We start from the raw sequence: 56020 nt of genomic DNA on the forward strand, positions 1-56020 counted from the left end.
CATGGACGACCAGATCGATCGCTTAGAGGAACAGTGGTCGACGGGAGCCACGCGGCCCACGACCGCGCCCGAGAGCCCCGCGGAACCGGCGTCGTACCGAAGCGGCAAGCCTTTCGCGATCATGTACATCCCGCGTCTTGGTTTCACGTGGAACAAGCCCGTCCTTGAAGGCACCGCCACCGGCACCCTGAAGAAGGGGCTCGGCCACTACGCGAACACCGCGGGGCTCGGTGAGAAGGGCAACTTCTCGGTCGCCGGCCACCGGCGGACGTACGGGGATCCCTTCAAGGACTTCCCCGAGCTGCGCCGTGGTGACGCGGTGGTGCTGACGGACGGGACGACCTGGTTCACGTATCGGATCGACAAAGGGCCATACAAAACCCTGCCCTCGGACATCGAGGTGATCGACCCTGTGCCACGTAAGTCGGGGTATACGCGCCCGGGCCGCTACCTCACACTGACCACGTGCGAACCGGAGTGGGGGCACAGCCATCGGCTGATCGTCTGGGCGCACCTGGACTCCACACAGCCTGTGGAGGCCGGGAAACCGGAGGCGCTGCGCCGTTAGTCTGTTGACGTACGGCGTGAGTCTGGTGCCGTGGCGCGACGGAAGGGACGGCATGTACGGCTGGATCTGGCGGCATCTGCCGGGGAACGCAGGGGTGAAGGCGTTGATCTCACTCGCGTTGGTCGTGGCCGTGGTCTACGTCCTCTTCCAGTACGTCTTTCCGTGGGCCGAACCGCTGCTTCCCTTCAACGATGTGACGGTGGACAACCAGTGAGTGCGCGGATTCTCGTCGTCGACAACTACGACAGCTTCGTCTTCAACCTGGTTCAGTACCTGTACCAGCTGGGCGCCGAGTGCGAGGTGCTGCGCAACGACGAGGTGTCGACGGCGCACGCCCAGGACGGCTTCGACGGTGTGCTGCTGTCGCCGGGCCCCGGTACGCCGGAGGAGGCCGGGATCTGCGTCGAGATGGTGCGTCACTGCGCCGCGACCCGGGTGCCCGTCTTCGGTGTCTGCCTGGGCATGCAGTCGATGCAGGTGGCGTACGGCGGTGTCGTGGACCGCGCCCCCGAGCTGCTGCACGGCAAGACGTCGCTGGTCGAGCATGAGGGCAAGGGTGTCTTCGGCGGGCTCCCCTCGCCCTTCACGGCGACCCGGTACCACTCGCTGGCCGCCGAGCCGGCGACGGTCCCAGCCGAGCTGGAAGTGACCGCGCGGACGCACGACGGCATCATCATGGGCCTGCGCCACCGTGAACTGCCCGTCGAGGGCGTGCAGTTCCACCCCGAGTCGGTACTGACCGAGCACGGGCACCGGATGCTGGCCAACTGGCTGGTGGAGTGCGGGGACCAGGGCGCGGTGGCGAGGTCGGCGGGGCTCGCCCCGGTGGTGGGCAGGGCCACGGCGTGACCGCGCTGCGCCCCGAGCGCGAGTCCGATGCCTCGTACGGGGAGCAGCCGTACGGGGCATCGGGGGCTCCCGGGGCTCCCGGTGGGTTCGGGGACTCGTATGCCGGTGGTGCGCCGTACGAAGCGTCGTATGAGCCGTATGAAGCGCAATACGAAGCGCCGTATGAACCGCCGTATGAACCGCTCGGCGGGGAGCCGTTCGATCCCCCCGCAGCGGCCTCCGTAACCCCCGCAGCACCTGTGACCCCCACAAACCCCACAAACCCCCCAACCCCCGCAGCGCCCGTCGCCCCGATCGACGAAGAGACAGTGGCCCTGCGGATACCCGAGCCGCCGGAGCGGATGGTCGGCGGCGAGTCCCTATCCGCTTCTGCGGCCTCATCGGCATCGTCCGCCACAGGAACCCCCACCGGTGGTCGTGCGGCCCGCAGGAAGGCCGCCAAGCGGCGTCATGGGCGTCATGGAGGCGCATCGGAGCCTGAGGCGTCGTTGGACGCGCTGGAATCGGCGGCGGAGGGCAAGCCGCTGTCCCGGGTCGAGGCGCGTCGGCAGGAGCGGGCGCGCAAGCCCGGCCCGGCGGTCGTCGCCAGCCGGGCGATCGGTGAGGTGTTCATCACCACCGGTGTGCTGATGCTGCTGTTCGTCACCTACCAGCTGTGGTGGACGAACGTCCGGGCGCACGCGCAGGCGGACAAGGAGACGAGCAGCCTCCAGGACGGCTGGGCGAGCGGCCAGCGCAATCCGGGCAGTTTCGAGCCGGGGCAGGGCTTCGCCATCCTGCACATCCCCAAGCTGGACGTGGTGGTGCCGATCGCCGAGGGCGTCAGCAACAAGAAGGTGCTCGACCGCGGCATGGTCGGGCACTACGGCGAGGGCGAGCTGAAGACGGCGATGCCCGACGCGAAGACCGGGAACTTCGGGCTGGCGGGTCACCGCAACACGCACGGTGAGCCGTTCCGGTACATCAACAAGCTCAAACCGGGCGACGCGATCGTCGTGGAGACGCAGGACGAGTACTTCGTCTACAAGATGGCGTCGGTGCTTCCGGTGACCTCGCCGAGCAACACGAGCGTGCTCAACCCCGTGCCGCCGGGGTCGGGATTCACCGAACCGGGCCGGTACATCACCCTCACCACCTGCACGCCGGAGTTCACCAGCAAGTACCGGTTGATCGTCTGGGGCAAGATGGTCGAGGAACGGCCGCGCAGCAAGGGCAAGCCGGATGCGCTCGTCGAGTAGGGGCAGATGAACGTGGCAGCGACCACCGGCGACACCGAGCACGAAGAGAACATCGGCGGGCCCGCGTCCGCGTCCCCGCCCCGCGCGAAACGGCGTCGCGGAGGCGGCCGTATCGCCATGGCGGTCAGTGTCTTCGGCGAACTCCTCATCACGGCGGGTCTGGTCCTCGGCCTGTTCGTCGTCTACTCGCTGTGGTGGACGAACGTCGTCGCCGACCGCAGGGCGGACCAGCAGGGTGACAAGGTCCGCGACACCTGGGCCAAGCAGGACCAGGACAAGGACAAGGACACGGGCCCGGGCGCGCTGGACACGAAGAGCGGCATCGGCTTCCTGCACGTGCCCGCGATGAAGAACGGCGAGGTCCTGGTCGAGAAGGGCACGTCGTCGAAGGTCCTGAACGACGGCGTGGCCGGCTACTACACCGACCCCGTCAAGTCCGCGCTCCCGACCAGCGGCAAGAACGGCAACTTCACGCTCGCCGCCCACCGCGACGGCCACGGAGCGAAGTTCCACAACATCGACAAGCTCAGGAAGGGCGACCCGATCGTCTTCGAGACGAAGGACAAGTGGTACGTCTACAAGGTGTACGCCATCCTTCCCGAGACCTCGAAGTACAACGTCAAGGTCCTGTCGGCGGTCCCCAAGGAGTCCGGCAAGAAGAAGGCCGGCAAGTACATCACGCTGACTACCTGCACGCCGGTGTACACGAGCCGGTATCGGTATGTGGTGTGGGGGGAGCTGGTGCGGGTGGACGGGGTGAACAGCGCTCGGACGCCGCCCAAGGAACTCCGGTGAGGTGACGCCGCAGGACCGAGGTCCCCCGGCACGGCGAAGGCCCGAAGCCCCAGTGTTCTTTGGGGCTTCGGGCCTTCGCCGTGCGACGCGCGGAGCGTAGGGAGCTCAGTCGTCCTATCCGCCGCCTCCGAAGAAGCCGCCGTTGTCGTTGCCGCCGTTGTTCCCGCCGTTGTTCCCGACGCCGACGGTCGTCAGTGTGACCGTCGTGTCACCGGGGTCGTCGACCTGGCTGTTGCCTTGCGGGTCCTGCTGCTGCACGAACGCCGCGTCGCTCTGATCGCTGCCGTCGGCGAACTGGATGTCGGTGAAGCCCGCCGCGTTGAGGGTCTGCTTGGCCTGACCCACGGTCTGCCCGACGACGCTCGGGACCGTCGTCTTCTCCGCGACCTTGCCGATCTGGATGTCCACCGGCGAGTTCTTGTCGACCTCGGAGCCCGCCGTCGGATTGGTCTGGATGACCTTGCCCACCTGGTTCTGGTCGCCGGTCTCCACCTCCGTGCAGTTGCCGACCAACTCGTTGGCCGTCATCTGCGCCTTGGCGTCGTCACAGGTCTGGCCGATGACGTCCGGAACGGTGGACTTCGCCTCCGCCTTGGCGATGGTCAGGGTGATCGTCGTTCCCTTCTCCACCTCCTCGCCCTTGATCGGATCCTGGTCCAGGACGGTGCCCGGATCGTCGTCAGGAACCTCTCGTGTCTCCGTCTTGACCTTGAACTGGTAGTCGTCGGCCTCCAGCTTCGACTTGGCCTCGTCGATGTTCAGGCCGATCACGCTGGGAACGGCCACCTTCGGCGCCCCGGTCGACACCACCAGGTTGACGGTGGACTCCTTCTTGACCTTGGCGGGCGGCTTCGGATCCTGATCGCAGATGTTGCCCTTGGCCTGGTCCTCGCAGGGCTTCTGCGTGATGACGACCTTCAGGTCCGAGTTGGTGGCCTGGGCCTTGGCATCGGTCTGGCTCTGGCCGATGAAGTTCGGCACGGGCACCGTGTCGTTGCTCACCCCGCTGCTCGCGAAGATCCACCGGCCGATCAGGACCGCGCCGACCAGCACCAGGACGCCCGCCACGACCAGCAATATCGTCGAGGTGTTCGACTTCTTCTGGCGGCGGCGGTCGCGGCGGTCGTCGTAGCCGTAGCCGCCGTCGTCCGGGTTCATGGGCGGGAGCATCGTGGTGGCGCCGGCGCCCGGGTCGGCGCGCAGGGCCGTGGTCGGCTGGTCGTCGGGGTAGCCGCCGTAGCCCACGGAGCCCATCGCGGCGGTGGCCGCGACCGGCTGGCCGTCGAGGCAGGCCTCGATGTCGACGCGCATCTCGTCGGCCGACTGGTAGCGGTAGTCCGGGTCCTTGGTGAGGGCCTTGAGGACGATCGCGTCCATCTCGGGCGTGATCTCGGGGTCGAAGACGCTGGGTGACTGCGGCTCCTCCCGGACGTGCTGGTACGCGACCGCGACCGGGGAGTCGCCCACGAAGGGCGGGCGGACCGTCAGGAGCTCGTAGAGCAGACAGCCCGTCGAGTACAGGTCGGATCTGGCGTCGACCTGCTCTCCTTTCGCCTGCTCGGGCGACAGGTACTGCGCGGTGCCGATGACCGCCGCCGTCTGCGTCATCGTCATGCCGGAGTCGCCCATGGCGCGGGCGATGCCGAAGTCCATCACCTTGACCTGGCCGTTGCGCGTCAGCATGACGTTCGCGGGCTTGATGTCGCGGTGGACGATGCCGTTGCGGTGGGCGTACTCCAGGCCCTGGAGGATGCCGATGGTCATCTCCATGGCGCGCTCCGGCAGCAGCTTGCGGCCGGAGTGGAGCAGTTCGCGCAGGGTGGAGCCGTCGACGTACTCCATGACGATGTACGGGATCGAGACCCCGTCGATGTAGTCCTCGCCCGTGTCGTAGACCGCAACGATCGCGGGATGGTTGAGCGAGGCGGCCGACTGGGCCTCCCGGCGGAACCGGGCCTGGAAGGACGGGTCGCGCGCGAGATCCGCGCGCAGCGTCTTCACCGCCACGGTGCGGCCGAGGCGGGTGTCGTGCGCGAGGTAGACCTCTGCCATCCCACCACGGCCGAGCACATGGCCCAGCTCGTACCGGCCGCCGAGGCGACGCGGCTCTTCCATAGCTTCCTACCAGCCCTCTCCGTCGGTCCCGCCCGCACGTTCGTGTGGGTCGGAGGCTGCCGTCCGGGCCTACCGTACCCGGCTCGCTTTGTATGACCTGGCCAAGCCCGTAACCCGATACAGGACCGGTATCGCAACGTGCGCTTATGTGAAGGCGACGTGACGGGGCTCTCACTTCTTGCTGTTGATGACCGCCTCCATCACGCTCTTGGCGATGGGCGCCGCGAGGCCACCGCCGGAGATGTCGTCGCGGACGGCGTTGTCGTCCTCGACCACCACGGCCACGGCGACCGGGGTGCTGCCGTCGCTGAGCTTGGCGTACGAGAGGAACCAGGCGTAGGGGTTCTTGCTGTTGTTCTCGCCGTGCTGGGCGGTACCGGTCTTGCCGCCCACGGTGACGCCGGGGATCTGCGCGTTCTTGCCGGTGCCGTCCTTGACGACGGTCTCCATCATCGACTGGAGGGTCTGGGCGTTCTTCGCCGTCAGCGGCTGGCTCATCTTGTCCGGCTCGGTCTTCTCGATGGTGTCGAGGTTCGGTGCCTGGAGTTGGTCGACCATGTACGGCTTCATCAGGGTGCCGTCGTTGGCGACGGCCGAGGCGACCATGGCCATCTGCAGCGGGCTGGCGGCGGTGTTGTACTGGCCGATCGAGGAGAGCGCGGTCTGCGAGTCGTTCATGCCCTCGGAGAAGACCGACGCGCTGGAGCGGACCGGCGTGAACTGCTCGGCGTCGAAGCCGAACTTCTTGGCCTCCGCGAGCATCTTGTCGTTGCCGAGGTCGGCGCCGACCTTGCCGAAGACCGTGTTGCAGGAGTACTGAAGCGCGACGCGCAGGGTCGCGTTCTTGCAGGGGATGTTGCCCTCGTTCTTCAGCGGGGTCGTGGTGCCCGGCATGATCCACGGCAGCGGCGAATTGGTCTTCACGTCCGCGCCGTCGTAGAGGTTGTTCTCCAGGGCGGCGGCCGCGGTGACGACCTTGAAGGTCGAGCCGGGCGGGTAGACCTCGCGCAGCGCCCGGTTGAGCATCGGGTCGTCGGGGTTTTCCTTCTTCTGAAGCTTCTTCCAGGCGTCCTCGTCGGAGGTGCCGCTGCCGGCGATCGTCGAGGGGTCGTACGACGGGAAGGAGGCCAGCGCCAGGATCTTGCCGGTGGACGGCTCGATGGCGGCGACGGCGCCCTTGCCGCGCGTCTTGAGGCCGTCGTACGCGGCCTTCTGCGCGGCGGCGTTGAGGGTGGTGACGACGTTGCCGCCCTCCTTCGCCTTGCCCGTGATCATGTCGAGGGTGTTGCGGAAGAAGAGCCGGTCGTCGGTGCCGGTGAGGATCTCGTCCTCGATGGACTCCAGCTGGTTGGCGCCGTAGGCCTGCGAGACGAAGCCGGTGACGGGCGCCCACATCGCGCCGTCCTTGTAGGTGCGCTTGTACTTGAAGTCGCCCGAGGTCGTCGTGTGCCCGGTGATGGGACTGCCGCCGACGATGATGTCGCCGCGGGGCGTGGCGTAGCGCGCGATGGAGACACGGCGGTTGTTGTCGTCGGTCCTGAGGCTGTCGGCCTGGACGTACTGGATCCAGTTGTCGCGGATGAGGAGGGTGAGGACCAGCAGTCCGCAGAAGATCGCGATCCGGCGCAGGGGCTTGTTCACGGGCGGACCACCTGGGTCATCTCGGCGTCGGGGCTGGGGGCGGGGGCGGGCGCCGGTCGGCGTGCGGTGTCGCTGATGCGGATCAGGATGCCGATGAGGGCCCAGTTGGCGATGACGGAGGAGCCTCCGTACGCCAGGAAGGGCATGGTCATGCCGGTCAGCGGGATGAGGCCCATGACGCCGCCTGCGACTACGAAGACCTGGAGGGCGAAGGCGCCGGAGAGGCCGACGGCGAGCAGCTTGCCGAAGGGGTCGCGGGCGGCGAGGGAGGTGCGCACGCCGCGCTCCACGATCAGGCCGTACAGCAGCAGGATCGCCATGACGCCGGCCAGGCCGAGTTCCTCGCCGAAGGTGGCGAGGATGAAGTCGGAGTTGGCGGCGAAGCCGATGAGGTCGGAGTTGCCCTGGCCGAGGCCGGTGCCGAGGGTTCCGCCGGAGCCGAAGGCCCACAGGGCCTGCATGGACTGCTCGGTGTGTCCGGCGACGCCCTGCCGGCTGAGCGTGAACTCGCGCATGGGGTCGAGCCAGGCCTCGACGCGCTGCTGCACATGCGTTTCGAAGGTGGCGACGCCGACGGCGCCGGCCGCGGACATCAGCAGACCGAAGACGATCCAGCTGGTGCGCTCGGTGGCGACGTACAGCATGATGATGAACATTCCGAAGAACAGCAGCGACGTACCGAGGTCGGTCTCGAAGACCAGGATCAGGATCGAGATCACCCAGACGACGACGATCGGTCCGAGGTCGCGGCCGCGCGGCAGGTAGAGGCCCATGAAGCGGCGGCTGGCGAGGGCCAGGGCGTCTCTCTTCACCATGAGATAGCCGGCGAAGAAGATCGCGAGAGCGATCTTCGCGAACTCTCCCGGCTGGATGGTGAATCCGGCGATCGAGATCCAGATCCTGGCGCCGAACACGTCCAGGCCGAGTCCCGGGACCAGCGGCAGAAGCAGCAGGATCAGCGCGCCGACCATGGAGATGTACGTGTAGCGCTGCAGGACGCGGTGGTCCTTGAGGAAGATCAGCACGACCGCGAACAGGGCGACGCCCAGCGCGGAGTACAGCAGTTGGCGGGGGGCCGCGTCGACGTAGTTGCTGACCCGCTCCTGAAGTCGCTTCGACTGGTCCAGCCGCCAGATGACCACCAGGCCGATGCCGTTGAGGAGCGTCGCCAGCGGCAGCAGCAGCGGGTCCGCGTAGGGCGCGAACTTCCGTACGACGAGATGGCCGACGCCCGCGAGCAGGCCGAGTCCGAGGCCGTAGCTCAGCAGACCGGCGGGCACCTGGTCGTTGATGGCCAGGCCCACGTTGGCGTAGGCGAACACCGGGATGAGTACGGCGAACACCAGCAGGGCGAGCTCGGTGTTGCGCCGGCTCGGGGTGCCGATCGAGCCGATCGTGGACGTGTGGTGCGTCGACTGGTTGGTTGTACTGCTCATCGTGTGACGGGGCCTCTCACGGCTTGCCTACTGCGTACCGCACTGCGAGACGACCTTCTGCTCTTCCTCCGAGAGAGTGGGGCCGGGGCTGGGAGTGGGTGCGGTCGTGGACGGGGACGGGGAGGTCGGCTGCGAGCCCGACGGGTTGGGTGTCGGTGTCGCTTTGGACGTGAGAGAGGTACGGGTGGTTCCCGTGGTGCCTCCGGCCTCGCCCTCGCCGGTCTTGGAGTTGGTCTCGCTCTCGGCCGCCTGCTGGGCGGCCCGCTTCTTGCACGCGGAGGCTTGCAGGGCCAGCTCGTCGATCTTCTTCTGGGCGTTCTTCAGACCGCCCTCGGCGATCGTGCCCTCGACGAGCTTCTGCTGGTACGGCGGCAGGTACTTGAGCGCGATCTCGGGGTGGTCCTTCGAGACGTCCGACAACGACACCCAGGCCAGGTCCTGGCTGATGCCCCGGTACAGCGCGACGTGTTCGCCGTTGGTGCCGACGTAGTACTGCGTCTGCGTCCAGCGGTAACCGCCGTACATGCCGCCGCCGACGACGGCGAGTGCGAGCACGACGTAGAAGGATCTCTTCAGCCACTTGCGCCCCTTGCGGGGTTTGACGAAGTCGTCGTCGCCGTAGTCGCCGAAGCCGGTGGTGGAGATGAAGCCGGTGGTGTCGCCGGAGCCGGGCGGGCCGAACTCGCCGCCTGAGCCGCCTTGTCCGGGCACCTGGCGGCCGAGCCCGGAGGCGCGGCCGGCCGGGGTCTGCATGATGCCGTTGTCGTGGAGCTGGTTCTGGTTCTCGGCGACGGCGCCGACCACGACCGGGGTGTCGGACAGCTGCCCGGCGAGGGTGTCCCCGGTGTCGAGGTCGAGGACGTCGGCGATGATGACCGTGATGTTGTCGGGGCCGCCGCCGCGCAGCGCGAGCTGGATGAGCTCCTGCACGGTCTCCTGGGGGCCCTGGTAGCTGGCGAGGGTGTCTTCGAGGGTCTGGTGGGACACGACCCCGGACAGCCCGTCGGAGCAGATCAAGTAGCGGTCGCCGGCGCGGACTTCGCGGATGGAGAGGTCGGGCTCGACGTGGTCGCCGCTGCCCAGCGCGCGCATCAGCAGGGAGCGCTGCGGGTGGGTGGTGGCTTCCTCTTCGGTGATGCGGCCCTCGTCGACCAGGCGCTGTACCCAGGTGTGGTCCTGGGTGATCTGGGTGAGGACGCCGTCGCGGAGCAGGTACGCGCGGGAGTCGCCGACGTGCACGAGACCGAGCCGCTGGCCGGTCCACAGCAGGGCGGTGAGCGTGGTGCCCATGCCCTCGAGCTCCGGGTCCTCGTCCACCATCGCGCGCAGCTGGTCGTTGGCGCGCTGCACGGCGGTGCCGAGCGAGGTGAGGATGTCGGAGCCGGGTACGTCGTCGTCGAGGGCGACGATGGTGGAGATGGCCTCGGAGGAGGCGACCTCGCCGGCCGCCGCGCCGCCCATGCCGTCGGCGATGGCGAGCAGGCGCGGACCGGCGTATCCGGAGTCCTCGTTGCCCTCCCGGATCATGCCTTTGTGCGATCCGGCGGCGAAGCGCAGTGACAGACTCATGCGCACCTCGCCCGTCGGCTCCGGGTACATCCGCACGGTGCCCACCCTCCGGTCGGGAGCGCGCCGGGGCCCGGGGTGCCGGGCGCCGCTGCGTGCTCGCTCCGCTCGCTCATTTTCGTACTACTTCCGCAGCTCGATGACAGTCTTGCCGATGCGGATCGGCGCGCCCGGTGCAATCGGCGTGGGGGTCGTCAGCCGCGTTCGGTCGAGGTACGTGCCGTTGGTGGAGCCCAGGTCCTCGACGATCCACTGGCCGTCGCGGTCCGGGTAGATCCTGGCATGGCGGCTGGAGGCGTAGTCGTCGTCCAGCACGATGGTGCTGTCGTGCGCCCGGCCCAGGGTGATGGTCTGGCCCTGGAGCGCGACGGTGGTGCCGGTGAGTGTGCCCTCGGTCACCACCAGCTTGGTGGGGGCGTTACGGCGCTGCCGGCCCCCGGCGGCCTGCTGGCGCTGTTGCGGGGGCGCGGCCTGGCGGGCGGCGGCCTGCTGCTGCCGTCCGCCCTCCCGGCGCGCACCGCGCTGGGTGACGCGCGTACCGAACAGGTCGCTGCGGATGACCTGCACGGCCACGATCACGAACAGCCACAGTACGGCCAGGAAACCCAGCCGCATGACCGTGAGGGTCAGCTCTGACATTGCCCCCGCTTCACCCTTCGGCTTGCCGGTAAATGATGGTGGTGCTGCCCACGACGATCCGCGAGCCGTCGCGGAGCGTAGCGCGGGTGGTGTGCTGCCCGTCCACCACGATGCCGTTGGTGGAGCCGAGATCCTGGATCGTCGAGGGCGTTCCGGTCCGGATCTCGCAGTGCCGGCGGGAGACGCCGGGGTCGTCGATCCGCACGTCGGCCTCGGTGCTGCGGCCCAGCACGAGCGTCGCGCGGGAGATCTGATGGCGGGTGCCGTTGATCTCGATCCAGTGGCGCATGCGACCGCCGGCCGCGGGAGCGGGTGCGGCCGGGGGCCGTTGTCCGCCCGCGGGCTGAGGGTAGCCGTAACCGCCGCGGCCGCCGGGGGGCGGTGCGGCCGGCATGGGCGGGGCGCCCGCGGGTGCGGCGGGCGGCGGGTAGCCGTAGCCGCCGGGAGCGCCGGGGGCCGGGCGGCCCGCAGCCGGGCTCGCCGGGGCGGGTCCGGGGCCCTGTTGGCTGGTGGAGGAGGCGAGCGTACGGCTGCGCACCCGGTACAGACCGGTGTCGAGGTCGTCCGCCTTCTCCAGGTGGACCTTGATGGGGCCCATGAAGGTGTAGCGCTGCTGCTTGGCGTAGTCGCGCACCATGCCGGCGAGCTCGTCGCCGAGCTGGCCGGAGTAGGGGCTGAGCCGCTCGAAGTCCGGCGTACTCAGCTCCACGATGAAGTCGTTGGGGACGACTGTCCGGTCGCGGTTCCAAATGGTCGCGTTGTTGTCGCACTCCCGCTGGAGTGCTCCCGCGATCTCCACGGGCTGGACCTCTGACTTGAACACCTTGGCGAAGGTGCCATTGACCAGACCTTCGAGACGCTGCTCGAACTTCTTCAGGACTCCCATGGGGCACCTCCTCCGTCGCTGCTGCCGCTGTCCTTCGTCCCGCTGAGCGGGCACTGCCTTGCCTGGTACCGCTGGTACTGCTTACTGATCGTATCCACGCGCCGGTGAATCGGCTGGTTCCCCCTGTCGGCCCGGTCGACGGGTGTCGACGCCTGACGAAGTTCCCTGTGGAGCTCCCCTTCGAACTCTTCTCGGACGTAGTCCCGACGACGTCGTCCTGACAAGGATCGTAGAGGCGGCCGCACATCAGTGTCCCGCACTGGGCTGTGCACCTGGACCGGCTCCTGGGCAGACGGCCGGGACCGGTACGAGGTTGATACGTGAACAGGTCTGCCTTGATACGGAGTCGCGGCCCTCGGGGGTTTGGTCGGCCGAGGGGGGCACGGGACGGCCGTGCTGGTCGGGCGGTACGACTGTGCTGGTGGGCGGCTGTGGGGCCGTAAGGGATGTGAATCCACCCAGTCCTGCGTGCTAATGTTCTGCGTGTCGGAAGGCGCCAGCCCCCTGGTGGGAAGGGCCGAAAGACACACCCAATGCGCGGGTGGCGGAATAGGCAGACGCGCTGGATTCAGGTTCCAGTGCCCGAAAGGGCGTGGGGGTTCAACTCCCCCCTCGCGCACAGCGAAGAACCGACGAAAAGTGCTCTAGTTGCACCGACGGAACGGGCGGCATCGTGATCACGATGCCGCCCGTTCCTCTGTGTGTGGCCAAGAACACGTGGACCGCCGACGGCTGGGGCCGTCGGCGGTCCGGTTTTTGGGTGTGTGGATCTTCGGTTGCTATGCCGGGGGCTTGATTGTTCGACTGCGGACTACTGCTGGCTTGTGAGGAAGCTCTCAGGGTTTGGTGATGTAGCCCTTGGGGGTCCAGGTGCCCAGTGGCTTGGTCTTGCGGCGGCGGGTGGGTCGGCGGTGGGGCCGGTCGCCGTGGAGGGCGATGGAGTTCGCCCAGGCGGTGAGCTTGCGGCGGTTGGCGTGGCCCAGTTGGAAGGCCAGCAGGAGGGTCTGGGCGGCGATGCCGCGGATGCGGCGGGTGCCGGCGTCTTCGAGGCGTTCGTAGAGGGGGTCCTTGGCGTAGCCGTTGATGCCTTCGACGCTGTTGCGGAGCCGGAAGTAGACGCGCTGCCAGGCTTCGGAGCCGTACTGGAGGGGCTGCCAGAGCTTGGCGCCGGCTTCCGGCGGGACCGTGACCGTCTTCTGGACGCAGCACAGGGGTGAGCCCGCAGGGCTGGGGGCTGGGTCGATGAGGGGCAGGTGGATGCCGCGGCCGAGGGTGTGCTTTCTTGAGTGGGCACTGGGTGCGGTTGGCCTCGGCGGGGCACATGACGCGGCGGTGGCCTTCGGCGTCGGGGCGCTGCTTGGGCATGAAGAGGTAGGCGGCTCGGGCGCGGATACGGTCGATCCAGGTCTGCTTGTCGATCTTCTCGGCGACCAGGTCCTTGGTGGCGTCCTTGAGGGTCTGGGGCATGGAGGGGCAGTACCAGTTGCCCTCGACGAGTTCGGCGCCGGCGAAGCCGGCCTGGACGCCGAGCTGGTCCTTCGCGTAGTCGTAGACGGGCTCGTAGCCCATGGCGCGGATGGGGAGCTGGTAGTTCTCCTGTTTCTGGTCGTTGTAGGCGCGGTCACCGGCGAGATAACCACGCGGCAGGCTGTCGTCGATCTGCTGGAGAGCTTCGACGGCGACGTAGCCGGGACGGAGGCTGGGCTTGTCGACAGAGAAGGCGATGACCAGAGCGGGGACGACGTCGGGGTCGGCGGAGCCGTCGGGCAGCGGGACGCCGTCGTGGTCGGGGTCCCGGGCGATGACGAGCGAGGCGTCGTAGCCGAACAGCCGCTTCTTGATCCGGTCTGTTTTCTTCCGGAGTTTGGCGCCGTTCTTGTCCTGCTGGGCGGGGGCGAGGTCGTCGAGGGCGAGGGGGTCCTTGTGCTTGGCGGTGCCGAACTGATCTGCGCGGTAGCCATTGACGGGCTCACTCAGTAAGGGCTGCGCTGTCGGCTGGGGCTCTGCCCGGGTTGATTGGCAGGCAGTTCGATGGGCTGGATCGAAAAAACGAATCGGCTGGTCAGCGCACTACCCGTTGATCACTCAAGTCGGTGAACCCATCCCATCGGCCAGAAACATGATCGCGGTGTCGGAGTTCTTTTCGGTCGGAGAGATTCTCCGTCGGAAGGGGATTGTTCATGGTCGCGCTTTATCGATCCAGGCTTGTCATGGCCCTTGCTACCGCGTGCGCTCTCGTGTTGACGAGCTCCTCGGCGGCGCAGGCTGGCGCTGTCGGATCGACTCCTGTCCGAACCTTCGAGTACAGCGTTGGCGGCATGACGATGAAGGTTCCGACCGGCTGCATGTTCACACACATCATCCGAGGTGGCGGGAAGAAGATCACCTATCAGAACGCCGGCGTCGACTGTGCTTTTGTCGCCGCGCTCGGCACCGGCTTCTGCAACTGGCGGATCGACTTCACGTACGCGAACACCAACAACAAGACGTACAGGACCTCCCGGGGGCGAACGCACCCCGAGTGCAAGATCGATCCGATGCGGAACAACTCTCCCCAGACGCTGCCTCGTTATGGAAAGGCGTGTGCGCATCTCCACGTGAACGGGGTGCGCCGAGTGAGCCAGTGCCACCACATCACGAAGTGAGTTGTTCATGATTGATCAACAGCAGGGGCGGGACCAGCGATGGGAGGCGCGACGGCGGTCGGCTGGGATCGCCGCGTTCGTGGCGGGTCTCGTCGTGACACTCGCCTTCTTCGCTTTCTTCCCTGGGCTTCCGCACGTCATCGACTGGGGGGCGATCGTCGTCGCCGTCCTGGCAGGAACACTCGCCCGATGGGTCTGCCAGTCCTGGATGGGAAAGAGGAGCAGAGAGAGCAAGTGAGTTCGGGCATAGTGACGCGGTCCGCCAAAGGACCTTGGCGGTTACTGGGGGCGGACGTCTTGCGGGTGCTGGGGGCCTTGAAGCCCTGATCTGCGCCGTGGGAAATCTGCGCCAACAGCGCGGGAAACGATCTACGAGTCGGTCTCGTGTGGCCTGATCAGCGCGTTTCGTCGGTGCCCCACAGCGAAGAACCGACGAATCGGGTCTCTGCGAGTGACGGGAGTCACCGCAGGGGCCCGTTTCTCGTTTCATGGTCGCTGTGAGGCATCGCACAGCCTGGTCAGGACATACGACGGGCCCCGACGCGTGAGCTATCTCACGGGCGGGGCCTGTCTTCGTTGCCGCGGTACGACCCCCTTCCCGTGACCGGTGTCGTACGCCCTCGAAAATACCCCCCCAGGTATCCTGCTACCGTAGGAACCAGATACCCCGGGGGGTAATTTCAGTCGAGGGAGAGTGCCGTGTTCTTTGCCGAGGTGCTGGAGACCGGAGGGCTGGGCAACCGGAGTTACCTGGTCGGAGGTGCCCGCGCGGCCGTGGTCGTGGACCCGCCGCGGGACATCGACCGGGTGATCGCCGCGGCGGCTCGGCGCGGGGTGCGGATCGTCGCCGTCGCCGAGACCCATGTGCACAACGACTACCTGACCGGCGGCCCGGAACTGGCCCGGCTGACCGGCGCGCGCTATCTCGTGCCGGCCGGCGCCGACGTGACGTACGCGCGCGTGCCGATGGCCGACGGGGAGGTGGAGCCGGTCGACGGGGAGTTGGCGCTGCGGGCGGTGGCCACTCCCGGCCATACCCCGCACCACACCTCGTACGTCTTGCAGGACGCGGGGCGGGCGGTGGCCGTCTGCACCGGCGGGTCGCTGTTGATCGGCGGCGTGGGCCGGCCCGATCTGGTCGAGCCGCGGCTGACCGAGCGGCTGGCCCGCGCCCAGCACGCCTCCGCGCACCGGCTCGCGGCCGAGCTGGACGACGAGGTGGCCGTGCTGCCCACCCACGGTTTCGGCAGCTTCTGTTCCTCCGCCCCGGGAGGCGGCGCGCAGAGCACGATCGGTGCTGAGCGGGCGTCGAATCCGGCGCTGGTCCAGGACGTGGACACGTTCGTGAAGGACCTGCTGGCCGGGCTGGACGATGTCCCCGCCTACTACGCGCACATGGGTCCGGCCAACGCCGGCGGCCCCGCGCCGCTCGATCTGACCGCCCCGCCGCGTGCCGACGCCGACGAGCTCGCCCGGCGTCTCGCGGCCGGCGAGTGGGTCGTCGACCTGCGCCACCGGGTCGCCTTCGCCGCCGGACACGTGGCCGGGGCGTACAACTTCGAGGCCGACGGGCAGTTGGCGACGTACCTGGCCTGGATGATTCCGTGGGGCAGGCCGGTGACGCTGCTCGGGGAGAGCGCCGAGCAGGTCGGCCGGGCCCAGCGGGAGTTGGCCCGGGTGGGGATCGACCGCCCGGCCGCGGCGGCCGTGGGGTCCCCGGCCGACTGGATCGCGCCTGGGGCCGCGCCCGTCTCCTTCGCGCGGGCCACCTTCGCCGACCTGGCCGCCGCGCGCCGACGGGGCGAGGACGTGGTCGTGCTCGACGTGCGCCGGGACAGCGAGCGCGCGGCCGGCTGGATCGAGGGCAGCGTCCACATTCCCGTCCACCAGATCCACCGGCGGTCGGCCGAGGTGCCCGCGGGGACGGTGTGGGTGCACTGCGCGGGCGGAATGCGGGCGGCCATCGCGGCGTCCGTGCTCGATGCCGTGGGGCGGGATGTGGTGGCGGTCGACGACGGGTACGGGGCGGCGGGCGGGGCTGGGCTCGCTCTGGTGACGCCTGTTATGCATGGTGCTGCCGGTGCTGCCGGTGCTGCCGGTGCTGCCGGTGCTGCCGTTGTGCCCGTTGCCGCTGTTGTGCCCGTTGCCCTCCTCGCCCCTGTCACCTCCGCGGCGGGCGGGAGCCGGTGCTGATCCGTCGCTGCCGCGACCGCTCGCGACCGGCTGCCGAGAGGCTGTGTGTGCGGGATGCGGGCGGCGCCGCCGGGACTGGCATATGAACGCTTATCCGATGTATGCGGCTTATGGGATGCACGCGGCGGCGGCTACGACGGTGTCCACGGCCGCGTTCGTCCTGGCCCTGCTCGCCGGGGGGTTGGTCGGGCTGGCGCTGGGCGCGCTGGGGGCGGGTGGCAGCATCCTGACCGTCCCGGCCCTGATCTACCTGCTCGGCTTCAGCCCGGCCGCGGCGACCACCGCCGGCCTGGTCGTCGTGATCGTCACATCGGTCACCGCGCTGCTGGCCCACGCCCGGGCCGGAGCGGTGCGCTGGCGGGCCGGACTGCTGTTCGCGGCGGCCGGTGTGCTGCCCGCCGCTGCGGCCGGCGCCCTGTCCGCACGCCTTCCCGAAGCCGTGCTGACCCTCCTGTTCGCGGCGCTGGCCGGGCTGGCCGCCCTGCACATGCTGCGCCGGCGCGCGCCTCGGGAGAACGGGGCCGTGTCGGTCGTACGGGCGGCGGGGACCGGGGCCGGGCTGGGCGCCGTGACCGGGTTCCTCGGAGTCGGCGGCGGTTTTCTGGCCGTACCGGCGCTCGTGACCGTGCTGGCCGTACCGATGGGCGCGGCGGTGGGCACGAGTCTGCTGGTGATCGTCGCGAATGCGGCGGTGGCCCTGGTGGCCCGGGCGCACTCCGCCGCACAGCTGGACTGGGCGCTGATCGCGCCGTTCCTCGCGACGGCCGTCCTGGGGGCGTGGGACGGCCGGCGGCTGGCCGTGAAGGTTTCGGCGGGGGCGCTGCGGCGGGTGTTCGGTGTCGTGCTGCTGGTGGTCGCGGTGGCCATGGGTGTTATGGCGGGGGTTACCGCGGGGGTTACAGCGGGCGTTACGGCGGTGCGGTGAATCAGGTCGTGGGGCAGGTCAGGCAGGTGCGTCAGGCCAGGGAGTGCGTCAGGCCGGGGAGGTGCGTCAGGCCAGGGAGAGGAAGAGCTTCTCCAGGCGGGCTCGCATCTGTGCGGAGTCCCGCACCTCCGGGTCGTCGCTGGTCATGCACTGCTGTAGGCCGGTCGCGATGAGTGAGAAGCCGGCCCGGTCCAGGGCCCGGGAGACCGCGGCGAGCTGTGTGACCACGTCCTCGCAGTCCCTGCCTTCCTCGATCATCCGGATGACTCCCGCGAGCTGGCCCTGAGCCCGCCGCAGCCGGTTGAGCGCCGACTTCAGTTCCTCGGCCGACATGTCGAGTTGCACGCTTCCTCCTCTGTATACCCCCGTGGGTATCTTACCGCGCGGGTTCCATCAACCCGAAAGGTTCTCTTCCATGACGACTCCTGCACCTGTCCCTGTCCCTGTTCCCAGCCCCGCTCCCGCCACTTTGACCCACCAGCAGGTCAGTGCCCGCCTCGACGAGTTCACGGTCGTGGATGTGCGCACCCCCGGTGAGTACGCCGGTGGGCACCTCCCCGGTGCCCACAACGTCCCCTTGGACCGGCTGGACGAGGCCGCGGACGCCCTGAGGGCCGTCGCCGCGCGCGGGCCGTTGCTGATCGTATGTGCCTCGGGTGCCCGGTCCGCCAAGGGCTGCGTCCGGCTGGCGGGTGTGGGCGTCGAGGCGGCCACTCTGGAAGGCGGCACCGGTGGCTGGGCCGCGGCGGGCCATCCGGTCGAGCGCCCGGCCGGGGCCCGCGCCCCCTGGGCCATGGACCGCCAGGTGCGCCTGGCCGCCGGGTCACTGGTCGTCCTCGGCTTCGGCGTGGGCCTGGCGCGGCCGTCCGCGCACCGGCTGTCCGGGCTGATCGGCGCGGGCCTGGTCTTCTCGGGCCTGACCAACACGTGCGGCATGGCCGCCCTGCTGGCCAGGCTGCCGTACAACCGGCCTCCCAAGGACACCGTCTCCTTTGCGGAGACGCTGCGGCGGCTGACTGCCTGAGCTGTGTGGAGTTATCCACAGGGTCTGACGCGTCTCGGCAACCAGCTGTAACGTCGGCACGAGTTGATGTTCGTGCGGGTGCGGGGGAGGCGGTCGGGATGACCGAGGTCGGTGCGGAGAAAACTGTGGATTCAGTTCCGAATTCAGTTCCGGATTCAGTTCCGGATTCAGCAGCTGAGCCGTTGAGTGCCGGGCGTGCCGGCCGGCTCCCGCGGGTGCGGGGTCTCGCCCAGTGGCCCGTCCAGGGGACGCCCAAGGAGGAGGGCAAGGCGCTGCGGCGACAGGTACCGCGCGCCGCGCACGCCACCCTCGACCTGGACGGCGCCCGGCCCGACGCGGTGAGCGCCGTCGAGGAGTCCAGCCGCGGCCGTATCCCCGAGCTCACGCCGATGCGGGTCGGCAGGATGGCGGCCACGCCCTTCGCCTTCCTGCGCGGTTCGGCGGGCCTCATGGCGTACGACCTTGCGCGCACCCCCATGACGAGGATCCGCGCCCAGATCTGCGGCGACGCCCACGCGGCCAACTTCGGCCTGTACGGCGACGCGCGCGGCGGCCTGGTCATCGATCTGAACGACTTCGACGAGACGGTCCACGGCCCGTGGGAGTGGGACCTCAAGCGACTCGCCGCCTCGCTCGTGCTCGCCGGGCGCGAGGCGGGTGCGGACGAGGACACCTGCCGCAAGGCGGCGCACGACGCGGCCGGCGCCTACCGCCGCACCATGCGGCTGCTCGCCAGGCTCCCGGTGCTGGACGCGTGGAACGCCATCGCGGACGAGGAGCTCGTCTCCCACACCGACGCCCACGACCTGCTCGGCACGCTGGAGCGGGTCTCCGAGAAGGCGCGGTCCAACACCAGCGGGCGCTTCGCGGCGAAGTCGACGGAAGTGACCGAGGACGGCGGGCGCAGCTTCGTCGACGCCCCGCCGGTGCTGCGGCGCGTCGAGGACGCGGAGGCGGCGGCGGTGACCGCGTCCCTGGAGGAGTACCTCACCACGCTCTCCGAGGACCGCCTTCCGCTGCTGGCCCGCCACGCGGTGCACGATGTCGCCTTCCGCGTCGTCGGCACGGGCAGCGTCGGCGCCCGGTCGTACGTCGTGCTGCTCCTGGACCACCGGGGTGAGCCGCTCGTCCTCCAGGTCAAGGAGGTCCGGCCTTCGGCGCTGGTGCCGCATCTGGTCAGCGCCGGGTTCGAGGTGCCCGAGGCGGAGCACGAGGGCCGTCGCGTGGTCATGGGACAGAAGCGCATGCAGGTGGTCAGCGACATCCTGCTGGGCTGGACGTCGGTCGACGGAGTCCCCTTCCAGGTACGGCAGTTCCGCAACCGCAAGGGCAGCGTCGACCCCGCGGCCCTGGCCGCCGACCAGATGGACGACTACGGCCGGATGACCGGCGCGCTCCTGGCCCGCGCCCACACCCACAGCGCCGACCCGCGCCTGATCGCCGGCTACTGCGGTAAGAACGAGGAACTGGACGAGGCGATCGCCGCGTTCGCCGTCTCCTACGCCGACCGCACCGAGGCGGACCACGCGGAGCTGGTGGCGGCGGTGCGGTCGGGGCGGATCGCGGCGGAGGTGGGGGTGTGAGGGACGCGGCGGCGTGCTGACGGGTCCCCTCCGGCGCCCGGTCCAGGGCGAGGGGCTCAGGGGGCACTCCCGGCGTGGCCTACGCTGGTCGGGTGACGACCCCGGAAGCTGAGCAAGGTGGTGTCGCCGGGGAGAGTCCGGCGACGCCCGAGGGCGGTGCGCCTCGGCCCGAGGAGCGGCTGGAGCGGGCCGTGCGGGCCGCCGAGCAGGCGCTGATCGAGTACGAGATCGCGGTCGAGACCTTCCGTATCGAGGTCGAGAACTTCGAGCGGCTGCACCATCAGAAGCTCGGCCCGATGTACACCCGGCTCGACGAGCTGGACGCGCAGATCGCCGAGGCGCGGGCCGCCCGCACCGGCGACCCCGAGGACCTGCGCAAGGCGGACGAGGCGCGGGCCCGGGTCATGCCGATGCCCGGCGTCGAGGAGCTCTTCAACGGCTGGATGGACGGCGAAGGCCTGTTCCCCGAGGCCACGGCGATGCTCACCGACCAGCCGGTGCGGCCACCCCAGCGCGTGCGCCCCAGCGACGAGGCCCGCAAGCTCTACCGCGAACTGGCCAGAAAGGCGCACCCCGATCTGGCACAGGCCGAGGGCGAACGAGCGCGCCGCGAGGAGTTCATCACCCGGGTCAACGCCGCCTACGCCCGTGGCGACGAGGCGCTGCTGCGGGAGCTGGCCGAGGAGTGGGCCGCCGGGCCGAAGCCGCCGGAGCAGGGGCCGACGCCCAGCGAGGAGCTCTACGTCCGCCTCGAATGGCTCGCCCGGCGCAAGGAACTGCTCTCGGTGGTCGCTCGGGAACTGGAGGAGGGCGCGATCGGCTCGATGCTCCGGATGGCCCCGGACGACCCCGACCGCCTCCTGGACGAGATCGCCGAGAAGCTCCTGGCCGACGTCGCCGCCCGCGAGGCGGAGCTGGCGGAGCTGCTCGGGTAGGCGACGGCTGGGCGGCTACGGCTGGGCGGCTACGACCGGGCGGCGGCTGGGCCGCGACGGCTGGTCGACGTCCGGGCGACGGGCTCGGCGGGCCCGGCGACTCCTTCGTCGGGTAGCGTCGGGGACATGCATTTCGGAGCTGGTGTGCCCACGGTCGAGGTCTCGGACCTCAAGGACGGCGACTTCCTGCTGGACGTCCGCGAGGACGACGAGTGGCAGGCGGGTCACGCCGAAGGGGCGCTGCACATCCCCATCAGTGACTTCGTGGCCCGGTACGGCGAGCTGACCGAGGCCGCGCCGCAGGACGGGCGGGTCCATGTGATCTGCCGCTCCGGCGGGCGTTCGGCCCAGGTCGCGATGTACCTGGCCCAGCAGGGCGTCGACGCCGTGAACGTCGAAGGCGGCATGCAGGTGTGGGCGGCCGCCGGCCGCCCCGTCGTGACCGACGAGGGGCAGCCGGGCTTCGTCCTGTAGGCGCGGAGGCCGGGTAGGCGCGGAGGCCGGGCAAGAGGCGGGAACCGACCGCTCACCCCAGCGGATGGGCGGCTAAGGCCGCTCACCCCAGCGGATGGGCGGCCAGCAGGTCGCCCAACGCCTCCTCGTGCGCGGACGCCGGGCCGAGCGACAGCTCCAGGTGCTTGGCCCAGGCGTGATAGCGGTGCAGCGGGTAGTCGACGTCGGCGCCGAACCCGCCGTGCAGATGCTGCGCTGTCTGCACGACCCGGCGTACCCCCTCGGAGGCCCAGATCTTGGCGACGGCCACGTCACCGGAGGCGGGCAGCGCCCCCGGTGTCCCCGAGCCGATCCGCCACGCGGCCTGCCACAGCGTGGCCTCCATGGCCCGCAGGTCGATGTAGCGGTCGGCGGCCTGCACGGCGACGGCCTGGAAGGTGGCGACCGGGAACCCGAACTGCTCCCGCTTGCTGGTGTACTCGCCGGTCATTCCCAGGACCCGCTCCCCCAGGCCGAGCGCCAGCGCGCACGTCCCGGTGGCCAGCAGATCTCGCAGCCACTCCCACGCCCCGTCGGCCTCGATGACGTCAGGGCCCGCGATCCGCGCGGAGTCGAGGCGCAGTTCGCCGAGCCGCTCGCCGGCGGTGGAGACCTGCTCGGCGAGAGCGACGCCCGTGTGGCCCGGGGAGCAGAGGGGGACCAGCGCGAGGACGGTCCGGTCGGCGGCCGTCCGCGCGGGGACGACGACGAAGTCGGCGTTGTGTGCCCACGGCACCGTCGTCTGCGCGCCGTCCAGGATCCACGCCTCATCCTCCTGCCGTGCGGTGACGGCGAGTTCGGCCGGATCATGGCCGCTGCGGCCACTCGCCGCGACGCTCAGCACGACCTCCCCGCGTCCGGCCCGGGCCAGCAGCGCGGACTTCAACTCCTCACCGCCGTAGGTCTGTACGGCTGCCAGGACCGCGCTGTTCTCCAGGAGCGGCACCCGTGCCAGCACCTTCCCCGCCTCGCGCAGCACCAGGCACAGCGCGATGGCGTCCAGGCCCGCCCCGCCGTACTCCGGGTCCGACAGCAGGCTCAGCAGGTCCGCGTCGGCGAGCCTGGCCCACAGCGCGCGGTCGAAGTCGTCGGCGACGGCGCCCGCGGTGAGGGCGGGGCTGGGCACCGCGTCCGGCGCGACCCCGGCGAACACCCCCCGCGCCGCCTCGGCCGCCGCTTGCTGCTCCTCGGTGAAGGTGAAGTCCACGGTCCTGTCCTCCCGCCGGGTCCGCCGATCTGACGGTCCGTCAAGATAGAACAGGTTCTAGAAGAAGGGAACGGTCCGCCACCGGTGAAGGTCATGCGGGCGGTACGAGTCCGCACGAGTGCGCATGGATCCGCACGAGTCCATGCGGGACCATGCGGAAGGGATCCACGCGGATCCATCGAGCTGTCGACCGTCTGTTCGATTTACGTGATCTCGCCGTGCGGCGGGCGCCGTAAGGTGTCCAACCTGCGGTGGGGGCTGTGCCGGGCGGGCGGGCCTGAGTACCGTTCCGTGCGTGCGTCGTGGGAGCGCGTGCCGTGGGAGTGGTGGCTGCGTCTGGGCGTCTGGTGTGGCTGGTGTGGCGCACGCTGCGGTCGGGAGCTGGGTGACCGCCGGGGTAAACGGACCGGGATCGGGAGACGGGGCGGAATGGACGCGTACGACGGAGCCTCGAAGGCCCCCCACGGGCCGGACGAGCCGGGCGCCGCGCCCGCCGAGGCCCAGGACTCCCCGCCCGACGGGCAGGAGGGCACCCCCTCCGCAGGGCCGGATGTCACCTCGCCCGACACCCCCAGAGCCCCCGCCCCGCCCCCCGATGGCCGTCCCGGTGTCGCCGCGCTGTCCGTGCGCTACCAGATAGGTGTCGCCGTGGCCCTCGCGGTCGTCGCTGTCGGCGTCTGTGTGCATCTCGGCATGGTGTTCCTGCACGTGGCGCCGCCGAACACGCTGACGAAGCAGCACGGCAAGGCGATCGACGACTGGATCTTCCCGGAGTTCGAACAGAACTGGAAACTGTTCGCGCCGGACCTGCTTCAGCAGAACATCGCCGTCCAGGTCCGCGCGCAGGTCCGCACCGCGGACGGCGGGATACGAACGACCGGCTGGTACGACCTGTCCGCCCAGGACGGCCGCGCCATCGACGGCAACCCGCTGCCGAGCCACACCCAGCAGAACGAGCTGCGCCGGGCCTGGGACTACTTCGTCGCCTCGCACGACGCCGAGAACCGGCCGATGGGCCTGCGCGGCTCTCTGTCCGAGACGTATCTGCGCCGCATCGTGCTGCTGCGCCTCGACCGCGAGAACGCGGCGGGGAAGGGCGGCGTCGTCGACCTCGTCCAGATCCGCTCCCGTACCACCAATGTGCCGCCGCCCAAGTGGAGCGACGAGCGGGTCTCGAAGACACCGGTGTACCGCGTGCTGCCCTGGTGGTCGGTCACCGCGGCCAGGACCGAGGGGGCGTGAAGTGAACCGATTCGCCCTGGCCGTCTCCACCGGCATCGCCCGCGTCACCGAGTCCGCCCTCGGCCCGTACCAGACGGCCGTGATCCGCATCGGCTTCAGCGCGACCTGGCTGCTGTTCCTGCTGCGTGAGTTCCCCCACCGCCAGGAGATGTACGGCCCCGACGGACCCTGGAGCTGGGACCTCGCCGAGCAGCTGATCTCGACCAATGGCGCCTTCACGGCCCTGATGTGGTCCGACGGCCAGTTCTGGTTCGAGACCGTCTACGCGCTCGCCGCCTTGACGGCCGTCCTGCTGATGCTGGGCTGGCGCACCCGCACTATGTCCGTGCTCTTCATGGTCGGCGTGCTCTCCCTTCAGAACCGCAACATTCTCATGGGGGACGGCGGCGACAACGTCCTGCACGTGATGTGCATCTACCTGGTGTTCACGCGCTGCGGCCAGGTGTGGTCGCTGGACGCGCGGCGGGCGGAGCGCGCGCGAGCGGCACGCGCGCGTGGAGAGCATGTTCCGGACCGGGTCGGTCCGGCCCTGTGGGTGGTGCTCGGGCTCGCGCTGGTCGCGGTGACCCTGGCGGGCCGGCTCGACGGTGACTCGGCCATACCGGTGCTCCTGTGGGCCGTATGGCTCGCGCAGGCCCTGTGGTGGGTGATCGGGCGCTTCGCCAGGTCGGGGGAGCCGCGGATCCTGCTCGACGTCGTCGCCGACATCGTCCACAACGGCGCCCTGCTCGTGATCATGGCCGAGGCCTGTCTGATCTACGCGACGGCCGGCTGGTACAAGATCCAGGGCTCGCGCTGGCAGGACGGCACCGCCGTCTACTACCCGCTGCACCTCGACTCCTTCTCCCCGTGGCCCGCCCTCGCCGACGTGGTGGCGGCCAACGGCACGCTGGTCATGCTGATGACGTACGGCACCGTCTTCGCGCAGGTCGCCTTCCCCTTCACGCTGCTCAATCGACGGGCCAAGAACGTCCTGCTGGCGGCCATGATCACCGAGCACCTCGCGATCGCCGTGCTCCTCGGGCTGCCGTTCTTCTCGCTGGCGATGATCGCCGCCGACGCGGTCTTCCTGCCCACCTCGTTCCTGCGCCGGCTGGGCGGACAGGCGGCACGCGCGCGTGCCCGGCTGGCGGCCCGCCGGGGCCGTACGGCGGTGCCGAAACAGCGCACTCCGAAGGACTCCGAGAGTCCGGAGGACCCCGGGAACCCCGAGCACACGCACGTAGGCTTCACGGCATGACCCCTCCCGATCCCGTGGGCCTGTGGCACCGGCTCGCCGACACCTCCGTGCTGCTCGACGGCTTCCACGCCCTCAAGCACGCGCTGCGCTTCGCGGCGGGCGTCCCGGTGGCGGTCACCGTCGACCGGGCGGCCACGCTCGCCCTCGCGACGGAACTGGCGCCGGACGTACGGGAGACGCTGGACGGGCTGCTGACACAGGTGCCGGAGCCGACGTACCGGAGTCTGGTCCCGCGCCCGCACCCCACCGCGGTGGCCGCTTTGGCCCTACGTCCCTCCCGCGCGGCCAACCTGGAGAAGCTGGCGCACACTCCCCGCACCGCGCCCGTCGTGGTCCTCGACAACCCGCGCAACCTCGGCAACGCGGGCGCCGTGATCCGCCTGGCCGCCGGCTTCGGCGCGACCGGCGTGGTCACCACCGGCACGCTGGACCCCTGGCACCCCACGGTCGTCCGCGCCGGAGCCGGACTCCACTTCGCGACCGCCGTGGAACGGCTGACCGTCGCCGAACTGCCCTCCGGGCCGGTGTTCGCACTCGACCCGGAGGGCGACGACATCCGCGGCACCAAGCTCCCGGACGACGCCGTCCTCGCCTTCGGCTCGGAGCGCAGCGGCCTGTCCGCTCCGCTCCGCGCGCGTGCCGACCACTTGGTGGCGCTGCCGATGCGCCCCCAGGTCTCCAGCTACAACCTCGCCACCAGCGTGGCCATGACGCTGTACCACTGGAGCGCGAGCAGCTTCTAGGCCTCCCGGCGGACCTCCACCACCCGGAAGCGGTTGGCCACGAACGCCCCGTCGGTGAGGGCCGCGTTGGCCGCCGGGTTGCCGCCCGAGCCGTGGAAGTCGGAGAAGGCGGCCGTCTGGTTGACGTACACCCCGCCCGTGAGGTTCAGCGACAGCTGGGCGGCCTCCTCCAGGCAGACCTCCTGTACGGCCTGCTCGACCTCCTCGTCGGCGGTGTACGCGCCGACCGTCATCGCGCCCTTCTCGCGGACCGTGCGCCGCAGCAGTTCCATCGCGTCGGCCGCCGAATCGACCGCGACGGCGAACGAGACGGGCCCGAAGCACTCGCTCATGAAGGCGGCTTCATCGTCGGGCTTGGCGCCGTCCAGCTTCACGATGACCGGTGTCCGCACGACCGCTCCCGGGAACTCCGGGTTGCCGATCTCCCGTGAGGCGAGGGCGACTTCGCCCAGCCCGGCCGCCGCTTCCAGGCGGGCCTTCACGTCCGGGTTCACGATCGCGCCGAGCAGCGCGTTCGCGCGCGTGTCGTCGCCGAGCAGGCCCTCGATGGAGCGGGCGAGGTCGGCGACCACCTCGTCGAAGGTCCGGGGGCCCTCGTCGGTGCGGATGCCGTCCCGGGGGATGAGCAGGTTCTGCGGGGTCGTGCACATCTGGCCGCTGTACAGGGAGAGCGAGAAGGCCAGGTTGGCCAGCATGCCCTTGTAGTCGTCCGTGGAGTGGACCACCACCGTGTTGACGCCGGCCTTCTCCGTGTGGACCTGCGCCTGGCGGGCGTTGGCCTCCAGCCAGTCGCCGAACGCCGTGGACCCCGTGTAGTCGATGATCCGGATCTCTGGGCGCGTGGCCAGCGTCTTGGCGATGCCCTCGCCGGGGCGCTCGGCGGCCAGCGCCACCAGGTTCGGGTCGAAGCCGGCCTCGGCGAGCACTTCGCGCGCGACCAGCACGGTGAGCGCGAGCGGCAGCACCGCGCGCGGGTGGGGCTTCACCAGGACCGCGTTGCCGGTGGCCAGGGAGGCGAACAGGCCCGGATAGCCGTTCCACGTCGGGAAGGTGTTGCAGCCGATGACCATCGCGATCCCGCGCGGAACCGGCGTGAACCGCTTGCTGAGGACCAGCGGGTCACGCTTGCCCTGGGGCTTGGTCCACTCCGCCGTGTCGGGGGTGCGGATCTGCTCCACGTACGCGTACGCCACCGCCTCCAGGCCGCGGTCCTGCGCGTGCGGCCCGCCCGCCTGGAACGCCATCATGAAGGCCTGGCCGGAGGTGTGCATGACCGCGTGCGCGAACTGGTGCGTGCGGTCGCTGATCCGCTTGAGGATCTCCAGACACACCACCGCACGCGCCTCCGCGCCCGCGTCACGCCACGCGCGCTGCCCGGCCTTCATGGCGGGCAGCAGCACCTCGATGTCCGCGTGCGGGTATTCGACGCCCAGCTCGATGCCGTACGGCGAGACCTCGCCGCCCACCCAGTCGTCCGTGCCGGGCTGGGCGAGGGCGAGGCGGTTGCCCAGGAGGGCGTCGAAGGCGGCCTTGCCCGCCGCCGCGTCCAGGCTGCCGCTCTCGCCGTAGGCCTTGGGGTGCTCGGGGTGCGGGGACCAGTACGCGCGCGTGCGGATCGCTTCCAGCGCCTGGTCGAGAGTGGGCCGGTGCCGGGCGATCAGCTCGTGCGCCGTAAGGGCGGCGGTCATGGGTGACCAACTCCTCGTCTCAAGAACTCTTCGTCGAGCTCACGACCTGGGCAGAACATGGGCAGGAACAGCCCGACAGAGTTAGAGTAACCGAACGATCGGTCGGGACAAGGGGGACCGCCGCATCTGTGGAAAACCCCGTGCGGGAGGATCGCGCACATGACAGCACTCGACCTCAGCAGCCCCGTGGCCGTCGTCGGCACCGGCACCATGGGCCAGGGCATCGCCCAGGTCGCGCTCGTCGCCGGCCATTCCGTACGGCTGTACGACGCCGTCCCCGGCCGTGCGCGGGAGGCGGCCGACGCGATCGGCGCCCGCCTCGACCGGCTCGTCACGAAGGACCGGCTCAGCGGCGCCGACCGGGACGCGGCACGCGGCCGGCTGCTGCCCGCCGACAGCCTCGACGACCTCGCGGACTGCGGCCTGGTCGTCGAGGCGGTCCCGGAGCGCCTGGACGCCAAACAGGAGCTGATGCGGGCGCTGGAGGACATCGTCGACGACGACTGTCTGCTCGCCACCAACACCTCGTCCCTGTCGGTGACGGCCATCGGCGGCGCCCTGCGCAACCCTGGCCGCCTGGTGGGCCTGCACTTCTTCAACCCCGCGCCGGTGCTGCCCCTGGTCGAGGTGGTCTCCGGGTTCGCCACCGACGTCACGTCGGCCACGCGCGCGTACGAGTTGGCCCGCGCCTGGGGCAAGACCCCGGTCGCCTGCGCCGACACCCCCGGCTTCATCGTCAACCGCATCGCGCGGCCCTACTACGCCGAGGCCTTCGCGGTCTACGAGGCCCAGGGCGCCGACCCCGCCACCATCGACGCGGTCCTGCGCGAGTGCGGCGGCTTCAAGATGGGCGCCTTCGAACTGACCGACCTCATCGGCCAGGACGTCAACGAATCGGTCACCCACTCCGTGTGGCAGGCCTTCTTCCAGGACCCGCGCTTCACCCCCTCGCTCGCCCAGCGCCGCCTGGTCGAGTCCGGCCGCCTCGGCCGCAAGACCGGACAGGGCTGGTTCGACTACGCCGACTCCACCGACTACGCAGCGGGCGCCGAACCGCACACCGCCGAGCGGGCCCAGCAGCCCGCCTACGTCGTCGCCGAGGGCAATCTGGGCCCCGCCTCCGAACTGCTCGCCCTGGTCCGCGAGGCGGGCATCCCGGTGCGCGAGGAGGACGAGGACCACGGCACCCGCCTGGTGCTGCCCAGCGGCGGACAGCTGGCGCTCGCCGACGGACAGACCTCGGTGGAGTTCCGGGACGTCGTCTACTTCGACCTCGCACTCGACTACCGCAGGGCCACCCGCATCGCCCTGTCCGCCTCCCAGGACACCGCCCCGCAGACCCTCGCCGAGGCCACCGGCCTCTTCCAGGCGCTCGGCAAGGACGTCAGCCTCATCGGCGACGTCCCCGGCATGATCGTCGCCCGCACGGTCGCGCGCATCGTCGACCTGGCGCACGACGCCGTCGCCAAGGGCGTGGCCACCGAGGAGGACATCGACACCGCGATGCGCCTGGGCGTCAACTACCCGCTGGGCCCCTTCGAGTGGAGCCGCAAACTGGGCCGCAACTGGGCCTACGCCCTCCTCGACGACCTGCATCTGCGCGACCCCTCGGGCCGCTACGCGCCGTCCCTCGCGCTGTACCGCCACGCGTACGCCACCGACAAGCGGGAGGGCAGCACTTCATGACCACCGCCAAGCGCGACACGTACACCCCGGAGACGCTGCTGTCCGTAGCCGTCCAGATCTTCAACGAGCGCGGCTACGACGGCACCTCCATGGAGCACCTCTCCAAGGCGGCCGGCATCTCCAAGTCGTCGATATACCACCACGTCACGGGCAAGGAGGAGCTGCTCCGCCGGGCCGTCAGCCGGGCCCTGGACGGCCTCTTCGGGATCCTCGACGAGGAGCACGCGCGCGTGGGGCGCGCCTCCGACCGGCTGGAGTACGTCGTACGGCGCATGGTCGAGGTGCTCATCGCCGACATGCCGTACGTCACGCTGCTGCTGCGGGTGCGCGGCAACACGGGTACCGAGCGGTGGGCCCTGGAGCGGCGGCGCGACTTCGACCACCGGGTCGCCGAGCTGCTGCGGGCGGCGGCGGCCGACGGGGACGTGCGTGGTGACGTGGAGGTGCGGCTGGCTACCCGGCTGGTCTTCGGGATGATCAACTCGATCGTGGAGTGGTACCGGCCGGACGGGCGGGGCATGAACGAACGCGAAGTGGCCGACGCGGTGGCGCAGCTGGTCTTCGGGGGGCTGCGGAAGGCCGACTGAGGGCCGGCCCCGGAAACCGAGTCCCTCGAGAGGCTCAGCCCTGCGGTTCCAGGTCCTCCTCCTCGAACACCAGCAGCGTGCGCGTACTGAGCACCTCCGGGATCGCCTGGAGCCGGGTGAGCACCAGCTCGCGCAGCGCCCGGTTGTCGGAGGTGTGCACCAGGAGCAGGACGTCGAAATCGCCCCCGACCAGGGCGATGTGGGACGCCCCCGGCAGCTGTGTGAGCCGCTCGCGCACCGTGCGCCAGGAGTTCTGGACGATCTTCAGCGTGATGTACGCCGAGGTGCCCTGGCCCGCGCGTTCGTGGTTGACGCGGGCGCCGAAGCCGCGGATGACGCCGTCCTCGATGAGGCGGTTGATCCGCGCGTAGGCGTTGGCGCGCGAGACATGGACCCGTTCGGCGACCGACCGTATCGACGCGCGGCCGTCCGCCTGGAGCATCTGAAGAATGTCCAGATCGATCGCGTCGAGCGGACGCGCGGGCGGATGGGGGCCACTGCCGTCCGGGCTCTCGGCCATTTGTTCAGGGGCCATGTCCCCCCGCCTCTCTACCATGGACGTAATGCGTCCATCTCAGGCTGTGCAGAACCGTTTGTCCACAGCCTGAGGGCGCCTGTAGCCAAAATGTGCCGACGACCGAACAATCGGTAGGTGAGGCGCATCACACCCGTGACGCGCCTGAAGCCGCTCCCACGAGGAGGTGCCGTCATGACGGTCATGGAGCAGCGGGGCGCGTATCGGCCATCGCCGCCGCCCGCATGGCAGCCCCGCACCGACCCCGCGCCGCTGTTGCCCGACGCGGAGCCGTACCGCGTCCTCGGCACGGAAGCGGCCGCGCAGGCCGACCCCGGCCTGCTGCGCCGGCTGTACGCCGAGCTGGTGCGCGGACGCCGGTTCAACGCGCAGGCCACCGCGCTCACCAAGCAGGGCCGCCTCGCCGTCTACCCCTCCAGCACCGGCCAGGAGGCCTGCGAGGTCGCCGCCGCGCTGGTCCTGGAGGAGCGCGACTGGCTCTTCCCCAGCTACCGCGACACGTTCGCCGCCGTCGCCCGCGGCATGGACCCGGTCCAGGCCCTCACCCTGCTGCGCGGCGACTGGCACACCGGCTACGACCCGCGCGAACACCGCGTGGCTCCCCTGTGCACCCCGCTCGCCACGCAGCTCCCGCACGCCGTCGGTCTCGCGCACGCCGCCCGTCTCAAGGGCGACGACGTGGTCGCGCTGGCCATCGTCGGCGACGGCGGCACCAGCGAGGGCGACTTCCACGAGGCGCTGAACTTCGCCGCCGTCTGGAAGGCCCCCGTCGTCTTCCTCGTCCAGAACAACGGCTTCGCGATCTCCGTCCCGCTCGCCAAGCAGACCGCGGCCCCGTCGCTGGCCCACAAGGCCGTCGGCTACGGCATGCCCGGCCGCCTGGTCGACGGCAACGACGCGGCCGCCGTGCACGAGGTCCTCGCCGACGCCGTACGGCACGCGCGCGCGGGGGGCGGTCCCACGCTGGTGGAGGCGATCACGTACCGCGTCGACGCCCACACCAACGCCGACGACGCGACCCGCTACCGCGGCGACGCCGAGGTCGACACCTGGCGGGACCACGACCCGATCGCGCTCCTGGAGCACGAGCTGACCGAACGCGGGCTGATCGACGAGGACGGCATCCGGGCCGCACGGGACACCGCCGAGGCGCTGGCCGCCGACCTGCGCGAGCGCATGAACCAGGACCCGGCGCTCGACCCCATGGACCTGTTCGCCCAGGTGTACGCCGAGCCCACTGCGCAACTGCGCGAGCAGCAGGCTCAGTTGGCGGCCGAGCTGGCGGCGGCGCGGGAAGGGACGCACCGATGACCACCGTCGCCCTCAAGCCGGCCACCATGGCGCAGGCCCTCACGCGCGCGATGCGCGACGCGATGGCCGCCGACCCGGCCGTGCACGTCATGGGCGAGGACGTCGGCACGCTCGGCGGGGTCTTCCGGGTCACCGACGGGCTCGCCCAGGAGTTCGGCGAGGACCGCTGCACGGACACGCCCCTGGCCGAGGCGGGCATCCTCGGGACGGCCGTCGGCATGGCGATGTACGGGCTGCGCCCGGTCGTGGAGATGCAGTTCGACGCGTTCGCCTACCCGGCGTTCGAGCAGCTGATCAGCCACGTCTCGCGGATGCGCAACCGCACCCGCGGCGCGCTGCCGCTCCCGCTCACCATCCGCGTCCCCTACGGCGGCGGCATCGGCGGCGTCGAGCACCACAGCGACTCGTCCGAGGCCTACTACATGGCGACTCCGGGGCTCCATGTCGTCACGCCCGCGACCGTCGCCGACGCCTACGGCCTGCTGCGCGCCGCCATCGCCTCCGACGACCCGGTCGTCTTCCTGGAGCCCAAGCGCCTGTACTGGTCGAAGGACTCCTGGAACCCTCAGGAGCCGACGACCGTTGAACCGATTGGCCGCGCGGTGGTGCGGCGCTCAGGCCGGAGCGCCACGCTCATCACGTACGGACCGTCCGTGCCCGTCTGCCTCGAAGCCGCCGAGGCCGCGCGGGAAGAGGGCTGGGATCTCGAAGTCGTCGACCTGCGCTCCTTGGTGCCGTTCGACGACGACACGGTCTGCGCCTCGGTACGGCGGACCGGGCGGGCGGTCGTCGTACACGAGTCGGGCGGGTTCGGCGGCCCGGGCGGGGAGATCGCGGCCCGTGTCACGGAGCGCTGCTTCCACTACCTGGAGGCGCCGGTGCTGCGCGTGACCGGGTTCGACATCCCCTACCCGCCGCCGATGCTGGAGCGCCACCACCTGCCCGGCGTGGACCGGATCCTGGACGCCGTGGGGCGTCTGCAGTGGGAGGCCGAAAGCTGATGGGACACGCTTCACACGAGTCACACCTCTCGCATGCTTCGAACATGCACAGCCTGGAGTTCCGGCTCCCCGACCTCGGGGAGGGGCTCACCGAAGCGGAGATCGTCCGTTGGCTCGTCGAGGTCGGAGATCTCGTCGCCGTCGACCAGCCGGTCGTCGAGGTCGAGACGGCCAAGGCGATGATCGAGGTCCCCTGCCCCTACGGCGGCGTGGTCACGGCCCGCTTCGGCGAGGAGGGCACGGAACTGCCCGTCGGGGCCCCGCTGATCACGGTGGCGGTGGGCGCGCCGGCCTCCGGCGGAGAGACCGAGGGCTCGGGCAATGTCCTCGTCGGCTACGGCACCTCCGAGGCACCGGCGCGCCGGCGCAGGGTACGGCCGGAGCGGTCGGCGCCCGTCGCCGACGCGGAGAACGGCCAGGTCAGTGCCCCCGGGCCGGCGGAGGTGGCGGACGGTCCGGTTCCGGTGATCTCCCCGCTGGTGCGCCGCCTCGCCCGTGAGAACGGCCTCGACCTGCGGGAGATGACCGGTTCCGGGCCCGACGGGCTGATCCTGCGGGCCGACGTGGAGTACGCGCTGCGGGCCGCCGCGGCGCAGGGGCGGACGACGGCGCCGCCGCACGTCGAGCCGCACGCGCGCGTGACGCCGACGACCACGACCACCGACGTCCCGGCCGCGACAGCCGCCCCCACCGGCACCCGCATTCCCCTCAAGGGCGTCCGAGGCGCCGTCGCCGACAAGCTCTCCCGTAGCCGCCGCGAGATACCGGACGCGACCTGCTGGGTGGACGCCGACGCGACGGAGCTGATGCGAGCGCGTACGGCGATGAACGCCATAGGCGCGCCGAAGATCTCCCTCCTCGCCCTGCTGGCCCGCATCTGCACTGCCGCGCTCGCCCGCTTCCCCGAGCTCAACTCCACCGTGGACATGGAGGCCAGGGAGATCGTCCGGCTCGACTCCGTGCACCTCGGGTTCGCCGCGCAGACCGAGCGGGGACTCGTCGTCCCCGTCGTCCGGGACGCGCACACGCGGAACGCGCAAGCGCTGACGGAGGAGTTCGCCCGGCTGACCGAGGCGGCCCACGCGGGGACCTTGTCCCTCGGCGAACTCACCGGCGGCACCTTCACGTTGAACAACTACGGCGTGTTCGGCGTCGACGGCTCCACGCCGATCATCAACCACCCCGAGGCGGCCATGCTCGGCATCGGCCGCATCGCCCCCAAGCCCTGGGTGCACGAGGGCGAGCTGGCGGTGCGACAGGTCGTCCAGCTCTCGCTCACCTTCGACCACCGGGTGTGCGACGGCGGCACGGCAGGCGGCTTCCTGCGGTACGTGGCGGACTGCGTGGAGCAGCCGGCGGTATTGCTGCGCACCCTGTGATTGCGCCGCCTCCCCCACGTTCCCTGTGATCGCCGCGGCACGCATACTCGGGGTGTGACCGCCTTCGAGCCGCCGCCCCCCGATGCCGCGCACCGGGCCGAGTACGACGCCGTCGTCCTCGCCGGGGGTGCCGCCCGGCGGCTCGGCGGTGCCGACAAGCCCGGCCTGCGCGTGGGCGGGCGCGCGCTGCTCGACCGGGTGCTCGCCGCCTGCGCCGACGCGCACACCACCGTCGTCGTCGCCGACCCCAGGCCGACCGCTCGGCCCGTCATCTGGGCCCGGGAGGACCCGCCCGGCGGCGGACCGCTCGCCGCACTCGGCGCCGGGCTGCGCCACACCACGGCCGACCAGGTCCTGGTGCTCTCCGCCGACCTGCCGTTCCTGACCGGGGCGACGGTACGGCGGCTGCTGACCGCCCTTCGCGTGAGCGGCGCCGACGGCGTGCTGCTCACCGACGCCGACGGCCGCGACCAGCCGCTCGTGGCCGCGTACCGGGCATCCGCACTGCGCCGGGAGCTGACCGCGTTCACGCACGTGCACGGAAGCCTCACCGGGCTGCCCCTGCGCCGGCTGACCGCCGCGCTCGGCCTCGCCCGCGTCCCCGACCCCGTCGCGTCCTTCGACTGCGACACCTGGGACGACATCGCCACCGCCAGGTCACGTATCAGGGAGCATGGGCACGTGTTGGATGAATGGATTTCCGCAGTCAAGGACGAGCTGGGCATCGACCTCGACGTCGACACCGGCGTCCTGCTCGACCTCGCCCGCGACGCCGCCCACGGCGTGGCCAGGCCCGCCGCGCCGCTGACCACCTTCCTCGTCGGCTATGCGGCCGCGCAGGCGGGCTCAGGCCCCGAAGCCGTCGCCGAGGCGAGCCGCAAGGCTGCCGCCCTCGCGCTGCGCTGGGCCGAGGAGGACACCGCCGCCGGCAAGCCCGACGTGGCTCCCGACGCCACCCCCGACACCCGCCCGGACGCCGGATGACCGCCCGTGGCATCCCGACCGGCGCGGACGCCGAGGACCTCGACGTGGAGGAGGTGCTCGCCCTCGTGAACGCGCCCCCGCCTGCCCAGGGAGCCCACGCCGGCCACCCAGGCACGCCGCACGAGCCGGAGCACAAGCGGGACGCCCGCCACCGGGCCACCCCCTGGCCCGAGGCCCGCGCCATCGCCGCCCGCGCCGCGCGCACAGCCACCCGAAGCGCACGCCGAGCCCCCGTCTCCGTGCCCCTGGACGCGGTCCTGGGCCTCACCCTGGCCGCCCCCCTCACCGCCCTCACCGACCTGCCCTCCTTCGACACCTCCGCGATGGACGGCTGGGTGGTCGCCGGGCCCGGCCCCTGGGACGTACGGGACGAGGGAATCCTGGCCGGGCACGCCGAGCCCGAGCCGCTCACCGACGGCGAGGCCGCCCGGATCGCCACCGGCGCCCGCATCCCTCAGGACACGACCGCCGTCCTGCGCAGCGAGCACGGCCGCACCGACGACAAGGGCCGTCTGCACGCCACCCGCGAAGCCGCGCACGGCCAGGACATCCGCCCGCGCGGCCAGGAGTGCCGCAGCGGCGACCAGCTCCTGGCGGCCGGCACCCTCGTGACCCCGGCCGTGCTCGGCCTCGCCGCGGCCGCCGGGTACGACACGCTCACCGCCGTACCCCGCGCCCGCGTGGCAGTCCTCGTCCTGGGCGACGAGTTGCTCACCGAAGGAACCCCGCACGACGGCCTGATCCGCGACGCGCTCGGCCCCATGCTCCCGCCCTGGCTGCGGGCGCTCGGCGCCGAGGTCACCGCCGTACGCCGGCTCGGCGACGACGCCAAGGCCCTGCACAAGGCCGTCACCACCTCCGACGCCGACCTGATCGTCACCACCGGCGGCACCGCCGCGGGCCCCGTCGACCACGTCCACCCCACCCTGCGCCGCATCGGCGCCGAACTCCTGGTGGACGGCGTCAAGGTGCGCCCCGGCCACCCCATGCTGCTGGCCCGCACCAAGGAGGACCAGCACCTCGTCGGCCTCCCCGGCAACCCCCTCGCGGCCGTCTCCGGCCTGCTCACGCTCGCCGAGCCGCTGCTGCGGACGCTCACGGCACGCCCCGCCCCGGAGCCGTACACGCTCCCCCTGCGGGACGAGGCACACGGGCACCCGTACGACACCCGGCTCATCCCCGTCGTGCTGCGCGGCGACCATGCCGTGCCGCTGCACTACAACGGCCCGGCGATGCTGCGCGGCATCGCGGCGGCCGATGCCCTGGCCGTCGTACCACCGGGCGGCGCCCGGCCGGGTCAGGAGACGGAGCTCCTCGACCTGCCCTGGGCGAGCGCCGGAATCGGGGTGTGTTTCACGTGAAACTTCCCGGCCAGGACACGATCGCCCGCCAGGCGGACGAACATCTCGTGACCCATCGGGTGAAACTGCCCCGGAAAGTGGTGGAGCATCCGTTCCGGCAGGTGGCCAGGCGGCTGTCCATCGCCCTGCTGGTCCTCGTGGCGACCGCCCTGATCGTCTATGCCGACCACGACGGGTACAACGACAACTCCGACGGCTCCGTCGACTTCCTGGACGCCTGGTACTACGCGACCGTCACCCTTTCCACCACCGGCTACGGCGACATCACCCCGGTCAGCGACGCCGCCCGGCTCACCAACATCCTTGTGATCACGCCTCTGCGCGTGCTGTTCCTGATCATCCTGGTCGGCACCACGCTCGAGGTCCTCACCGAGCGCACCCGTGAGGAATGGCGACTCAACCGCTGGAGGTCCACCTTGCGTGACCACACCGTCGTCGTCGGCTTCGGCACCAAGGGGCGGTCGGCGATCCAGACCGTCCTGGCGACAGGGCTGAAGAAGGAGCAGGTCGTCGTGGTCGACCCGAGTTCCAAGGTGATCGACGCGGCGACCGCGGACGGCTACGCCGGAGTCATGGGCGACGCGACGCGCAGCGACGTCCTGATGCGGGCCGAGGTGCACCGGGCACGGAAGATCATCATCGCGACCCAGCGTGACGACACGGCCGTCCTCGTGACGCTGACGGCCAGGCAGCTCAACAAGGGCGCGAAGATCGTGGCCGCGGTGCGCGAGGAGGAGAACGCCCCGCTGCTGAAGCAGTCCGGCGCCGACGCGGTGATCACCAGCGCCAGCGCCGCAGGCCGGCTCCTCGGGCTGTCCGTGCTGAGCCCCGCGGCCGGCATGGTGATGGAGGACCTCATCCAGCAGGGCAGCGGCCTCGACATCATGGAGCGGCCGGTCATAAAGGCCGAGGTGGGCAGGAGCCCGCGCGAGACGGACGACCTGGTGGTCAGCGTCGTACGCGGGCACCGGGTGCTCGGATACGACGATCCGGCCGTCGGCACGCTGGAGCTGACGGACCGGCTGATCACGATCGTGCGGGTGACGCCGGGCACGCAGGTCGCGCCCGACATCCGCCCGCTCCCGCAGGACTGACCCCTGCAGAGACTGACCCCTGCAGAGGGGGACACAAGGGCTACTTGCGGTTGTACAGCCGCATCGTGACCGGCCCGAAGACCAGCACGAGCAGGCCCGCCCAGCCCAGCGACCAGGCGATCTCGTCGGTCGGCCAGTCGCCCGCCATCAGCTCGCGCACGGCCGACGACAGGTGGGTGATCGGGCTGTTGTTGACGAACGCCTGTAGCCAGCCCGGCATGGTCTTCGGGTCGACGAAGATGTTCGACAGGAAGGTCAGCGGGAACAGCACCATCATGCTGACGCCCATCACCGACTTCTCGGTGCGCAGCAGCAGCCCGAACATCGTCCAGATCCACGAGAACGCGAACGAGAAGACGATCAGCAGGGCGACCCCGGCGAGCACGCCGACGACCCCGCCGTCCGGGCGGTAGCCCAGGATCAGACCGACGGTGAGCATCACGATCGACGCGATCGTGTACCGCAGGGCGTCGCCGAGCAGATAGCCGACCATCGTCGAGGGCCGCCAGATGGGCAGCGTCCGGAAGCGGTCGAAGACGCCCTTCTCGATGTCGATGTTCACCGAGACGCCGGTGTACATCGTGATCATCACGACCGACATCACCATGATGCCCGGCAGCAGGAACTGGATGTACTCCTTCGGGGAGCCGGCCAGGGCGCCCCCGAACAGGTACGTGTACATCAGCACCATCATGATCGGGAACGCCGTGACGTCGAAGAGCTGCTCCGGCACGTGTTTGATCTTGAGTATCGCCCGCCAGCCGAAGGTCAGTGAGGCCGACCACGCGCTGGGGCGCGGCGGCCGCTCCCCGGCGACGAGCAGCGCGGCCAGCGACTCGGCGCTGACGGGGGCGAGGTCCTTGCTCTCGGTCGTAGTCGCGGTGCTCATGCCGCCACCTCGTCCTTCGTGTCGCGGGCGTCGCGGGTGTCGTGTCCGGTGAGGGCGAGGAAGACCTCGTCCAGGCTGGGCTGTCCCAGCGAGAAGTTGTCGACGATGATGCCGCCGCGGGCCAGCTCGGAGAGCGCGCGGGCCGCCTGCTCGGCCGCGCCCCGCCCATCGGCCGCCCCGGTCCCGACGCGGGCCGTCAGCGCCACCGGATCGGGCTCCAGCTGCACCTCCGCGTCCAGGGCCAGCCGCAGCACCTCCTGGGCCTGCGGCCGCTGCGCGGGATCCCGCAGTCGCAGATGTACGGACCCGGCCCCGACGGAGGCCTTCAGCTCGCCCTTGGTGCCCTCGGCGATCACCTTGCCGCGGTCGATGACGGCGATCCGGGACGCCAGCTGGTCGGCCTCGTCCAGATACTGCGTGGTCAGCAGCACGGTGGTGCCCTGGGCGACGACCGCGCGCACGATGTCCCACACCTGGTTGCGGCTGCGCGGGTCGAGGCCGGTCGTCGGCTCGTCGAGGAAGAGCAGCTCGGGGGTGTTGAGGATGGAGGCGGCGATGTCGATACGGCGGCGCATGCCGCCGGAGTAGTGCTTGACCTGCTTTCCGGCCGCCTCCGTGAGGCCGAAGGCCTCCAGCAGCTGCGCGGCACGCTCCCGCGCGGGCTTCTTGGCGTGGCCGAGGAGCCGGCCCAGCAGCACCAGGTTCTCGGTGCCGGTGAGGTCCTCGTCCACGGAGGCGTACTGGCCGGTGAGACTGACCCGACTGCGGACCTCGTCGGCCTCGCGCACGACGTCGTGGCCGAAGACGTGGGCCTGGCCGCCGTCCGGCCGGAGCAGGGTGGCGAGCATCTTCACCGCGGTTGTCTTTCCGGCGCCGTTCGGGCCGAGGACGCCGTAGACCGTGCCGGCCGGCACCGCGAGGTCGACGCCGTCGACGGCCCGTGTCTCGCCGAACGTCTTCACCAGGCCCGCGGTCTCGATGGCCAGGCCGGACGTGTGCTGGCTCATGGTTGGTTTCCTTCCGCGTCTTCCACACCTTTGAGGTACGCATGGGGAGACTTTTACCTTCGCCCAAACTCATCGGTCGCGCACAGGGATTTCTCGGCGGATCGGTCCAAGGACCGACGGGGGTGGGACCACAGACCGAGGCTGACCTGACCAGGGCCCGTCCGGGGACCTCCGTCCGGGGACCTCAGTCGGGGGACCGAGGAGTAGCGTCCCCTTCATGCATGCGATCACGATTCCCGAACCTGGTGGGCCCGAGGCGCTGGTATGGGACGAGGTACCGGATCCCGTGTCCGGCGAGGGCGAGGTCCTGGTCGAGGTGACGGCCAGTGCGGTCAACCGCGCCGACATCCTCCAGCGGCAGGGCTTCTACAACCCGCCGCCCGGCGCCTCCCTCTACCCCGGCCTGGAGTGCTCCGGACGGATCGCCGAGATCGGCCCCGGCGTCTCCGGCTGGGCCGTCGGCGACGAGGTGTGCGCGCTGCTCGCGGGCGGCGGCTACGCCGAGAAGGTCGTCGTCCCGGCCGGCCAGCTGCTGCCCCTGCCCAAGGGCATGGACCTCAAGCAGGCCGCGGCGCTGCCCGAGGTGGTGTCCACGGTCTGGTCGAACGTCTTCATGATCGCCCACCTCCGCCCGGGCGAGACGTTGCTCGTCCACGGCGGCTCCAGCGGCATCGGCACCATGGCGATCCAGCTCGCGAAGGCCGTCGGCGCCAAGGTCGCCGTCACGGCGGGCACGCGGGAGAAGCTGGACCGCTGCGCCGAACTGGGCGCCGACATCCTGGTCAACTACCGGGAGCAGGACTTCGTCGAAGAGGTCAAGAAGGCCACCGACGGGGCGGGCGCCGACGTCATCCTCGACAACATGGGCGCGAAGTACCTGGATCGCAACGTCAAGACGCTCGCCGTCAACGGCCGGCTCGCGATCATCGGCATGCAGGGCGGCATCAAGGGCGAGCTGAACATCGCCGCCCTCCTGAACAAGCGGGCCGCGATCAGCGCGACCTCGCTGCGGGCCCGCCCGCTCGAGGAGAAGGCGGCGATCGTGGCCGCCGTACGCGAGCACGTCTGGCCCCTCCTCGACGCCGGCCACGTACGCCCGATCGTCGACCGCGAACTCCCGATGCGCGACGCGTCCGCCGCACACCGGGTCGTGGAGGAGAGCGGCCACATCGGAAAGGTCCTGCTCGTCGCCCCCTAGGACCCAAGTGACAAGGCGCGGGAGCTACGACGGCCCCCGCCGCACCCGCAGCGCGATGAAGGCGAGCCCCAGGCCGAGCCCGACCAGGATCAGCCCGCTGCCCAGGGGCAGGATCCGCAGCCCGGATCCAGCGGGGCGCTCGGCGCGCGCGGAGGGCTGCTCGGAGGGCACGCCGGGGGTCGCTCGCGGCGATTCCGGTACGGCGGTGATGCCGGCGTCGCTGTCGCCGTCACCGTCGCCCTCCACGACATCCTCGCCTTCCGGCACCGCATCCGGTTCCACCCGCCGCCCCGGCCGCTCCCGCCCCTCACCCGCGCGGCTCCCGGCCCGGGAGGGCGCGGCGGCGGAGGCCGAGGGCGAAGGGGAGGCGGAGACACGCACGGCGGAGACACGCAGGGAGCCGTGCGGCGGCGCGGACTGAGCGCCGTAGGACCATTCGGCCCCGTACGGAGAGACGATCACGCCCGCCCCCACCACCACGAGCATTCCCGTCGCGCGCAGCCATGGAGTCACGGCACAAGCCTGGCATTTACTGGCTATCCCGGCATTTCATGTTCCGCCGGAAGCCCATCCGCTCCGTGAACGGTGGATCAGCTCTTACCGGGGGCACCACGATGGGAGGCGCGGCGGTGCGAGAGAATGGCGGCATGGAGATGCCGAGGAACGAAAGGTCGCCGGAGAACCCCCAAATCCTGGTCGTGGGCCAGGACGGGATGGCTCTCGGCGGCGGAGGAGACGAGGACTCCCGCGAGGTTCCGGTCACGGAGATGGTCGAGCAGCCGGCGAAGGTCATGCGGATCGGAAGCATGATCAAGCAGCTGCTCGAAGAGGTGCGCGCGGCTCCCCTGGACGAGGCGAGCCGAGTCCGGCTCAAGGAGATCCACGCCAGCTCGGTGAAGGAACTGGAGGACGGCCTGGCTCCGGAGCTCGTCGAGGAGCTGGAGCGGCTCTCCCTGCCGTTCGCGAACGAGGCGACCCCGAGCGACGCGGAACTGCGCATCGCGCAGGCCCAGCTGGTCGGCTGGCTCGAGGGCCTCTTCCACGGGATCCAGACGACCCTGTTCGCCCAGCAGATGGCCGCGCGCGCCCAGCTGGAGCAGATGCGCCGCGCCCTCCCGCCGGGCGTCGGAGGCGGCGAGGAAGACGACGACCCGCGCGCGGGCGGCCGCTCGGGCGGACCGTACCTGTAAGCCGTAGTTGAGCCCGTCCGTAGAACCCGTAGCCCGTAGCGCATGCAGAGCCCGTAAAGCCCCGACAACAAAGCCCGGCAGCCCACGCTGCCGGGCTTTTCACCTCGCCGGTGTCAGGCGGGATTGCCCGTGGAGATGTCGAACTGGATGTCCGGAGGACTGTCCGGGTCGAAGTCCGTGCCCGCCTTGGGGGACTGCCGCATCACGGTGTCCTCACCGTACGTGTTCTCGTCCACCGGGTTCTTGTCGTAAGGCCACCCGGCGGCCTGGAGGCAGGAGAGGACCGATGTCCAGTTCTTGAACGTGAAGTCCGGCATCTGCACCTGGTCCGGGTTGTTGTACGACTCCTGCGGCTCGGTGCACTCGGTCTTCTCGATCGTCCGGGACGTGTCCGGACCGCGGTAGCCCTCGGCCTTGGTCGCCGACACCGAGGGGCTCGCGCTGCTGTCCCCGCCCGCGCCCGCGTCGCTCCCGCCGCTGTTCATCAGCAGCGCCGCGAGCAGCCCGCCGACCGCGACCAGCGAGACGACGATCGAGCCGATGATCACCGGCTTGTTGCTCTTGCCGCCGCCCGCGCCGCCCGGGGCGTGCTGGGGCGTGAGGTTGTACGGCGGCGGGGTCGACGGCGTCTGCTGCGGCGCGTACGCGGCCTGGCCCGGGGTCTGATAGCCGCCCTGCTGCGGATAGCCGTACGCCGGAGAAGGCGCCGAGGGCGGCGGGGTGCTGTACGGGTTCGGGGCCGGCGTCGACTGGTAGGGCGTCTGTACGTTGCCCATGGCCCCCGGAGTGCCCATGACCCCCGGAGCCGACTGGTCGACCGGCGGGAACACCGCGGAGCCGACGCCGGAGCCGCTCGAGGTGTGCGCGCCCGGGACGATGCTCGGCGCGGCCGGATGCAAGGACGCCGCCACCCGCAGGCACTCGTCGCGCATGGACTCGCTGCTCGGGAAACGCTCGTTCGGGTTCTTCTTCAGCGCGCGGGCAACCAGCGCGTCCACGGCCGGCGGCAGGGAGCGGTTGACCGAGGAGGGCGCGACCGGCTCCTCCTGCACATGCGCGTACGCGATGGCCAGCGGCGAGTCCGCGTCGAACGGCAGCCGCCCGGTGACCAGCTGGAACAGCATGATGCCGACCGAGTAGAGGTCGGAGCGGGCGTCCACACCCCGGCCCAGCGCCTGTTCGGGCGAGAGGTACTGCGGGGTGCCGACGACCATGCCGGTCTGTGTCATCGACGTGACACCGGACTGCATGGCGCGCGCGATGCCGAAGTCCATCACCTTGACGACGCCGCGCTTGGTCATCATCACGTTGCCCGGCTTGATGTCCCGGTGGACCAGGCCCATCTCGTGGCTGATCTCCAGCGCGGCGAGCACGTCCGCGGTGATCTTCAGCGCCTTGTCGGCGGGCATCGCGCCGTACTGCCGTACGTCCTCGTCGAGCACCGAGCCGAGCGGGCGGCCCTCGATGTACTCCATGACGATGTACGGCGTCGTCATGCCGTCAAGATTGTCCTCGCCGGTGTCGAAGACCGAGACGATGTTGGTGTGCGTGAGCTTGGCCACGGCCTGGGCCTCGCGGCGGAAGCGCTCGCGGAAGGCCTGTTCCCGACCCAGCTCGGTGTGGAGTGTCTTGACGGCGACCTGCCGGTCGAGCACCGCGTCGTATGCGAGGTGCACCGACGCCATGCCGCCCTCGCCGAGCAAGTCGCGCAGCTGATAGCGGCCGCCGGCCAGCGCCCGCCCCGCATATCGGCCGTGTGCGGCGTCCTGGCTCATCTCTCTGCGTCCCCCGTAGGCCTTCAACCGCCGTTACGTGCCGTGATGCTCGTGCTGCTCGGCGTTGATCGAAAGTGCTATTCCCGGCCAAGTCTGCCGGAGGGCACTGACACGTCAAGCTCGGTGCCCGATCCGTGACCGTACGCGAAAGAAGCGTCGCGGAAGCGTTACCGCGGGCGGGCGACCGTACACACAATTTGCACGCCGACACGTACTGAAGGTTTCATGGCCGGTCGGTCTCGGGGCCGTTCCCCGGGCCCATCCCGGACCGGCGGCTTGCGCGGAGGCTGTAGCGTGGCCGACGGAGACCGTAACAACACCGCGCGCACCGCGGGCAGAAACGACGGCGAGGACTGATGGCACAGCAGCAGCGCGCTCAGGGCCCGTCCGACCCCGAGGCGACTGGCGGCGGGATGTCAGATGCGCCGGAACTGTGGGGTAATGGCGGACTTGTCGGGGACGGTCGATATCGGCTGACCCGCAGACTCGGCCGGGGCGGCATGGCCGAGGTGTTCGCGGCCGAGGACGTGCGGCTCGGACGCACCGTGGCGGTCAAGCTGCTGCGCTCCGACCTCGCCGAGGACCCCGTCTCCAAGGCCCGCTTCACGCGCGAGGCCCAGTCGGTGGCCGGGCTCAACCACCACGCGATCGTCGCCGTGTACGACTCCGGTGAGGATTTCGTGGGCGGCCAGTCCGTGCCGTACATCGTGATGGAGATCGTCGAGGGTCGCACGATCCGCGACCTGCTCCTCAACGCCGAGGCGCCCGGCCCCGAGCAGGCCCTGATCATCGTCTCGGGTGTGCTGGAAGCGCTTGCCTATTCGCACCAGCACGGCATCGTGCACCGCGACATCAAGCCCGCCAACGTCATCATCACGCACGGCGGCGCCGTGAAGGTGATGGACTTCGGCATCGCGCGCGCCCTGCACGGCGCGCAGTCGACCATGACTCAAACCGGCATGGTCATGGGCACCCCGCAGTACCTCTCCCCGGAGCAGGCGCTCGGCAAGGCCGTCGACCACCGCTCCGACCTGTACGCGACGGGCTGCCTGCTCTACGAACTCCTCGCGCTGCGTCCCCCGTTCACCGGCGAGACGCCGCTCTCGGTGGTCTACCAGCACGTCCAGGACATCCCGACGCCCCCGTCCGAGACCTCCGACGCCTGTCCGCCGGAGCTCGACGGCCTCGTCATGCGCTCCCTCGCCAAGGAGCCCGACGACCGCTTCCAGACCGCCGAGGAGATGCGCGGCCTGGTCCAGTACGGCCTCCAGATGCTGTACGAGCAGGGCGGCCACACCGGCACCTGGAACACCGGCCCCGTCGCCATGCACGACGGCCGGCACACCCCGGCGGCGGGCATGACGGGCACCTCCGTGATGCACTCCGGCGGCTCCTCCGGCACCACGCAGATCCCGCAGCCGATCCTGCCCGCCGGCTACGGCGGCGGGGACGACGGCGGCTTCGAGGGCCGGGGCAACAAGGGCGGCGGCCGGGGCAAGCTGTGGATCCTCGCCGTGCTCGCGGTGATCGCGATCGCCGCGGGTGTGGCGCTGGCGCTCCAGGGCGGCGACGGGGGCGGCGGCGGTACCGGCACCAAGGAGTCGCCGACCACCACCTCGCCGACCACCAAGGACGAGACCCCCAGCGAGACGCCGAGCGAGTCAGTGAGCGAGGAGCCCACCGACACGACCACGGACGACGGCACCGGCAGTGGCACCGGCACGGGCACCGGTCCGGAGTACACCCCGTCGTACACGCCCTCGTACACGCCGTCGCAGAGCTACACCGGCGACCCGACCGGTGACCCGACGGACGAGCCGACGACGACCGAGCCGAGCGACACTCCGACGACGAGCGACCCGGTCGAGACGCCTCAGACCACGCCTCCGCCGGACGACACCGTCGGCGGCGTTACGCAGGGCGGCGACGGCGGCACCAACTGACCGGCTGACCCGGCACGACCTCCACGCGCGCGTGCGGTGCCGCTCGTGCGAGTCGTGCCGGTCGCGCCGCTCGTGCCGTCGGCTCACTCGGCGAACGCCTCGCACACCGCGTCGTACTCCCGCGTCCACCACACCGCGAGCGCCGAGGCGGCCGGGAACTGGGGATCCGCGCGGGTGTCGCCGCGCTCGTAGTGCCAGCGCAGCATCCAGAAGTCGTTGAGGCGCTCCCACCACACGCGGTGCACGGCCGCCGCGAGCTGCGAGGGCGTGGCGCCGGCCGTACGCCGGTACGCGCGCGCGTAGGACCGCACCTTCGGCAGGTCGAGGGCGCCGGCGGGCAGTACGAAGAAGATCGCGGCGGCGCGTACGGCCTCCTCCGCGCGGGGCTTCACCCCGAGCCGGTCCCAGTCGACGATCGCGGCCGGAGCGTCCCCCTTGTAGAGCAGGTTGAACGGGTGGAAGTCCCCGTGCACCCAGCCCACCGAGCCCCCGCGCGCAGGCCGCCGGTCGGCGTGCTGCTCCAGCAGCGCGCGCCGCTCCAGGAGCCGGTGGCGGGCCAGTTCGTCGAAGGAGTCGGCGGGGCGGTGGCGGCGCACATGGGCGAGCAGGTCGTCGATGAGGGTGAAGGTGTCGGCCGGGTCGGGGCTGGGGGCCTGTTCGGCGCGGGCACGCGCGTGTGCCGGCATCACCCGCTCCAGGCTCGCGTGCACCATCCCCAGGAGTGCTCCCAGTCGTCCGCACTGGGCGGGGGTGAGCTGGCCGCCGTGGCGGTGCCGGCCGTCGACCCAGGGGTGCAGGGCGTAGGCGTGGCCGCCGACGACGGCGACCGTGCGTCCGTCGCGGCCGGTCAGCGGGGGCGCCACCGGGACGCCCAGGTCGGCCAGGCGCTGGGTCGCCCGGTGCTGGCGGGCGATCGCTGCCGGGGCGGCGGTCTCGGGGTCGAAGTGGTGCTTGAGGAAGTAGCGGCCGCGGGTCGTGCACAGCCGGTAGCCGTGGTTGAGCAGCCCCTGGTCGACGGGCTCGCAGGCGAGGGCGGAACCGGCGGCGTACTGCCGGAGAAGGGCGCTCAGCGGGGGCGCGTGGGACAAAAGGGGTGGTACACAAGAACGCGGCACGCTGCCCGATGCTAGGGCACGAACCAGGCCCCTGAGCTGGGGGTTGTCACAGGCAGTCCCTTTCGATCACGGGATGTGCCCGAAGTGGCTTTCCGTGCATCCCGCGAGCTTCCGCCGCCGCCGTGATACCGCTGAGTGGGCCCTTCCCGTGTCCCGGGTCACCGGGATAACGTGCCGTTGTTCCGGCCCCCTGCGAGGCTGTGACCAGGGACTGTTCCCCGATTTCGCGATTTACTTGGAAATCCAAGCAAAATCGCAGGTCAGAAGGGGTTTCACAGAAATGTGGAGCACTGGGTAACGTGCCTGTTGCAGGGCGCTCGCCGGGGCACCTGTCACGCCTGATCCCGAACGGGCCGCACCCACCCCGTGCGTCCGTGAGGCCAGGTGAGCCGCACTGGCGCCCGGCGAACCCGGGTAGCCGGACCGACGGAGGAGCACACGTGACCGTGGAGAGCACTGCCGCGCGCACACCGCGACGCAGCGCAGGTACAACCGGCGCAAAAAGCACGGCCGGCAAGCGCGGAACCGCAAAGAAGTCGTCAAATACCGAGCCTCAGCTCGTCCAGCTGCTGACGCCCGAGGGCAAGCGCGTCAAAAGCGCCGACTACGACCGGTATGTCGCCGCCATCACCCCTGAAGAACTCCGCGGCCTCTACCGCGACATGGTGCTCACCCGCCGCTTCGACGCCGAGGCCACCTCCCTGCAACGCCAGGGCGAGCTCGGCCTGTGGGCCTCGCTGCTGGGCCAGGAGGCCGCACAGATCGGCTCCGGCCGCGCCCTGCGCGACGACGACTACGTTTTCCCGACCTACCGCGAGCACGGCGTCGCCTGGTGCCGCGGCGTCGACCCGGCCAACCTGCTCGGCATGTTCCGCGGCGTGAACAACGGCGGCTGGGACCCGAGCGGCAACAACTTCCACCTCTACACGATCGTCATCGGCGCGCAGACGCTGCACGCGACGGGCTACGCGATGGGCGTGGCCAAGGACGGCGCGGACTCGGCGGTCATCGCCTACTTCGGCGACGGCGCCTCCAGCCAGGGCGACGTGGCCGAGTCCTTCACCTTCTCCGCGGTCTACAACGCCCCGGTGGTGTTCTTCTGCCAGAACAACCAGTGGGCGATCTCCGAGCCGACCGAGAGGCAGACCCGCGTGCCGCTCTACCAGCGCGCGCAGGGCTACGGCTTCCCGGGCGTCCGCGTCGACGGCAATGACGTGCTCGCCTGTCTGGCCGTCACCAAGTGGGCGCTGGAGCGCGCCCGCAGCGGCGAGGGCCCGACCCTGGTCGAGGCGTACACGTACCGCATGGGCGCCCACACCACCTCCGACGACCCCACCCGCTACCGCCACGACGACGAGCGGGCCGCCTGGGAGGCGAAGGACCCGCTGCTGCGCCTTCGCCGGTACCTGGAGGCCTCAAACCACGCGGACGAGGGATTTTTCGCGGAACTGGAGAGCGAGAGCGAGGCGTTGGGCAGGCGAGTGCGCGAAGCGGTCCGCGGCATGCCGGACCCGGACCGCTTCGCCCTCTTCGAGCACGCGTACGCGGACGGACATGCGCTCGTCGACGAGGAGCGGGCGCAGTTCGCCGCCTACCAGGCGTCGTTCGCGGACGCAGAGGGGGACAACTGACATGGCGGACACGGTGGCTTCCAAGACGGTCAAGAGCATGCCGCTGGCGAAGGCGATCAACGAGTCGCTGCGCACGGCGCTGGACACGGACCCCAAGGTCCTCGTCATGGGCGAGGACGTCGGCAAGCTCGGCGGCGTCTTCCGGGTGACCGACGGCCTGCAGAAGGACTTCGGCGAGAGCCGGGTCATCGACACCCCGCTCGCCGAGTCCGGGATCGTCGGCACGGCGATCGGCCTGGCCCTGCGCGGCTACCGCCCCGTGGTGGAGATCCAGTTCGACGGCTTCGTCTTCCCGGCCTACGACCAGATCGTCACGCAGCTGGCGAAGATGCACGCGCGCTCGCTGGGCAAGGTCAAGCTGCCGGTCGTCGTGCGCATCCCCTACGGCGGCGGCATCGGCGCGGTGGAACACCACTCGGAGTCGCCGGAGTCGCTGTTCGCGCACGTGGCGGGCCTGAAGGTGGTCTCTCCCTCGAACGCGTCGGATGCGTACTGGATGATGCAGCAGGCCATCCAGAGCGACGACCCGGTGATCTTCTTCGAGCCCAAGCGCCGCTACTGGGACAAGGCCGAGGTGAACACGGAGGCCATCCCGGGCCCGCTGCACAAGGCCCGTGTGGTCCGCGAGGGCACCGATCTGACCCTGGTCGCCTACGGTCCGATGGTGAAGCTCTGCAAGGAGGTCGCCGACGCGGCCGCCGAGGAGGGCAAGTCCCTGGAGATCCTCGACCTGCGCTCGGTGTCTCCGCTGGACTTCGACTCCATCCAGGCCTCGGTGGAGAAGACGCGGCGCCTGGTGGTCGTCCACGAGGCGCCGGTGTTCTTCGGCTCGGGCGCGGAGATCGCCGCCCGGATCACGGAGCGCTGCTTCTACCACCTGGAGGCCCCGGTGCTCAGGGTCGGCGGCTACCACGCCCCGTACCCGCCGGCCCGCCTGGAGGAGGAGTACCTGCCGGGCCTGGACCGGGTGCTCGACGCCGTCGACCGTGCCCTGGCGTACTGAGGAGAGGGTCGTGACGACGATGACAGAAGCGTCCGTACGCGAGTTCAAGATGCCGGACGTGGGCGAGGGGCTCACCGAGGCCGAGATCCTCAAGTGGTACGTCCAGCCCGGAGACACGGTCACCGACGGCCAGGTGGTCTGCGAGGTGGAGACGGCGAAGGCGGCCGTCGAACTGCCCATCCCCTACGACGGTGTGGTCCGCGAGCTGCACTTCGGCGAGGGCACCACGGTGGATGTGGGCACGCCGATCATCGCGGTGGACCTGGCGGGCGGCGGCGCGGCTCCTGAAGGGGCGCCGGCTCCCGCGGAGGCGCCCGCTCCCGCGGAGAGGAAGCCCGAGGAGCCGAAGTCGGCAGGTTCCGGCCGCCAGCCGGTCCTCGTCGGGTACGGCGTGGCGACGTCCTCCACGAAGCGCCGCCCCCGCAAGGGCCCGGACATCCCGGTCCAGGAGGCCTCGGCGGCCATCCAGACAGAGCTGAACGGCCATGGAGCCGCCACCGCCGACCCCGCCCGGCAGCGCCCTCTCGCCAAGCCGCCGGTGCGCAAGCTCGCCAAGGACCTGGGCGTCGATCTATCGACGGTCACTCCGTCGGGCCCGGACGGCATCATCACGCGCGAGGATGTGCACGCGGCGGCGGCGCCTCCCGCTGCCGAGCCCGCCGCCCCTGTGGTCGAGGCCCCGGCGCCCGTGGTGACGTACGACGGCGCGCGGGAGACCCGTGTCCCGGTCAAGGGCGTGCGCAAGGCGACGGCGGCGGCGATGGTGGGCTCGGCGTTCACGGCGCCGCATGTCACGGAGTTCGTGACGGTCGACGTGACGCGCACGCTGAAGCTGGTCGAGGAGATCAAGCGGGCCCCCGAGAAGCACGAGATGCAGGGCCTGCGGGTCAACCCGCTGCTGCTGATCGCCAAGGCCCTGCTGGTCGCGATCAGGCGCCACCCGGACATCAACGCGTCCTGGGACGAGGCGGCCCAGGAGATCGTGCTCAAGCACTACGTCAACCTGGGCATCGCGGCGGCGACCCCCCGCGGCCTGATCGTCCCGAACATCAAGGACGCCCACACGAAGACGCTGCCGCAGCTGGCGCAGGCACTGGGCGAACTGGTGTCCACGGCGCGGGAGGGCAAGACGTCCCCCGCCGCCATGCAGGGCGGCACGGTGACGATCACCAACGTCGGCGTCTTCGGCATCGACACCGGCACGCCGATCCTCAACCCCGGCGAGTCCGCGATTCTCGCGGTCGGCGCGATCAAGCTCCAGCCGTGGGTCCACAAGGGCAAGGTGAAGCCACGCCAGGTGACGACCCTGGCACTGAGCTTCGACCACCGGTTGGTGGACGGGGAACTGGGCTCGAAGGTGCTGGCGGATGTGGCGGCGATTCTGGAGCAGCCGAAGAGACTGATCACCTGGGCGTAGTGAGAAAGGGAGCCGCGCACTCGACTCCGGGTGCGCGGCTCTCCTGTGCGAAAACCGCTTCAACAGGACCGGCAACTCGTCACTGGGCAACTCGTCACTGGGCCTGGCCGCCTCAACGCTCCCCAACAGTTCGCCGTCGAGTCGGCTTTCGAGCCAGCAGGGTCGCGACCTGCCTCTTCCTGCCCTCGCCCGGCTCCTGCACCACCCGCGCGGTGACCACCAGTCCCGTCCGGCCGAGTGTTCGGCGAGCTGGTCCGGCGGCAGCAGGTGGGACTCGTACGAGACCGGATGACCGCCGTACGCCCGTGTCGGGCGCAGCCGCTCGCCGTCTCCCACGTGGCCGGCCGGCATCAGGCGGCCGCCGGGGGCCAGGACGCGGTGGAACTCGGGCGTATACGCGGGGCAGCAGCTCCGGCGGGGTGTGGTGGGTGGAGTAGTAGGCCAGGATGCCGCCGAGGGTGTCGTCCTCGATGTCCAGGGCGGGGTGGGCCTGTTGGGCCAGTTCGATCATTTTCGGTGACAGGTCGACGCCGAACGCGGGCACGCTCAGCTCGGCCGGGAGAGTGGGTCCAGTTCCGCGGGCGTCTTGACCTGTTCGAAGTAGTCGGCGGCGACGGTGTCGTACGACTCCCGGACCGCCGCGAGATACGAAGCCTCGGTCATGAGAGGACAGTGGGGACAGCGGGGGCAGCGGGGACAGCGAGGCGCATGCGAACGTAGGCCCCCTCGCCCGGCCCCCTGCGCCGGTGGCCGTCCGGTTGCCAGCCGTGTCGGGTGTAGAAGGTCCGGGCCCGGCTGTTGCGTTCCCAGGCTTCCAGCAGGCCCGTGTCCAGGGACGCCTCGCGCAGGAACCGTACGAACGCGGCGTGCAGGCGGCTGCCGATGCCCTCGCCCCAGTGGTCCGGGCGGACATGGATCTGGAACAGCTGGCCGACGGCCGTGGCGTCCACGTCGGTGTCCAGCGGCGGGCCCATCAACGCGATGCCCGTCAGCTCGCCGTCCCGCTCGGCGCACAGCACCGTCCGGGTGTTGTCGTGGAGGGCCCGCTGCCATGCCTCTCGGCGGCGGGTGAGCGCCTCGGGAGAGGTGAGTTCCGGGGCCGACCAGCCGCCCGCGCGGTAGTAGGCGGTACGGGCCTCGGTGTGCAGGTCGGTGATGGCGTCCAGGTCGTCGGGGTGTGCGGGGCGGAGAGCTGTCATGGGTCACATGGTGAGGGCCCCTCGCCGTCGGCGAGGGGCCCTTTACTCAGCTATGGAACCTCAGCTATGGAACCGACTCGGTGTCAGCCCAGCCTCGCGAAGCCGTAGTTCATGAGCTTCTTCGCGTCCGACTCGCGCTGGGCGATCGAGGACGAGGCCAGGACCGTGCCGATGACCGTCTTGCCGTTGCGGGTGGCGGCGAAGACGAGGCAGTACTTGGCCTCCGGGCCGGAACCGGTCTTCACGCCGATCGTGCCGCTGTAGCTGCCGAGCAGCCCGTTCGTGTTGGTCCACGCCGCCATCGTGCGGGTGCTGCCGGTCTTCGTGATCGTCTTGGCCGTGTACGACTTCGTCTTCACGACCCCGCGGAAGAAGGACGTCTTCATCGCGTTGCTGGCGAGCTTCGTCAGGTCGCGCGGCGTCGAGTAGTTCGAGCCGTTGCCGATGCCGTCGAACGAGTCGAAGTGCGTGTTCGTCAAGCCGAGCTGCGTGGCCTTGGCGTTCATCTTGCCGATGAACGACTTCACCCGCGCGGCCCGCGTCGTGCCCGTGCCGAACTTGTCGGCCAGCGCGTACGCCGCGTCGCAGCCGGACGGCAGCATCAGCCCGTACAGCAGCTGGCGGACGGTGACCTTGTCGCCGACGATCAGGTGGGCCTGCGAGGCGTTGTTGGCGACGATGTAGTCGCTGTACGCCTTCTGGATCGTGACCTTGGAGTCGAGGTTGAGGTTCGACTGCGAGAGCACGACCTTCGCGGTCATGATCTTCGTCGTGGAGCCGGTGGAGAGCTTGGTGTCCGCGGCCTTCGTGTACAGCGTCTTGGCGTTCGTGTTGTCCATCAGATAGCCGCCCTTGGCGACGATCGTGGGCGCGGTGACGGCCTGCGCGGGTGCCGCGGTGAGGGCTCCGGTCGCGAGCATGGCGCCAGTGGTCACCGTGACGGCGACGGCTCTGCGGATGCGAACGGCCTTGATGCCGCGCACGCCGCCCTTGATGCCGGTTATCAACTGAGATACCCCGATTGTGTCGAATGACCCTGAAGCGCGGCCGGTTGAGGTGGCAGGAAGGTAGGCCGCAAGTGTGTGACATGTAAGTAGCACAGTTGGTTGTGCCGGTGCGGCACCGGGTCCCGGCTCTTCACCGGAAGGTGCCGCTCCGGTCCGCATGTTGGACGGTCGCCATCATGCGTACGTGTTGTATCTAAGCTGTAGGCATGAGCCTGGCCGTGAAGCATCCACCCGCTGCCGACCGCGTCTATGCCCACGTCAAGCAGGGCGTTCTCGACCGCCGTTACCAGGGCGGGACCCTCCTCACCGAGGGTGAGCTCGCCGAGGCCGTCGGGGTCTCCCGCACACCTGTGCGAGAGGCGCTGCTGCGGCTCGAGGTGGAAGGGCTGATCAAGCTTTACCCGAAAAAGGGAGCCCTGGTCCTGCCCGTGTCCGCGCAGGAGATCGCGGACGTGGTCGAGACCCGGCTGCTGGTCGAGGAACACGCGGCCCGCAAGGCCGTACCCGCGCCGGCCGGGCTCGTCGAGCGGCTCGAAGAACTCCTCGCCCGGCAGAAGGAGCAGGCCGCCGCCGGTGATCTGGCCGCGGCCGCCGTCACCGACCGCAGCTTCCACGCCGAGATCGTCCGCAGCGGCGGCAACGAGATCCTCTCCCGGCTCTACGACCAACTCCGCGACCGGCAACTGCGCATGGGCGTCGCCGTCCTGCACTCCCACCCCGACCGGATCGCCAAGACCCTCACCGAGCACGAGGAGATCCTCGACGCACTGCGCTCCGGGGACGCGGACGCCGCGGTCGGCGTCGTCCACCGGCACGTCGGCTGGTTCTCGCACCTGGCGCGCGGTGAGGTCCGATGAGCGGCTCCTCCGCGGCCACGCTGCCGGGGGATCCGCCCGGCGGCCGGCGCGCGATAGCCGTCTGGGGCATCGGCGTCTCGGTCTACTTCGTCGCCGTCATCTTCCGTACGTCCCTCGGGGTCGCCGGCCTCGACGCGGCCGAGCGCTTCCACGTGGGCGCCTCCGCGCTGTCGACCTTCTCGATCCTGCAACTCCTGGTGTACGCGGGCATGCAGATACCCGTGGGCCTGCTGGTGGACCGGCTCGGCACCAAGAAGGTGCTGGGCCTGGGAGTCGTTCTCTTCACGGCCGGACAACTGGCCTTCGCCTTCTCGCCCTCGTACGGCATGGCCCTCGCCTCGCGCGCCCTGCTGGGCTGCGGGGACGCGATGACCTTCATCAGCGTCCTGCGGCTCGGCACGCGCTGGTTCCCGGCCCGGCGCGGGCCGATGGTCGCGCAGTTCGCGGGGCTCGCGGGCATGGCGGGCAACCTCGTCTCCACCCTTGTGCTGGCCCGGCTGCTGCACGGGATCGGCTGGACCGCCACGTTCGCGGGCAGCGCGCTCGCGGGGGTCGTCGTCTTCGTGCTTCTGCTGCTGTTCCTGAAGGACCACCCCGCCGGGCACGAGCCGGAGCCGTTCCCGCACCAGGGCGCCGCCTACGTACGGCGGCAGATCGCTGCGTCCTGGCGGGAGCCGGGGACACGGCTCGGGCTGTGGGTGCACTTCACCACCCAGTTCCCGGCGATGGTGTTCCTGCTGCTGTGGGGACTGCCGTTCCTGGTCCAGGCGCAGGGGCTGTCGCGGGCCACGGCCGGTGAACTGCTGACCCTGGTCGTGCTCTCGAACATCGTGATCGGGCTGGTGTACGGCCAGATCGTCGCCCGGCATCACGGGGCGCGGCTGCCGCTGGCGCTGGGCACCGTGGGTGCGACGGCGCTGATGTGGGCGGTGACGCTGGCCTACCCCGGTGAACGGGCGCCCATGTGGCTGTTGGTGGTGTTGTGCACGGTGCTGGGGGCGTGCGGGCCCGCGTCGATGCTCGGCTTCGACTTCGCGCGGCCGGCCAATCCGCCGGAGCGGCAGGGCACGGCTTCCGGGATCACGAACATGGGGGGCTTTGTCGCGTCGATGACGACTCTGTTCGCGATCGGGGTGCTGCTCGATGCGACCGGGGACGACTACACGGTGGCGTTCTCGGCGGTGTTCGTTCTCCAGGCGCTGGGGGTGAGTCAGATTCTGCGGTTGCGGAAGCGGGCGGCCCGGCGGGAGCGGGAACGGCTGGTCGCCAGTCGGGTGGAGACCGTGCACGTGCCCGCGTGACGCGACTGCGGTTCGCCGCGACGGAGGTCGTGATCAGCGGTGGTGTCGCCATGACGATCACCGAGGACCGCTGATCACCTCACCGAGGACCGCTGAACGCTGGGGAGCACCGCGGACCGGCCGGCGCCGGTCACGGGGTCACGGGGTCACGGGGTCACTGTGTGACCGTGAAGTTCCGCAGGATCGCTCCCGTGAGTACCGGGTCGCCGTCCGCCTTCAGCCGGTCCTGCACGGCCTCCGGGGTCACCCGGCCGCAGGCCAGGCGGACGTAGGTCTCCCAGTCGAGGGTGAGCGTGGCCGCGGGGCCGAGGGCCGGGGACGATTCCAGGGTGCCGCGGCCCTGGATGTCGACGCGGATCGTACGCAGGAACTCGATGGGGCCGTGCACGTCGAAGACGATCGCCGAGCTGCGCGGGGCCTCGGCCTTCTCGGCCACGATGTCGGGGAGCGCGGCGAGCAGCACGTCACGGGCGACGTGTGCGCCGGGGGAGTCGAGATTGCCCGGGCGGCCGAGGGCGGTGCGCAGGTCCTGTTCGTGCACCCAGACGTTGAACGCGTGGTCGCGCATGGACTCTTCGAGCGTGACCTCCGTGCTGAGCGGGGCACGCACCTTCGTGCCCGGGTCACGCGAGTCGTTGCGCAGCTGGCGGTTGCGGCGGATGATCACGTACTCCAGCTCGGACGTCATCTCGGGCCCCGTGTGGTGGCGCCGGACGTCGACCTGCATCTCCATGTAGCGCTGGTGGTCGTTGGTGACGTGGAACAGGTCGCGCGGAAGCGTGTGGATGGGGCGCGGGTCGCCGAGCATCTCGCAGTCCAGGCCGATGACATGGGAGACCACGTCACGGATCGACCAGCCAGGGCACGGCGTACGCCTGTTCCACTCCCCCTCCACGAGCG

General features: G+C 70.6%; 52 protein-coding genes, 1 tRNA gene and 1 pseudogene (2 of these 54 cut by a window edge). 35 read left to right on the forward strand and 19 right to left on the reverse strand.

The features are described from left to right. The 5 genes in view from AB0I77_RS24985 to AB0I77_RS25005 are tightly spaced (at most 16 nt apart) and all read left to right on the forward strand, a layout consistent with a single transcriptional unit that may run on beyond the window. Positions 1 to 568, forward strand: the 3' portion of a protein-coding gene (locus AB0I77_RS24985; RefSeq protein ID WP_363284883.1) for a class E sortase. 110 nt of this gene lie to the left of the window's left edge; the window shows 568 of its 678 coding nt (coding positions 111-678); its start codon lies beyond the left edge, outside the window; the stop codon is at positions 566 to 568. Positions 569 to 584: 16 nt separating this feature from the next. Beyond that, positions 585 to 782 (forward strand): hypothetical protein, encoded by a 198-nt coding sequence (locus AB0I77_RS24990; RefSeq protein WP_363284884.1) that lies wholly within the window; start codon positions 585 to 587, stop codon positions 780 to 782. Beyond that, entirely contained in the window at positions 779 to 1417 is a 639-nt protein-coding gene (locus AB0I77_RS24995; RefSeq protein ID WP_363284885.1) for an aminodeoxychorismate/anthranilate synthase component II, read from the forward strand. Before AB0I77_RS24990 ends, AB0I77_RS24995 begins: the two co-directional genes overlap by 4 nt. Then, entirely contained in the window at positions 1414 to 2655 is a 1242-nt protein-coding gene (locus AB0I77_RS25000; protein WP_363284886.1) for a class E sortase, read from the forward strand. The genes AB0I77_RS24995 and AB0I77_RS25000 overlap by 4 nt, the downstream gene beginning before the upstream one ends. Before the next feature lie 6 nt (positions 2656 to 2661). Continuing rightward, on the forward strand, positions 2662 to 3450 hold the full coding sequence (locus AB0I77_RS25005; RefSeq protein WP_363284887.1) for a class E sortase: 789 nt from the start codon (positions 2662 to 2664) through the stop codon (positions 3448 to 3450). A gap of 114 nt (positions 3451 to 3564) precedes the next feature. Here AB0I77_RS25005 and pknB read toward each other — a convergent pair whose 3' ends face one another. From pknB to AB0I77_RS25035, 6 genes are all read right to left on the reverse strand, one after another. Next, on the reverse strand, positions 3565 to 5565 hold the full coding sequence (pknB, locus tag AB0I77_RS25010) for a Stk1 family PASTA domain-containing Ser/Thr kinase (protein ID WP_363284888.1): 2001 nt from the start codon (positions 5563 to 5565) through the stop codon (positions 3565 to 3567). A 171-nt stretch (positions 5566 to 5736) separates the two neighbouring features. Continuing rightward, a complete protein-coding gene (locus AB0I77_RS25015) occupies positions 5737 to 7206 on the reverse strand; it encodes a penicillin-binding transpeptidase domain-containing protein (RefSeq protein WP_363284889.1) in 1470 nt (489 codons plus the stop codon). Continuing rightward, complete coding sequence (locus tag AB0I77_RS25020; protein WP_363284890.1) at positions 7203 to 8642, reverse strand: FtsW/RodA/SpoVE family cell cycle protein; 1440 nt, start codon at positions 8640 to 8642, stop codon at positions 7203 to 7205. Before AB0I77_RS25020 ends, AB0I77_RS25015 begins: the two co-directional genes overlap by 4 nt. Positions 8643 to 8669: 27 nt before the next feature. After that, positions 8670 to 10241: a Stp1/IreP family PP2C-type Ser/Thr phosphatase gene (locus AB0I77_RS25025; RefSeq protein WP_363284958.1), complete on the reverse strand. Its 1572-nt coding sequence runs from the start codon at positions 10239 to 10241 to the stop codon at positions 8670 to 8672. Positions 10242 to 10331: 90 nt separating this feature from the next. Then, positions 10332 to 10847 carry an FHA domain-containing protein gene (locus AB0I77_RS25030; protein WP_363284891.1) on the reverse strand — a complete coding sequence of 172 codons (516 nt, stop codon included), beginning with the start codon at positions 10845 to 10847 and terminating at the stop codon, positions 10332 to 10334. Between the two features lie 10 nt (positions 10848 to 10857). After that, the gene (locus AB0I77_RS25035; RefSeq protein ID WP_363284892.1) at positions 10858 to 11733 is read right to left on the reverse strand and encodes a DUF3662 and FHA domain-containing protein; all 876 of its coding nucleotides are present in this window, start codon (positions 11731 to 11733) and stop codon (positions 10858 to 10860) included. 535 nt (positions 11734 to 12268) lie between these two features. Between AB0I77_RS25035 and AB0I77_RS25040 the strand changes: the two genes are divergently transcribed. From AB0I77_RS25040 to AB0I77_RS25070, 7 genes are all read left to right on the forward strand, one after another. After that, positions 12269 to 12352, forward strand: a tRNA-Leu gene (locus AB0I77_RS25040). Positions 12353 to 12707: 355 nt separating this feature from the next. Next, entirely contained in the window at positions 12708 to 12950 is a 243-nt protein-coding gene (locus tag AB0I77_RS25045; RefSeq protein ID WP_363284893.1) for a hypothetical protein, read from the forward strand. 115 nt (positions 12951 to 13065) lie between these two features. Then, positions 13066 to 13713 (forward strand): hypothetical protein, encoded by a 648-nt coding sequence (locus AB0I77_RS25050; RefSeq protein WP_363284894.1) that lies wholly within the window; start codon positions 13066 to 13068, stop codon positions 13711 to 13713. Positions 13714 to 14051: 338 nt separating this feature from the next. After that, positions 14052 to 14378 (forward strand): hypothetical protein, encoded by a 327-nt coding sequence (locus AB0I77_RS25055; RefSeq protein ID WP_363284895.1) that lies wholly within the window; start codon positions 14052 to 14054, stop codon positions 14376 to 14378. A gap of 7 nt (positions 14379 to 14385) precedes the next feature. Next, positions 14386 to 14616, forward strand: a complete 231-nt coding sequence (locus tag AB0I77_RS25060) for a hypothetical protein (protein WP_363284896.1) — start codon at positions 14386 to 14388, stop codon at positions 14614 to 14616. Between the two features lie 461 nt (positions 14617 to 15077). Then, complete coding sequence (locus tag AB0I77_RS25065) at positions 15078 to 16571, forward strand: MBL fold metallo-hydrolase (RefSeq protein ID WP_363284897.1); 1494 nt, start codon at positions 15078 to 15080, stop codon at positions 16569 to 16571. 97 nt (positions 16572 to 16668) lie between these two features. Then, on the forward strand, positions 16669 to 17496 hold the full coding sequence (locus tag AB0I77_RS25070; protein ID WP_363284898.1) for a sulfite exporter TauE/SafE family protein: 828 nt from the start codon (positions 16669 to 16671) through the stop codon (positions 17494 to 17496). A gap of 66 nt (positions 17497 to 17562) precedes the next feature. Here AB0I77_RS25070 and AB0I77_RS25075 read toward each other — a convergent pair whose 3' ends face one another. Then, positions 17563 to 17841, reverse strand: coding sequence for a metal-sensitive transcriptional regulator (locus tag AB0I77_RS25075; protein WP_363284899.1), 279 nt, complete (start codon positions 17839 to 17841; stop codon positions 17563 to 17565). A 70-nt stretch (positions 17842 to 17911) separates the two neighbouring features. Here AB0I77_RS25075 and AB0I77_RS25080 point away from each other — a divergent pair, with 70 nt between their 5' ends. From AB0I77_RS25080 to AB0I77_RS25095, 4 genes are all read left to right on the forward strand, one after another. Next, positions 17912 to 18520 (forward strand): rhodanese-like domain-containing protein, encoded by a 609-nt coding sequence (locus AB0I77_RS25080; protein ID WP_363284900.1) that lies wholly within the window; start codon positions 17912 to 17914, stop codon positions 18518 to 18520. Positions 18521 to 18618: 98 nt separating this feature from the next. Further along, complete coding sequence (locus AB0I77_RS25085; RefSeq protein ID WP_363284901.1) at positions 18619 to 20103, forward strand: DUF2252 domain-containing protein; 1485 nt, start codon at positions 18619 to 18621, stop codon at positions 20101 to 20103. A 92-nt stretch (positions 20104 to 20195) separates the two neighbouring features. Then, positions 20196 to 21038 (forward strand): hypothetical protein, encoded by an 843-nt coding sequence (locus tag AB0I77_RS25090; protein WP_363284902.1) that lies wholly within the window; start codon positions 20196 to 20198, stop codon positions 21036 to 21038. 144 nt (positions 21039 to 21182) lie between these two features. Further along, positions 21183 to 21512: a rhodanese-like domain-containing protein gene (locus tag AB0I77_RS25095; RefSeq protein ID WP_363284959.1), complete on the forward strand. Its 330-nt coding sequence runs from the start codon at positions 21183 to 21185 to the stop codon at positions 21510 to 21512. Positions 21513 to 21594: 82 nt separating this feature from the next. On the opposite strand, the gene AB0I77_RS25100 is transcribed toward AB0I77_RS25095, so the two are convergent. Then, entirely contained in the window at positions 21595 to 22737 is a 1143-nt protein-coding gene (locus tag AB0I77_RS25100; protein ID WP_363284903.1) for an acyl-CoA dehydrogenase family protein, read from the reverse strand. A gap of 429 nt (positions 22738 to 23166) precedes the next feature. Here AB0I77_RS25100 and AB0I77_RS25105 point away from each other — a divergent pair, with 429 nt between their 5' ends. The 3 genes from AB0I77_RS25105 to AB0I77_RS25115 are packed head-to-tail and all read left to right on the forward strand — an operon-like array spanning position 23167 to position 25962. Then, a complete protein-coding gene (locus tag AB0I77_RS25105) occupies positions 23167 to 23979 on the forward strand; it encodes a DUF5819 family protein (RefSeq protein ID WP_363284904.1) in 813 nt (270 codons plus the stop codon). Between the two features lies 1 nt (position 23980). Beyond that, a complete protein-coding gene (locus AB0I77_RS25110; RefSeq protein ID WP_363284905.1) occupies positions 23981 to 25219 on the forward strand; it encodes an HTTM domain-containing protein in 1239 nt (412 codons plus the stop codon). Next, positions 25216 to 25962: a TrmH family RNA methyltransferase gene (locus AB0I77_RS25115; protein WP_363284906.1), complete on the forward strand. Its 747-nt coding sequence runs from the start codon at positions 25216 to 25218 to the stop codon at positions 25960 to 25962. The genes AB0I77_RS25110 and AB0I77_RS25115 overlap by 4 nt, the downstream gene beginning before the upstream one ends. On the opposite strand, the gene paaN is transcribed toward AB0I77_RS25115, so the two are convergent. Further along, positions 25959 to 27650: a phenylacetic acid degradation protein PaaN gene (gene paaN, locus AB0I77_RS25120; protein ID WP_363284907.1), complete on the reverse strand. Its 1692-nt coding sequence runs from the start codon at positions 27648 to 27650 to the stop codon at positions 25959 to 25961. The genes AB0I77_RS25115 and paaN overlap by 4 nt on opposite strands. Before the next feature lie 159 nt (positions 27651 to 27809). Between paaN and AB0I77_RS25125 the strand changes: the two genes are divergently transcribed. Both AB0I77_RS25125 and AB0I77_RS25130 read left to right on the forward strand, forming a co-directional pair. Continuing rightward, positions 27810 to 29336: a 3-hydroxyacyl-CoA dehydrogenase gene (locus AB0I77_RS25125; protein ID WP_363284908.1), complete on the forward strand. Its 1527-nt coding sequence runs from the start codon at positions 27810 to 27812 to the stop codon at positions 29334 to 29336. Next, complete coding sequence (locus tag AB0I77_RS25130; RefSeq protein ID WP_363284909.1) at positions 29333 to 29923, forward strand: TetR/AcrR family transcriptional regulator; 591 nt, start codon at positions 29333 to 29335, stop codon at positions 29921 to 29923. The genes AB0I77_RS25125 and AB0I77_RS25130 overlap by 4 nt, the downstream gene beginning before the upstream one ends. Before the next feature lie 34 nt (positions 29924 to 29957). Here AB0I77_RS25130 and AB0I77_RS25135 read toward each other — a convergent pair whose 3' ends face one another. Continuing rightward, positions 29958 to 30443, reverse strand: a complete 486-nt coding sequence (locus AB0I77_RS25135; protein WP_363284960.1) for an Lrp/AsnC family transcriptional regulator — start codon at positions 30441 to 30443, stop codon at positions 29958 to 29960. A 189-nt stretch (positions 30444 to 30632) separates the two neighbouring features. Between AB0I77_RS25135 and pdhA (AB0I77_RS25140) the strand changes: the two genes are divergently transcribed. From pdhA (AB0I77_RS25140) to AB0I77_RS25165, 6 genes are read left to right on the forward strand one after another with little or no spacing between them, the layout of a single operon-like run. Beyond that, complete coding sequence (gene pdhA / locus AB0I77_RS25140) at positions 30633 to 31769, forward strand: pyruvate dehydrogenase (acetyl-transferring) E1 component subunit alpha (protein WP_363284910.1); 1137 nt, start codon at positions 30633 to 30635, stop codon at positions 31767 to 31769. Next, complete coding sequence (locus AB0I77_RS25145; RefSeq protein WP_363284911.1) at positions 31766 to 32770, forward strand: alpha-ketoacid dehydrogenase subunit beta; 1005 nt, start codon at positions 31766 to 31768, stop codon at positions 32768 to 32770. The genes pdhA (AB0I77_RS25140) and AB0I77_RS25145 overlap by 4 nt, the downstream gene beginning before the upstream one ends. A 44-nt stretch (positions 32771 to 32814) precedes the next feature. Further along, positions 32815 to 34149 (forward strand): dihydrolipoamide acetyltransferase family protein, encoded by a 1335-nt coding sequence (locus tag AB0I77_RS25150; RefSeq protein ID WP_363284912.1) that lies wholly within the window; start codon positions 32815 to 32817, stop codon positions 34147 to 34149. 54 nt (positions 34150 to 34203) lie between these two features. Then, complete coding sequence (locus tag AB0I77_RS25155) at positions 34204 to 35133, forward strand: NTP transferase domain-containing protein (protein WP_363284913.1); 930 nt, start codon at positions 34204 to 34206, stop codon at positions 35131 to 35133. Beyond that, a complete protein-coding gene (locus AB0I77_RS25160) occupies positions 35130 to 36494 on the forward strand; it encodes a molybdopterin molybdotransferase MoeA (protein ID WP_363284914.1) in 1365 nt (454 codons plus the stop codon). Before AB0I77_RS25155 ends, AB0I77_RS25160 begins: the two co-directional genes overlap by 4 nt. Beyond that, a complete protein-coding gene (locus AB0I77_RS25165; protein WP_363284915.1) occupies positions 36491 to 37588 on the forward strand; it encodes a potassium channel family protein in 1098 nt (365 codons plus the stop codon). Before AB0I77_RS25160 ends, AB0I77_RS25165 begins: the two co-directional genes overlap by 4 nt. A gap of 40 nt (positions 37589 to 37628) precedes the next feature. Here the strand turns inward: AB0I77_RS25165 and AB0I77_RS25170 are convergent, their stop codons facing one another. Further along, the gene (locus tag AB0I77_RS25170) at positions 37629 to 38477 is read right to left on the reverse strand and encodes an ABC transporter permease (protein ID WP_363284916.1); all 849 of its coding nucleotides are present in this window, start codon (positions 38475 to 38477) and stop codon (positions 37629 to 37631) included. Continuing rightward, complete coding sequence (locus tag AB0I77_RS25175) at positions 38474 to 39484, reverse strand: ATP-binding cassette domain-containing protein (RefSeq protein ID WP_363284917.1); 1011 nt, start codon at positions 39482 to 39484, stop codon at positions 38474 to 38476. Before AB0I77_RS25175 ends, AB0I77_RS25170 begins: the two co-directional genes overlap by 4 nt. Before the next feature lie 217 nt (positions 39485 to 39701). Between AB0I77_RS25175 and AB0I77_RS25180 the strand changes: the two genes are divergently transcribed. Next, positions 39702 to 40682: an NAD(P)H-quinone oxidoreductase gene (locus AB0I77_RS25180; protein WP_363284918.1), complete on the forward strand. Its 981-nt coding sequence runs from the start codon at positions 39702 to 39704 to the stop codon at positions 40680 to 40682. 24 nt (positions 40683 to 40706) lie between these two features. Here AB0I77_RS25180 and AB0I77_RS25185 read toward each other — a convergent pair whose 3' ends face one another. Continuing rightward, positions 40707 to 41195: a hypothetical protein gene (locus AB0I77_RS25185; protein ID WP_363284919.1), complete on the reverse strand. Its 489-nt coding sequence runs from the start codon at positions 41193 to 41195 to the stop codon at positions 40707 to 40709. Positions 41196 to 41329: 134 nt separating this feature from the next. Here AB0I77_RS25185 and AB0I77_RS25190 point away from each other — a divergent pair, with 134 nt between their 5' ends. Beyond that, the gene (locus AB0I77_RS25190) at positions 41330 to 41872 is read left to right on the forward strand and encodes a bacterial proteasome activator family protein (RefSeq protein WP_363284920.1); all 543 of its coding nucleotides are present in this window, start codon (positions 41330 to 41332) and stop codon (positions 41870 to 41872) included. Positions 41873 to 41985: 113 nt separating this feature from the next. Here AB0I77_RS25190 and AB0I77_RS25195 read toward each other — a convergent pair whose 3' ends face one another. Then, positions 41986 to 43647 carry a protein kinase gene (locus AB0I77_RS25195; RefSeq protein ID WP_363284921.1) on the reverse strand — a complete coding sequence of 554 codons (1662 nt, stop codon included), beginning with the start codon at positions 43645 to 43647 and terminating at the stop codon, positions 41986 to 41988. A gap of 356 nt (positions 43648 to 44003) precedes the next feature. Here AB0I77_RS25195 and AB0I77_RS25200 point away from each other — a divergent pair, with 356 nt between their 5' ends. After that, a complete protein-coding gene (locus tag AB0I77_RS25200; protein WP_363284922.1) occupies positions 44004 to 45590 on the forward strand; it encodes a protein kinase in 1587 nt (528 codons plus the stop codon). A gap of 83 nt (positions 45591 to 45673) precedes the next feature. On the opposite strand, the gene AB0I77_RS25205 is transcribed toward AB0I77_RS25200, so the two are convergent. Further along, positions 45674 to 46678 (reverse strand): phosphotransferase, encoded by a 1005-nt coding sequence (locus AB0I77_RS25205; RefSeq protein WP_363284923.1) that lies wholly within the window; start codon positions 46676 to 46678, stop codon positions 45674 to 45676. Between the two features lie 467 nt (positions 46679 to 47145). Here AB0I77_RS25205 and pdhA (AB0I77_RS25210) point away from each other — a divergent pair, with 467 nt between their 5' ends. From pdhA (AB0I77_RS25210) to AB0I77_RS25220, 3 genes are read left to right on the forward strand one after another with little or no spacing between them, the layout of a single operon-like run. Next, complete coding sequence (gene pdhA, locus AB0I77_RS25210; protein WP_363284924.1) at positions 47146 to 48336, forward strand: pyruvate dehydrogenase (acetyl-transferring) E1 component subunit alpha; 1191 nt, start codon at positions 47146 to 47148, stop codon at positions 48334 to 48336. A 1-nt stretch (position 48337) separates the two neighbouring features. Then, positions 48338 to 49339 carry an alpha-ketoacid dehydrogenase subunit beta gene (locus AB0I77_RS25215; protein ID WP_363284925.1) on the forward strand — a complete coding sequence of 334 codons (1002 nt, stop codon included), beginning with the start codon at positions 48338 to 48340 and terminating at the stop codon, positions 49337 to 49339. 10 nt (positions 49340 to 49349) lie between these two features. Beyond that, positions 49350 to 50756 carry a dihydrolipoamide acetyltransferase family protein gene (locus AB0I77_RS25220; protein WP_363284926.1) on the forward strand — a complete coding sequence of 469 codons (1407 nt, stop codon included), beginning with the start codon at positions 49350 to 49352 and terminating at the stop codon, positions 50754 to 50756. A 112-nt stretch (positions 50757 to 50868) separates the two neighbouring features. Here AB0I77_RS25220 and AB0I77_RS25225 read toward each other — a convergent pair. The 3 genes and pseudogenes from AB0I77_RS25225 to AB0I77_RS25235 form a co-directional block, all read right to left on the reverse strand. Then, positions 50869 to 51419 (reverse strand): annotated as a pseudogene (locus AB0I77_RS25225) (class I SAM-dependent methyltransferase). After that, positions 51416 to 51955 carry a GNAT family N-acetyltransferase gene (locus tag AB0I77_RS25230; RefSeq protein WP_363284927.1) on the reverse strand — a complete coding sequence of 180 codons (540 nt, stop codon included), beginning with the start codon at positions 51953 to 51955 and terminating at the stop codon, positions 51416 to 51418. The pseudogene AB0I77_RS25225 and the gene AB0I77_RS25230 overlap by 4 nt, the downstream one beginning before the upstream one ends. Positions 51956 to 52038: 83 nt before the next feature. Then, the gene (locus AB0I77_RS25235) at positions 52039 to 52875 is read right to left on the reverse strand and encodes a serine hydrolase (RefSeq protein ID WP_363284961.1); all 837 of its coding nucleotides are present in this window, start codon (positions 52873 to 52875) and stop codon (positions 52039 to 52041) included. A gap of 293 nt (positions 52876 to 53168) precedes the next feature. On the opposite strand from AB0I77_RS25235, the gene AB0I77_RS25240 reads away from it, so the two are divergent. Together AB0I77_RS25240 and AB0I77_RS25245 are read left to right on the forward strand one after the other, a co-directional pair. Then, the gene (locus tag AB0I77_RS25240) at positions 53169 to 53819 is read left to right on the forward strand and encodes a GntR family transcriptional regulator (RefSeq protein WP_363284928.1); all 651 of its coding nucleotides are present in this window, start codon (positions 53169 to 53171) and stop codon (positions 53817 to 53819) included. After that, the gene (locus tag AB0I77_RS25245) at positions 53816 to 55120 is read left to right on the forward strand and encodes an MFS transporter (RefSeq protein WP_363284929.1); all 1305 of its coding nucleotides are present in this window, start codon (positions 53816 to 53818) and stop codon (positions 55118 to 55120) included. The genes AB0I77_RS25240 and AB0I77_RS25245 overlap by 4 nt, the downstream gene beginning before the upstream one ends. A gap of 154 nt (positions 55121 to 55274) precedes the next feature. Here the strand turns inward: AB0I77_RS25245 and AB0I77_RS25250 are convergent, their stop codons facing one another. Beyond that, positions 55275 to 56020, reverse strand: the 3' portion of a protein-coding gene (locus tag AB0I77_RS25250; protein ID WP_363284930.1) for a maleylpyruvate isomerase family mycothiol-dependent enzyme. The gene runs 79 nt beyond the window's last position; the window shows 746 of its 825 coding nt (coding positions 80-825); the start codon falls outside the window, past its right edge; its stop codon occupies positions 55275 to 55277.

Source organism: Streptomyces sp. NPDC050619 (assembly GCF_040654815.1).
GTDB lineage: Bacteria > Actinomycetota > Actinomycetes > Streptomycetales > Streptomycetaceae > Streptomyces.

Excerpts from the sequence above, each read along its gene's own strand:
- AB0I77_RS25005 (WP_363284887.1), top strand. The coding sequence starts at position 2,662 with ATGAACGTGGCAGCGACCACCGGCGACACCGAGCACGAAGAGAACATC.
- pknB (WP_363284888.1), bottom strand. The coding sequence starts at position 5,565 with ATGGAAGAGCCGCGTCGCCTCGGCGGCCGGTACGAGCTGGGCCATGTG.
- AB0I77_RS25020 (WP_363284890.1), bottom strand. The coding sequence starts at position 8,642 with ATGAGCAGTACAACCAACCAGTCGACGCACCACACGTCCACGATCGGC.
- AB0I77_RS25025 (WP_363284958.1), bottom strand. The coding sequence starts at position 10,241 with ATGTACCCGGAGCCGACGGGCGAGGTGCGCATGAGTCTGTCACTGCGC.
- AB0I77_RS25030 (WP_363284891.1), bottom strand. The coding sequence starts at position 10,847 with ATGTCAGAGCTGACCCTCACGGTCATGCGGCTGGGTTTCCTGGCCGTA.
- AB0I77_RS25035 (WP_363284892.1), bottom strand. The coding sequence starts at position 11,733 with ATGGGAGTCCTGAAGAAGTTCGAGCAGCGTCTCGAAGGTCTGGTCAAT.
- AB0I77_RS25055 (WP_363284895.1), top strand. The coding sequence starts at position 14,052 with ATGACGATGAAGGTTCCGACCGGCTGCATGTTCACACACATCATCCGA.
- AB0I77_RS25060 (WP_363284896.1), top strand. The coding sequence starts at position 14,386 with ATGATTGATCAACAGCAGGGGCGGGACCAGCGATGGGAGGCGCGACGG.
- AB0I77_RS25070 (WP_363284898.1), top strand. The coding sequence starts at position 16,669 with ATGTATGCGGCTTATGGGATGCACGCGGCGGCGGCTACGACGGTGTCC.
- AB0I77_RS25080 (WP_363284900.1), top strand. The coding sequence starts at position 17,912 with ATGACGACTCCTGCACCTGTCCCTGTCCCTGTTCCCAGCCCCGCTCCC.
- AB0I77_RS25085 (WP_363284901.1), top strand. The coding sequence starts at position 18,619 with ATGACCGAGGTCGGTGCGGAGAAAACTGTGGATTCAGTTCCGAATTCA.
- AB0I77_RS25105 (WP_363284904.1), top strand. The coding sequence starts at position 23,167 with ATGGACGCGTACGACGGAGCCTCGAAGGCCCCCCACGGGCCGGACGAG.
- AB0I77_RS25115 (WP_363284906.1), top strand. The coding sequence starts at position 25,216 with ATGACCCCTCCCGATCCCGTGGGCCTGTGGCACCGGCTCGCCGACACC.
- paaN (WP_363284907.1), bottom strand. The coding sequence starts at position 27,650 with ATGACCGCCGCCCTTACGGCGCACGAGCTGATCGCCCGGCACCGGCCC.
- AB0I77_RS25125 (WP_363284908.1), top strand. The coding sequence starts at position 27,810 with ATGACAGCACTCGACCTCAGCAGCCCCGTGGCCGTCGTCGGCACCGGC.
- AB0I77_RS25130 (WP_363284909.1), top strand. The coding sequence starts at position 29,333 with ATGACCACCGCCAAGCGCGACACGTACACCCCGGAGACGCTGCTGTCC.
- AB0I77_RS25135 (WP_363284960.1), bottom strand. The coding sequence starts at position 30,443 with ATGGCCGAGAGCCCGGACGGCAGTGGCCCCCATCCGCCCGCGCGTCCG.
- pdhA (WP_363284910.1), top strand. The coding sequence starts at position 30,633 with ATGACGGTCATGGAGCAGCGGGGCGCGTATCGGCCATCGCCGCCGCCC.
- AB0I77_RS25145 (WP_363284911.1), top strand. The coding sequence starts at position 31,766 with ATGACCACCGTCGCCCTCAAGCCGGCCACCATGGCGCAGGCCCTCACG.
- AB0I77_RS25150 (WP_363284912.1), top strand. The coding sequence starts at position 32,815 with ATGCACAGCCTGGAGTTCCGGCTCCCCGACCTCGGGGAGGGGCTCACC.
- AB0I77_RS25160 (WP_363284914.1), top strand. The coding sequence starts at position 35,130 with ATGACCGCCCGTGGCATCCCGACCGGCGCGGACGCCGAGGACCTCGAC.
- AB0I77_RS25170 (WP_363284916.1), bottom strand. The coding sequence starts at position 38,477 with ATGAGCACCGCGACTACGACCGAGAGCAAGGACCTCGCCCCCGTCAGC.
- AB0I77_RS25175 (WP_363284917.1), bottom strand. The coding sequence starts at position 39,484 with ATGAGCCAGCACACGTCCGGCCTGGCCATCGAGACCGCGGGCCTGGTG.
- AB0I77_RS25180 (WP_363284918.1), top strand. The coding sequence starts at position 39,702 with ATGCATGCGATCACGATTCCCGAACCTGGTGGGCCCGAGGCGCTGGTA.
- AB0I77_RS25190 (WP_363284920.1), top strand. The coding sequence starts at position 41,330 with ATGGAGATGCCGAGGAACGAAAGGTCGCCGGAGAACCCCCAAATCCTG.
- AB0I77_RS25195 (WP_363284921.1), bottom strand. The coding sequence starts at position 43,647 with ATGAGCCAGGACGCCGCACACGGCCGATATGCGGGGCGGGCGCTGGCC.
- AB0I77_RS25200 (WP_363284922.1), top strand. The coding sequence starts at position 44,004 with ATGGCACAGCAGCAGCGCGCTCAGGGCCCGTCCGACCCCGAGGCGACT.
- AB0I77_RS25215 (WP_363284925.1), top strand. The coding sequence starts at position 48,338 with ATGGCGGACACGGTGGCTTCCAAGACGGTCAAGAGCATGCCGCTGGCG.
- AB0I77_RS25230 (WP_363284927.1), bottom strand. The coding sequence starts at position 51,955 with ATGACAGCTCTCCGCCCCGCACACCCCGACGACCTGGACGCCATCACC.
- AB0I77_RS25235 (WP_363284961.1), bottom strand. The coding sequence starts at position 52,875 with ATGCTCGCGACCGGAGCCCTCACCGCGGCACCCGCGCAGGCCGTCACC.
- AB0I77_RS25240 (WP_363284928.1), top strand. The coding sequence starts at position 53,169 with ATGAGCCTGGCCGTGAAGCATCCACCCGCTGCCGACCGCGTCTATGCC.
- AB0I77_RS25245 (WP_363284929.1), top strand. The coding sequence starts at position 53,816 with ATGAGCGGCTCCTCCGCGGCCACGCTGCCGGGGGATCCGCCCGGCGGC.